Annotated in this window: 45 protein-coding genes (1 of these 45 running past the window's edge); 27 read left to right on the forward strand and 18 right to left on the reverse strand. The window is 55.4% G+C overall.

Features of this window, described 5'->3' with window-relative positions; translation table 11 throughout:
* From KK078_RS21600 to KK078_RS21610, 3 genes are all read left to right on the forward strand, one after another.
* The coding region (locus tag KK078_RS21600) for an ABC transporter permease (protein ID WP_254092402.1) at window positions 1-318 on the forward strand (318 nt) is incomplete at its 5' end.
* A 56-nt stretch (window positions 319-374) separates the two neighbouring features.
* Window positions 375-1,115 carry a hypothetical protein gene (locus KK078_RS21605; RefSeq protein ID WP_254092403.1) on the forward strand — a complete coding sequence of 247 codons (741 nt, stop codon included), beginning with the start codon at window positions 375-377 and terminating at the stop codon, window positions 1,113-1,115.
* Between the two features lie 280 nt (window positions 1,116-1,395).
* Window positions 1,396-1,833, forward strand: coding sequence for an RrF2 family transcriptional regulator (locus KK078_RS21610; protein ID WP_254092404.1), 438 nt, complete (start codon window positions 1,396-1,398; stop codon window positions 1,831-1,833).
* Window positions 1,834-1,911: 78 nt separating this feature from the next.
* Here the strand turns inward: KK078_RS21610 and KK078_RS21615 are convergent, their stop codons facing one another.
* From KK078_RS21615 to KK078_RS21640, 6 genes are all read right to left on the reverse strand, one after another.
* Complete coding sequence (locus tag KK078_RS21615) at window positions 1,912-3,126, reverse strand: MFS transporter (protein WP_254092405.1); 1,215 nt, start codon at window positions 3,124-3,126, stop codon at window positions 1,912-1,914.
* 66 nt (window positions 3,127-3,192) lie between these two features.
* Entirely contained in the window at window positions 3,193-5,052 is a 1,860-nt protein-coding gene (locus tag KK078_RS21620) for an FAD-dependent oxidoreductase (RefSeq protein WP_254092406.1), read from the reverse strand.
* 42 nt (window positions 5,053-5,094) lie between these two features.
* Window positions 5,095-7,104: an FAD-dependent oxidoreductase gene (locus tag KK078_RS21625; protein ID WP_394370584.1), complete on the reverse strand. Its 2,010-nt coding sequence runs from the start codon at window positions 7,102-7,104 to the stop codon at window positions 5,095-5,097.
* 76 nt (window positions 7,105-7,180) lie between these two features.
* Window positions 7,181-8,689, reverse strand: coding sequence for a RagB/SusD family nutrient uptake outer membrane protein (locus KK078_RS21630; RefSeq protein WP_254092407.1), 1,509 nt, complete (start codon window positions 8,687-8,689; stop codon window positions 7,181-7,183).
* A 28-nt stretch (window positions 8,690-8,717) separates the two neighbouring features.
* Entirely contained in the window at window positions 8,718-12,038 is a 3,321-nt protein-coding gene (locus tag KK078_RS21635; RefSeq protein ID WP_254092408.1) for a TonB-dependent receptor, read from the reverse strand.
* 194 nt (window positions 12,039-12,232) lie between these two features.
* Window positions 12,233-13,306, reverse strand: coding sequence for a FecR family protein (locus tag KK078_RS21640; protein ID WP_254092409.1), 1,074 nt, complete (start codon window positions 13,304-13,306; stop codon window positions 12,233-12,235).
* Between the two features lie 210 nt (window positions 13,307-13,516).
* Between KK078_RS21640 and KK078_RS30870 the strand changes: the two genes are divergently transcribed.
* The 4 genes from KK078_RS30870 (at window position 13,517) to KK078_RS21655 (ending at window position 15,711) form a co-directional block, all read left to right on the forward strand.
* Window positions 13,517-13,729: a type II toxin-antitoxin system HicA family toxin gene (locus KK078_RS30870; protein WP_394370586.1), complete on the forward strand. Its 213-nt coding sequence runs from the start codon at window positions 13,517-13,519 to the stop codon at window positions 13,727-13,729.
* 27 nt (window positions 13,730-13,756) lie between these two features.
* Window positions 13,757-14,143 (forward strand): hypothetical protein, encoded by a 387-nt coding sequence (locus tag KK078_RS21645; RefSeq protein ID WP_254092410.1) that lies wholly within the window; start codon window positions 13,757-13,759, stop codon window positions 14,141-14,143.
* 330 nt (window positions 14,144-14,473) lie between these two features.
* Entirely contained in the window at window positions 14,474-14,908 is a 435-nt protein-coding gene (locus KK078_RS21650) for a nuclear transport factor 2 family protein (RefSeq protein WP_254092411.1), read from the forward strand.
* Window positions 14,909-15,027: 119 nt separating this feature from the next.
* Window positions 15,028-15,711 carry a hypothetical protein gene (locus KK078_RS21655; RefSeq protein WP_254092412.1) on the forward strand — a complete coding sequence of 228 codons (684 nt, stop codon included), beginning with the start codon at window positions 15,028-15,030 and terminating at the stop codon, window positions 15,709-15,711.
* 5 nt (window positions 15,712-15,716) lie between these two features.
* Here the strand turns inward: KK078_RS21655 and KK078_RS21660 are convergent, their stop codons facing one another.
* Both KK078_RS21660 and KK078_RS21665 read right to left on the reverse strand, forming a co-directional pair.
* On the reverse strand, window positions 15,717-16,313 hold the full coding sequence (locus tag KK078_RS21660) for an RNA polymerase sigma factor (protein WP_254092413.1): 597 nt from the start codon (window positions 16,311-16,313) through the stop codon (window positions 15,717-15,719).
* Between the two features lie 561 nt (window positions 16,314-16,874).
* Complete coding sequence (locus tag KK078_RS21665) at window positions 16,875-17,501, reverse strand: 4'-phosphopantetheinyl transferase family protein (RefSeq protein WP_254092414.1); 627 nt, start codon at window positions 17,499-17,501, stop codon at window positions 16,875-16,877.
* 149 nt (window positions 17,502-17,650) lie between these two features.
* Here KK078_RS21665 and KK078_RS21670 point away from each other — a divergent pair, with 149 nt between their 5' ends.
* The 4 genes from KK078_RS21670 (at window position 17,651) to KK078_RS21685 (ending at window position 26,282) form a co-directional block, all read left to right on the forward strand.
* On the forward strand, window positions 17,651-23,806 hold the full coding sequence (locus tag KK078_RS21670; RefSeq protein WP_254092415.1) for a type I polyketide synthase: 6,156 nt from the start codon (window positions 17,651-17,653) through the stop codon (window positions 23,804-23,806).
* Between the two features lie 5 nt (window positions 23,807-23,811).
* On the forward strand, window positions 23,812-24,249 hold the full coding sequence (locus KK078_RS21675) for a lipocalin-like domain-containing protein (RefSeq protein ID WP_254092416.1): 438 nt from the start codon (window positions 23,812-23,814) through the stop codon (window positions 24,247-24,249).
* Between the two features lie 183 nt (window positions 24,250-24,432).
* Complete coding sequence (locus tag KK078_RS21680) at window positions 24,433-24,831, forward strand: hypothetical protein (RefSeq protein WP_254092417.1); 399 nt, start codon at window positions 24,433-24,435, stop codon at window positions 24,829-24,831.
* Between the two features lie 461 nt (window positions 24,832-25,292).
* On the forward strand, window positions 25,293-26,282 hold the full coding sequence (locus KK078_RS21685; protein ID WP_254092418.1) for a helix-turn-helix transcriptional regulator: 990 nt from the start codon (window positions 25,293-25,295) through the stop codon (window positions 26,280-26,282).
* Between the two features lie 90 nt (window positions 26,283-26,372).
* Here the strand turns inward: KK078_RS21685 and KK078_RS21690 are convergent, their stop codons facing one another.
* Together KK078_RS21690 and KK078_RS21695 are read right to left on the reverse strand one after the other, a co-directional pair.
* On the reverse strand, window positions 26,373-27,773 hold the full coding sequence (locus KK078_RS21690; RefSeq protein ID WP_254092419.1) for a TPR end-of-group domain-containing protein: 1,401 nt from the start codon (window positions 27,771-27,773) through the stop codon (window positions 26,373-26,375).
* Between the two features lie 714 nt (window positions 27,774-28,487).
* On the reverse strand, window positions 28,488-30,710 hold the full coding sequence (locus KK078_RS21695) for a protein-disulfide reductase DsbD family protein (RefSeq protein WP_254092420.1): 2,223 nt from the start codon (window positions 30,708-30,710) through the stop codon (window positions 28,488-28,490).
* A 275-nt stretch (window positions 30,711-30,985) separates the two neighbouring features.
* Between KK078_RS21695 and KK078_RS21700 the strand changes: the two genes are divergently transcribed.
* The 6 genes from KK078_RS21700 to KK078_RS21725 all read left to right on the forward strand — a co-directional run bounded on the left by KK078_RS21700 (window position 30,986) and on the right by KK078_RS21725 (window position 38,455).
* Window positions 30,986-31,999: a helix-turn-helix domain-containing protein gene (locus KK078_RS21700; protein WP_254092421.1), complete on the forward strand. Its 1,014-nt coding sequence runs from the start codon at window positions 30,986-30,988 to the stop codon at window positions 31,997-31,999.
* Between the two features lie 40 nt (window positions 32,000-32,039).
* Window positions 32,040-33,158 (forward strand): glycoside hydrolase family 43 protein, encoded by a 1,119-nt coding sequence (locus tag KK078_RS21705; protein WP_254092422.1) that lies wholly within the window; start codon window positions 32,040-32,042, stop codon window positions 33,156-33,158.
* A gap of 334 nt (window positions 33,159-33,492) precedes the next feature.
* Window positions 33,493-33,864, forward strand: a complete 372-nt coding sequence (locus KK078_RS21710) for a BlaI/MecI/CopY family transcriptional regulator (RefSeq protein ID WP_254092460.1) — start codon at window positions 33,493-33,495, stop codon at window positions 33,862-33,864.
* On the forward strand, window positions 33,861-35,147 hold the full coding sequence (locus KK078_RS21715) for a M56 family metallopeptidase (protein ID WP_254092423.1): 1,287 nt from the start codon (window positions 33,861-33,863) through the stop codon (window positions 35,145-35,147). Before KK078_RS21710 ends, KK078_RS21715 begins: the two co-directional genes overlap by 4 nt.
* Window positions 35,148-35,305: 158 nt before the next feature.
* Window positions 35,306-37,267, forward strand: a complete 1,962-nt coding sequence (locus tag KK078_RS21720) for an FG-GAP repeat domain-containing protein (protein ID WP_254092424.1) — start codon at window positions 35,306-35,308, stop codon at window positions 37,265-37,267.
* Window positions 37,268-37,456: 189 nt separating this feature from the next.
* Window positions 37,457-38,455: an ASPIC/UnbV domain-containing protein gene (locus KK078_RS21725; protein ID WP_254092425.1), complete on the forward strand. Its 999-nt coding sequence runs from the start codon at window positions 37,457-37,459 to the stop codon at window positions 38,453-38,455.
* A gap of 24 nt (window positions 38,456-38,479) precedes the next feature.
* On the opposite strand, the gene KK078_RS21730 is transcribed toward KK078_RS21725, so the two are convergent.
* Window positions 38,480-39,199: an SRPBCC family protein gene (locus tag KK078_RS21730; protein WP_254092426.1), complete on the reverse strand. Its 720-nt coding sequence runs from the start codon at window positions 39,197-39,199 to the stop codon at window positions 38,480-38,482.
* 183 nt (window positions 39,200-39,382) lie between these two features.
* Between KK078_RS21730 and KK078_RS21735 the strand changes: the two genes are divergently transcribed.
* The 6 genes from KK078_RS21735 to KK078_RS21760 all read left to right on the forward strand — a co-directional run bounded on the left by KK078_RS21735 (window position 39,383) and on the right by KK078_RS21760 (window position 42,731).
* On the forward strand, window positions 39,383-39,592 hold the full coding sequence (locus KK078_RS21735; RefSeq protein ID WP_254092427.1) for a hypothetical protein: 210 nt from the start codon (window positions 39,383-39,385) through the stop codon (window positions 39,590-39,592).
* Window positions 39,583-39,975 (forward strand): type II toxin-antitoxin system VapC family toxin, encoded by a 393-nt coding sequence (locus tag KK078_RS21740; protein WP_254092428.1) that lies wholly within the window; start codon window positions 39,583-39,585, stop codon window positions 39,973-39,975. The genes KK078_RS21735 and KK078_RS21740 overlap by 10 nt, the downstream gene beginning before the upstream one ends.
* A gap of 73 nt (window positions 39,976-40,048) precedes the next feature.
* Window positions 40,049-40,687 carry a hypothetical protein gene (locus KK078_RS21745; RefSeq protein ID WP_254092429.1) on the forward strand — a complete coding sequence of 213 codons (639 nt, stop codon included), beginning with the start codon at window positions 40,049-40,051 and terminating at the stop codon, window positions 40,685-40,687.
* A gap of 59 nt (window positions 40,688-40,746) precedes the next feature.
* Window positions 40,747-41,379 (forward strand): endonuclease III domain-containing protein, encoded by a 633-nt coding sequence (locus KK078_RS21750; RefSeq protein ID WP_254092430.1) that lies wholly within the window; start codon window positions 40,747-40,749, stop codon window positions 41,377-41,379.
* An 85-nt stretch (window positions 41,380-41,464) separates the two neighbouring features.
* Window positions 41,465-41,875 carry a DoxX family protein gene (locus KK078_RS21755; RefSeq protein WP_254092431.1) on the forward strand — a complete coding sequence of 137 codons (411 nt, stop codon included), beginning with the start codon at window positions 41,465-41,467 and terminating at the stop codon, window positions 41,873-41,875.
* A gap of 274 nt (window positions 41,876-42,149) precedes the next feature.
* Window positions 42,150-42,731, forward strand: a complete 582-nt coding sequence (locus KK078_RS21760) for an AraC family transcriptional regulator (RefSeq protein ID WP_254092432.1) — start codon at window positions 42,150-42,152, stop codon at window positions 42,729-42,731.
* Window positions 42,732-42,737: 6 nt separating this feature from the next.
* Here the strand turns inward: KK078_RS21760 and KK078_RS21765 are convergent, their stop codons facing one another.
* Window positions 42,738-43,175: a VOC family protein gene (locus KK078_RS21765; RefSeq protein ID WP_254092433.1), complete on the reverse strand. Its 438-nt coding sequence runs from the start codon at window positions 43,173-43,175 to the stop codon at window positions 42,738-42,740.
* 156 nt (window positions 43,176-43,331) lie between these two features.
* Here KK078_RS21765 and KK078_RS21770 point away from each other — a divergent pair, with 156 nt between their 5' ends.
* The 4 genes from KK078_RS21770 (at window position 43,332) to KK078_RS21785 (ending at window position 50,210) form a co-directional block, all read left to right on the forward strand.
* Window positions 43,332-44,306 (forward strand): DUF4917 family protein, encoded by a 975-nt coding sequence (locus KK078_RS21770; protein ID WP_254092434.1) that lies wholly within the window; start codon window positions 43,332-43,334, stop codon window positions 44,304-44,306.
* Window positions 44,307-44,700: 394 nt separating this feature from the next.
* Window positions 44,701-45,894 (forward strand): M57 family metalloprotease, encoded by a 1,194-nt coding sequence (locus KK078_RS21775; protein WP_254092435.1) that lies wholly within the window; start codon window positions 44,701-44,703, stop codon window positions 45,892-45,894.
* 240 nt (window positions 45,895-46,134) lie between these two features.
* Entirely contained in the window at window positions 46,135-48,066 is a 1,932-nt protein-coding gene (locus tag KK078_RS21780) for a transglutaminase-like domain-containing protein (protein WP_254092436.1), read from the forward strand.
* A gap of 8 nt (window positions 48,067-48,074) precedes the next feature.
* Entirely contained in the window at window positions 48,075-50,210 is a 2,136-nt protein-coding gene (locus KK078_RS21785) for a DUF3857 domain-containing protein (RefSeq protein ID WP_254092437.1), read from the forward strand.
* A gap of 99 nt (window positions 50,211-50,309) precedes the next feature.
* Here the strand turns inward: KK078_RS21785 and KK078_RS21790 are convergent, their stop codons facing one another.
* The 6 genes from KK078_RS21790 to KK078_RS21815 form a co-directional block, all read right to left on the reverse strand.
* Window positions 50,310-51,206 carry a hypothetical protein gene (locus KK078_RS21790; protein ID WP_254092438.1) on the reverse strand — a complete coding sequence of 299 codons (897 nt, stop codon included), beginning with the start codon at window positions 51,204-51,206 and terminating at the stop codon, window positions 50,310-50,312.
* Between the two features lie 490 nt (window positions 51,207-51,696).
* On the reverse strand, window positions 51,697-52,563 hold the full coding sequence (locus KK078_RS21795) for a hypothetical protein (RefSeq protein WP_254092439.1): 867 nt from the start codon (window positions 52,561-52,563) through the stop codon (window positions 51,697-51,699).
* Between the two features lie 122 nt (window positions 52,564-52,685).
* Entirely contained in the window at window positions 52,686-53,879 is a 1,194-nt protein-coding gene (locus KK078_RS21800) for a hypothetical protein (RefSeq protein ID WP_254092440.1), read from the reverse strand.
* A gap of 3 nt (window positions 53,880-53,882) precedes the next feature.
* On the reverse strand, window positions 53,883-55,220 hold the full coding sequence (locus tag KK078_RS21805) for a hypothetical protein (RefSeq protein ID WP_254092441.1): 1,338 nt from the start codon (window positions 55,218-55,220) through the stop codon (window positions 53,883-53,885).
* 12 nt (window positions 55,221-55,232) lie between these two features.
* Window positions 55,233-57,227, reverse strand: coding sequence for an ATP-binding protein (locus KK078_RS21810; RefSeq protein ID WP_254092442.1), 1,995 nt, complete (start codon window positions 57,225-57,227; stop codon window positions 55,233-55,235).
* 13 nt (window positions 57,228-57,240) lie between these two features.
* On the reverse strand, window positions 57,241-57,671 hold the 3' portion of the coding sequence (locus tag KK078_RS21815; RefSeq protein ID WP_254092443.1) for a DNA adenine methylase. It continues 382 nt past the right edge of the window; 431 of the gene's 813 nt are visible here — the last part of the coding sequence; its start codon lies beyond the right edge, outside the window; it ends in the stop codon at window positions 57,241-57,243.

Below are 57,671 nucleotides of genomic sequence, written 5' to 3' on the forward strand. Positions count from 1 at the left end.
TTGGCGGCGTTCACGGCCGAGCGCCGTGAGAAGGAAATCGGCATCCGCAAGGTGCTGGGCTCGGGCAATGCCAACATTGTGTGGCTGCTCTCCGCCGACTTCGCGCGGATGGTGCTGATCGCCGTGCTCGTGGCCATTCCTGTCAGCTATGTCGCGGCCCGGCAGTGGCTGAGCGGCTTTGCCTACAGCACTTCCCTGGACTGGTGGCTCTTTGCGGGTGCGGGCGTACTGGCACTGCTGGTAGCACTGCTTACCGTAGCCTTGCAAACCGTCCGCGCCGCACGGGTGAGTCCCGTGCGGTCTTTGACGAAAGAATAGGTACATCGGCTCTGCACGGTGCCGTGCAATATGTATCTTCGTTCACATCAACGGATATGCAGGGCCTTCTTCTATACGCGACCTTGACCTGGGGACAGGTAGGCAACATTCTCCATACCCCGGATTCCGTACGCCCGCTGGATACGGCTGCCTATCAGGCGGTGTGCCATATGTTACGCACCGAAGATCAACCGCATGTGGTGCTCGATGTTCAGGGCCGCATAGATTGCCATCGGATCAACCGCCACACGTCCGCAAGCCTCAACTTCCAGGCATTGAAGGCGCTGGCAAACGACTCGCGTATCGTAGAGGTGGCAGTAGACAATCACTATCTATACCGCGATATAATGGACTCCATACGACATGGTAATCTCGGCGCCGTTTATACCAACGAGCTCACGGACGCGACACGATACATGGTGCAATACACGCCTTCGCAATTGAAGAGCATGGGCTTCCGCGACGAGATCCGGGCCAGCGGCCCCTCAGGCATTACGCTGTTACCGGGCGGCGAACGGGATACAACAGGCGATGGCAAAGGGTCAGTCAATGGACACGTTGTCGTCATGATCTCCCGTGACCTGAACGAACGCGATGCGGCGCGCAAGCTGGCGCACGAAGCCAATGGTCATGCGTTGTTTTTTATAATGCATCAGGATCCCAATCATGCCGAAGACAAGACCCGGGGTGGAAATCCGGCGTTGGAGGATCAAATCCGAAACTGCGTTGCGGAAACCGAGCAGAACTACGACAACGCCAAACGTTCCCGTTCAGGAACGACAAAGCATCGTTATTAAGGGATCCTGCGACAGTACGGCCGGCACAACCTGTGACAGGTCGGGAGTTGATTGTCTACCATAATAATAGACAAAGTATTCTATTCTATTTTTCTTTCGTAATTTTTTAGCGCAGTTTTATGCCGGCAACGGGAAATTTTCGGTTAAGTATCTTTAAATAAGGTATTTAGGTTAAATACCCCTAATTTTCGGAGATTTATTCTGCTTATCTCTACTTCCCTATGGGTATTATAGATAACTTTGTAAAACATTCAAAAGTCATCTCTCAAATTCCTAATCTATGCTTTCGAAAAAATGTCAGTATGCGCTGCACGCTTTGACGTACCTGTCTACGGTCAAAGAAGGCGGCTCGGTTACGATCGGCGAGATTGCCGAAGAAAAGAACATTCCGAAGAAGTTTCTCGAGACCATTCTGCTGGACATGAAGAATGCCGGCATTCTGGGGAGTAAGAAAGGTAAAAGCGGCGGGTATTACCTGCGCAAAAAGACTGACCAGATCTCCATCCTCGAGGTGATCCGTCTCATCGACGGCGCCGTGGCGATGTTGCCGTGCGTGTCCCTGCACTTCTACAACTCCTGCGGTATGTGCGCCAACGAGGAGGAGTGCTCGATCAACCGCATCTTTGGCCAGGTGCGCGACGAAACGCTGAAGATCCTTTCGTCGAACACGGTCTCCGACCTGGCGATCAAGACGGAACTGGCGGCCAAAGTATTGTAAAAAAATGTACGCGTGAGCATGCGGGTTTGCCCGCATGCTCACGTTTACTCTGAGCGCCTATAGCGCCCTGTCAGACCGTTATTCTATAAATTGCAGGTCCTTGCCAAAGGTCTCTTTCATTTTCCACAGCGCCAGCGCGGCGATCAACAGGCTCGCGCCGCCTACCGCCCAGGCACTGAAGATCATGGAGTGGTGCAGGCGCAGCCATTCGAACGCCAATGTAAGCGGCACGACCGTGCCGCGCACAAAATTGGGAACCGTTGTCGCGACCGTTGCGCGAATGTTCGTACCAAACTGCTCGGCAGCGATCGTTACAAACAGTGCCCAGTAGCCTATGGCAAAACCCAGGAAAAAACACCGGGTATAGAACGCTGCTGCAGAAAGCCCGGCGGCTGTGAGGTACACTGCCATGGCGCCCGCCGTAAAAAACAGAAAGATCAGCACAACCTTCTTCCGGCTCTTCAGCACCTGGCTCAGCACGCCCGACGACAGATCGCCCAGCGATAACCCGATGTAGCAGCACATCACTGCCTTACCGGCATCGATGGCCTCGGGCAGATTCATACTGACGGCAAACTCAGGCGAGAACGTTACCAGGATGCCGATCACAAACCAGATGGGCAGGCCGATCAGGATACACCGCAGGTAATTGGCCAATAGCGGCCCGCGTGAAAGGAGCATAAAGAAGTTGCCGCGCGCGACCTTCTTTTCACGCACCTCGGCAAACATGCCCGACTCGGCCACGCTGTAACGCAGCAACAACAGGCAGAGTCCGAGGCCGCCGCCGATCCAATAGGCTACCTGCCAATCGGTAAACTCGGCTACGATGTACGCCAGCACGGCACCAAAAAGCCCCACCGATGCGACCAGGGTTGTGCCATAGCCGCGGATATGCTTCGGCAAGATCTCGGCCACGAGCGTAATGCCTGCCCCGAGCTCGCCCGCCAGGCCTACGCCGGCAATAAAACGCAGGACCGCGTACTGGGGCACCGTGGTGACGAAGCCATTGGCCAGGTTTGCCAAGGAGTATAGCAGGATGGAACCGAACAGTACGGACAGGCGCCCCCGCTTGTCGCCAAGTATACCCCACAGTATACCGCCGGTCAGCAAACCGGCCATCTGGATATTGATGAGAAAAATACCGTCGTGCAGCAGTGCTTCTCCGCTTTTGCCCAGGGCCTGAAGGCTGGGCACACGCACGATGCTGAAGAGCAGCAGGTCGTATATGTCGACAAAGTACCCGAGCGCCGCGATGATGACCGGCGGCCGCAGGATCTGTTTAACTGTATTCATAGCTATTAAAAAAACCGGCCCGCCACGCCTTACCCTTTGTGGCGAGCACGGTGTACAGGAAAGACGTTAAGGATGGGTATAGAGCTGTTGCAACACTTCGCGGCGTGTCGTGCGGCCGGGCGTAAAGGTCAGCGTCTTGCCGGAAGCTTTTTCCCACAGGGCCACGGTTTCCGCGTCGGCTATGTCGGCCAGGCGGGCTTTCCACTCCGGCAGGTACCCTTGCAGACCGAGCGTCTGCACCATGACAAAGTCGGCATCGGTGGGTTTTACGTCCTGGTAATAGATCAGCGTCGCCTGCCGGGCCACGAGCGATCGCTGCAGCTCCTCCACCGGTACATGGCGCACCTTTACCTGCCGGTCGATGGCGAGCGACGCGGCCACGCCGGCGGCCTGGCCCAGCGCCATCCAGCACGGTTCCATGCGCAGCGTCGAAAACCCGATGTGGCTACCCGACACCGGCACGGGCAATAATAAGTTATCGATGTCCTTCGGCACCATGACACCATACGGCACGGTATATACCTGCGAGGGATAACTCAAAAAACCGTCGAGGTGTACACGCCCCGGCTCGCGTTTTCGCACGGCGTGCGAGTCGAGCGCGTAGTGGCTGGCGGTGATGCTGGCGCCGTGAATAACCGGGCGCTGGCCGGGTATACGGGCCGTGGCGTCCTGGGCGGTGAAGAAGTACAGCCCCTCGAAGCGACGGCCCTCGCGCACATATACCTGGCGCGGAAAGTTGCCGTTGTCGGTATATTCGTCTTTGGCAAATCCCCACGCACGGGCGGCCTTGCGGAAATGCTCGGGCAGCTCCTTGTCGTTCTGTGCAAACCACAGCAACCCTTCGATATACGACCGCAGCCGCTGCGCAAAGGCATCGCGCCATGCCCAACCCGACGTTGGCCAGGGCCAGTTTTCTTCGGGCAGGTCGGTGGAAATAAAGGCCATGTGCTGGTTATTGGCGTCGGTCTTGGCGTTGGGCAATGTTACCATGTTGCTGATGCGGGCAATGCCCCACACGTCGCCGGGGATCTTCGAGGGGTTTCCCTGCGCGATGTGTTTACGGTTCTCTTCCAGCATGGCAGCGGTGACTTTTTCCATTTGCGCGCCGGTGTGGCGGCCGGTCCACACGTCTTCGATCAGCGATGTATACTCGGCGCGGTTGTACACGGCAGGCTTTTGTAGCGCTACGCGGTTGGCGGGGTTGTTGGTCAGACACAGGCGGTAGTTATACGACTGCACGGCGTTGTCGCCCTGGAAGGTACTGCCGGCACCTTCTGCCCCATGCCAGTATTTATATACCACACCGGCGCCCGGTTCGTTAAACTCGTCCTTGCCTTCGCGGCCCAGGCGGAAGGGCACACGGGCGGCAGCGCCCAGGTCTCCTTCGTAGGTCGCGTCTACAAAGATACGGCCGCGGTACGCCTCGGTGTTGCGCCGCTCGCGGTTCAGCACCGTGATCTGTTCGATGCGGTCGTTCTTCAGCACGATGTTTTCGTTCTCCACATCAAACTGCCGCATCTTCAGCACCGTGATCTTCGCCGACTGTTCGGCCAGCATCTGTTCCAGTACCTTTTCCGCTACGGACGGTTCAAAGTGAAATCCGTCGGAACAGTCTTTCACCTGCTGCGATGTTTCGCCGTAGCGGGTTACATAGTGTTGCCGTACGTGGCCGATGAACTCGGCAAACAATCCCGTCGTGGCGCCGCGTGTAGCAATGTCCGTTGCACCCAGGCCGTTGGCGGGCAAGCCGCCGATGTGCGCCGTGCGTTCCAGGATCACCGAGGTTTTTCCTTCGCGGGCGGCGGCGATCGCCGTCATAATTCCGCCCGGTGTGCCGCCTACAATGACCAGGTCGTACTGTTGCGCATAGGCTGCGGTGGTCCAGCAGAGTATAAGAGTGACTATCGTTATATAGCGTAATCTCATGTATGATTCTTTTTTTTAGTAGTACTATTCGGCGGTGTTCGATCACTCGGCCTGGCCGTCGGGCACCCACAGCACGGCATCGGCTACGACACTGCCCGTGCCGGCGCGTGGCGTGGATACTTCCACGTAGCCCTTGTTGCCCTTCGGCAGTGTATATTTTCCCAACGAAACCCACTCGCCCGATGTTTGCCCTTCCACGATCACCTCCGCGGGTTTTACAGTGATGTCCTTCTTTGTTTTCCCGTCGTATACCGTCACGCGGAAACTATTGGCAGCGTCGGTAACCTTCGGCATATAGAGGTATGCCGTATAGGCCTGCTGTTTGGGTACCGCGGGGGTAAACCGCAGGCTTGCCTCCTCTCCTGCCGCGGCTTTCAAAAACGAAGGACCATACCCCCCGCGCTTCACGGATTCCCACGTACCGGTGCGGGTAGCGGTAGCGTCTTCGTTATCCACCAGGATGTCGCCCGGGCGGCCGTCGGCCAAGGGATTGTTTTTGAGCGACGCCTGCACCGCGGCTACATCCACCTGTTGTACGCCTTTCTTTGCCTGAATGGCCTGTACCGCCGCCACGGCCGACGACTGTGCCAGCACCATAAAGACCGGCTCCATGCGGATCGATCCATAGGCGATGTGCGTGGCCGACAAACAAACCGGCACCAGCAGATTGGTACACTCCGCGGCCTTGGGTGTCAATGCCCCATAGCCGATGGGATACGGGCCAAAGCCACCGATCTCGACGTTGCCTTCATTCTTCACATGGCCGTTCACCACCAGGCGCTGACAGTTGTGCGAGTCCATGGTATACGCGGCCATGCCGATGCCGTCACGCACCACTTCACGCCCTTCGCAATTCGCCTGCCGCATGACGTACGCACCCACCAACCTGCGTGCTTCGCGCACGTACAGCTGCGGCGACCAGTGACCGTTGTCGGTATATTCATCGCGGGGGTATCCGTAGGTCAACATCTCGTCGCGCAGGGCTTGGGGCACGCGTGGGTCGTGGCCGTAGAAGTATAACAGTCCTTTGGTGTATCGTTCGTGATCTTCGATGATGCTGGCGCGTTGCGCATAGGTACCGTCGGGGTAGCCGTGGTTCATGCCGATCATGTCTGACGAGAAGCCGCCTCGGTTGTTGATGTCGGTTTTGTTGTTGGGCATCCGGCTGATGATAAAGTAGTCGTTGAGCTTGCGCTTCGCGGGGTTGGCGGCAAACAGGCGCAGCAGCAGCTCGTAGTGTGTGGAGTCGTATCCTGGAGGACGGGTGATCGGCACCTGGTTCTTCGGATCTGTGCTCAGGCAAATACGGTAGTTATAGGCCTGCACGCTGCGATCGCCCGTACCGTTGGGCGCCAGCTTCGCCTGGCTGATGCCCCACAGCAGACCGCTGTTGGGGTCTCCCGGCGTTTTATACGGGTCGATGCCGTCGGGCATCTGGTGGCCATCCATCAGCTGCACACCGTCGATAGTCTCCTGGTAGTCGGCGTTGTCTTCACGTCCCACGGCATACGACACACCTGCCTTCGCCATCAGGTCGCCTTCATACCCACAGTCGATGAACATGGCCGCGCGCACGACTCTGTCCGCGCGTGCGGGTGTGGCCGCGCTTTCCAGTACCACTTCCGTGATGCGGCCGTTTTGTTTGCGCACTTCCTTGACGCGGTATTCATACACCACCTGGAAGCCGCCTTGTTTGACGTATTGTTGAAATACTTCCTCCGCTACGTGCGGCTCGAACGTCCATTGCTCGAACTTACCATAGTGCCGGCCGATGCGCCGGTAAAAGTCGCGGGCCAACCCGGTAATGGCATACTTGTTACCAATGTCGGTATAGCCCAACCCGCCGGAGCTCATGCCGCCCAGGTGGCGGCCCGGTTCAATGAGTATGGCCTTCTTGCCCAGCTTCTGCGCGGTGTATGCGCCGATCACGCCGGCGGATGTGCCGCCATACAAACATATATCCGCCTCCATCACGGCCTGGCCAAACGCCCGCGAGCCAACCAGGAGCATAAGCAATGTTATCGTTCCAAATATCTTTTTCGTACAGATCATAATTTCCTGTTCAATAAGAGTGACAAAATCAGAAGGAAAAGGCACCAGGGAAATCCACCCGGTGCCCTTCGATGGATCAATACCCTGGATTCTGGTCGGTCAGGGGATCGAGCGCTTCGTTGTAGAGCATCTCGGAATCGGGTATAGGCCAGAAGAGATGTTTCTCGACCACGTCGATATTCTTCACTTCTTTGATCCGCTGCACGGCAATGCCGAGGCGTTTCAGGTCCAGCCAGCGTTTGCCTTCATACATCGTCTCAAAGCCACGCTCCTCTACGACCTGATCGATAAATTCCTGCAACGTGTAGTCAGCGATATCGAAGTCCACGGGCGACGGCGTATTGGACGGGTAACCATACGCACGGCGATGTACCTGGTTCAAACTCTCCATCGCTTCAGGTGTAGGTGCTTCCGCCGCACGTGCGGCAGCCTCCGCGTGGAACAGCAACAGGTCTGCATAGCGATACCAAGGGTAGTCGTTACCGGCGCCACCGACGCCGGCGGTCACCGCCACGGCCAGCGGGTCGCGATATTTGCGATACAACACCGTGGTCGGCCCTTTGTCAAATACATCGGGATATAACATGTGCTCCCGACGCAGGTCGGCAGGATCCCAGTTCTTGATGATGGGATTATTCACGGTGTCGGTATATTGCGCGTATACTCCGCCTGGGCCGTAATATTGCTTCGTTCGGTGCGCATAGCTTACCAGACCGAAGCCTTGCTGACGGGAGTATTTCAGATAAAAGATTTCTTCACGCGTAGACACGACTTCGGGGCCGAAAATTTTCTGAAAGTCCTCGGAAGTCCGCACTTCAACCAACGCAAACTCGCCCGAGCTCATCACTTCCTGTGCTTTGTCGCGTGCTAATGTCCATTCTGCTTTTACGGCGATTTTCGACTCGAAATCATCCGGCGTGCTCGCCCGGGTCATGTAAACTTCCGCCAGCAAGGTCTTGGCCGCCCATTTGTTAGGCCTGCCTGCGGCTGTTGGCTTTTCGTCGAAAGGCGTCTCTTCCGGCAACCCTGCTTCCGCCACCAGCGCATCGGCCAGGATAAGGTTATATACGTCTTCAATCGAGGCACGCGGCAGAGCGAGCTCCTCCATGTTCGCTTCGGTTCGCAGCGGCACACCTTTCCAGTTGCGCACCAACGCAAAGTAGAGCAGCGCACGCAGGTATTTTGCTTCCGCCATCAACGCCGTGGCATCTGCTTCCGACACCTGGCGGGCGTTGGGAATGTTGGCGATCACCAGGTTGGCATTGCGGATCGATTGGTATATATTCTCCCACACCGACTGCACGCGCGATACGTTTTGCGGCAACAAGCCCTTATATCCGCTGACATCGGTCTGACTGCCGCGGGAATAACCATAGTCGGCCATACCTTCCAGCTGTGCCGGGTAGTTGATCCCGAACCCACCGTCCGTCCGGATCGGCACATAAATGGCATTTACCGCCGCCACGAGCTCGTCTTTGGTTTGGTAAAAGTTCTCTACCGCCAGCGACTTCGGTTTCTCTTCCAGCATGTCGCTGCAGGCCCCCAGGGTCGCCAGGATCGTTATCGCGAAGAATATCTGTTTCATAGTCGTAATACGTTTAATCATGTGACGATCAGAATCCAAGGTTTACGCCAACGGTAAAGGTCTTCGCCGTGGGATAACCGTAGTGGTCGATCCCCTGACGGTAGGAGTTTACTCCTCCATAGGAGTTTATTTCCGGATCGTACCAGGAGTAGTCCGTTATCGTGATCAGGTTTTGCGCGCTGACATACACCTTGGCGCGCGACAGCCAGGTGATGTTCAGATTTGTCACGGGCACATTATACCCCAACTGGATGTTCTTAAAGCGCAGGTACGAGCCATCCTCCACAAACCGGTCGGATAGCTGCACTTTTACGTCTTTGTCCATCTTAGGGTAAGCGGCATTGGGATTTTGCTCTGTCCAGGTATTCTGATAGACATCCCGCGGCATGTTCAACCCCTGTCCATAGTCATACGCCTGGTTGATGCGGCTCAGGTTGAGGATGTCGTTACCTTGCGAGCCCTGAATGAATATGCCCAACTCGAAGTTCTTAAAAGACATATTGGAGTTGAAGCCATATATAAAGTTGGGATTAGGGTCGCCGATGATCCGTTTGTCGCCGACATCATAGTTTTTGCTGTCGTTGTAGTCATAGTACGCAGGGTTACCGTTGGCATCATACCCGCTTTCAACATACCCAAAGAAGATTCCCATGGGCTCGCCTTCGCGTAAAATGTTGGTCACGTCGTTGATCACCGCAATGCCGATCACATCGCCGTATATGTCTTTACCGCCGTATAGGCTTATCACCTTGTTTCGGTTAAAGGACATGTTACCCGATACATTCCATTTAAAATTACCCTCCAGCACGGCAGCATTCGCCCCGATCTCAAAGCCTTTGTTCTGCACCTTGCCTATATTCTGAATGGTATTGGCATACCCCGTTGACGCCGGGCGGGTAACGGTATTGAGCAGGTCGCGCGTGTTTTTGACGTAGTAGTCGAGTGTAATGCCAAAGCGGTTCTGCAGCAGCCCCAGGTCGATGCCGACGTTGGTCTGCGCCGTGGTCTCCCACTTGAGCGGCCCTGCCTGGCGTGTACCGGGTGCGTAGCTGGTAAAAATAGCGTCGTTAAATACGGTGCGGCCAGACGTCAGCAAGTTCAACGTATAGTACGCGTCGATGGCGGTGCTGCCCGTTTCGCCATAGCCGGCACGCAGCTTCAGGTCAGAGATTGCCGCTACGCTCTGCATAAATGGTTCTTCGCTGATGCGCCAGGCAAGCGATGCCGACGGGAAATTACCCCACTTCTGGCCTTCGCTGTAACGCGACGAACCGTCTGTGCGAAAACTGGCGGTGGCCAGATACTTGCCCTTGTAAGAGTAGTTCACACGGGCCAGGTATGAAACCAGGGTCCATTCCTGAAACGATGACTTGCTGCTGCCCTGGGCAGCCGACTGGATGTCGTACGTTTCGGGTGTGTCGCTGATGAATCCCGCGCCGTTGGCGTCCAGCGTGGTAGCCTGGTAATTCTGATACGTGATCCCTGCCACGGCGGAGATGTTGTGCGCGCCAAACTCCTTGGTATAGGTAACGGTGTTTTCGTTCAGCACACTCATGTTTTGTGCTGTCTGAACCTGCGCGGAACCCGTCGAGTTAAAGAATTTTTTATTGCGATAGATGTCGGTACGGTCGTTTGTATTTTCAATACCTCCCGAGATCTTGATGGCCAGGCCCGGCACAGGCGTATAGGTAATGGCGCCGTTGGCCAACACTTTGTTGGAGCGGATGTGATCGCTTTCGTTTTCAATAAAGTCAAGCGGATTGATGAGCACGTTGGACGCCCAGGTATATTGACGCAGATCGGTCAGGGCGCCGGTCTCGGTGCGGGCGGGCAATGTGGGATACGCCGTGAGAATAGACGAAATAAGTGAGCCGCCCCGGTTGCCTTGTCCGGAGTTCTTGCGATCGGAGTCGATGCGGCTGAGAATGGCATTCAGATCGAACTTGAACTTTTCGCTCACATCGGTGGTGATGTTTGCACGCACCGAGTTCCGTACGTAATTGCTGCCTTTGATGATCCCGTCCTGGTCGAAGTTGCTGCCCGAGAGCAGAAAGCGTGTCTTTTCAGTGCCTCCTTTCACACTGATCGCATGATTTTGAATGGGCGCCGTTTGAAAGACCTCGTCTTGCCAGTCCGTTCCTTTTCCAAACGCGTCTACCTCCTCTTGTGTAAACTTCGGTGTGATACCGTCGTTGAGATCGCGCTGGCGAATGGTGGCGGCGTATTCATGCGCATCCATCAGGTCGAGCTTTTTGCGAATGGATTGAAAGCCATAGTAACCATCATACTCCACGACGGTCTTCCCGGCCTTGCCGCGCTTGGTCGTGATCAGCACCACGCCGTTGGCGCCACGCGAGCCATAGATGGCAGTAGCCGACGCATCTTTTAAGATATCGATGGATTCGATGTCGGCACTGTTCAGCAACGTAGGGTTGCCGGAATACGGAAAGCCGTCGACCACATACAGCGGCTCATTATTCCCCTGAATCGAGTTTGCACCACGCACCCGTACACTGATGGCACTGCCCGGCGCACCGGTATTGGGCGAGATCTGCACCCCGGCGGCACGGCCGCTAAGCGCCTGCATCACGTTGGTGGTTGGAAACGCATTCAGCTCTTCCGACCGGACCGAAGCCACAGACCCCGTCAGGTCCGACTTCTTTACTTCTCCATACCCCACGACCACGATTTCGCTCAGCGAGGTGATGTCGGGTTGCAGCGTTACGTTGATCTGCGTCTGTGTGCCGACGCTGACCTCCTGCTGCATAAACCCGATGAAGGAGAACAGCAGCACGGCCGTTTCGTCGGGCACGGTCAGCGAATATTTACCTTCGGCGTCTGTTGTTGTACCCGTCGTCGTACCTTTCAGCAGCACGTTCACCCCCGGCAACGCTGCGCCTGTATCGTCTATGACGAGGCCGGTGACGGTGATCGCGCCGACAGGCCCCACTACCTTTTCGGGCAGTGTCTCTACGGGAATAGCATTGATGCGGCTGCGCGTCAGGATGATCTGGTTGCCATCGGCTTCGTAGGCGATGTGGCGGGGCGCCAGGATCCTTTCCAGGACGTCGGCCAGCCGCTCGTCGGTCACGCGCAGCGAGATGCGCTCGGTGGATGCAACCAGGTTAGATTGGTAGAGGAACTTGGCCTGGGTGGCCTCCTCCAGTCTTTCCAGGGCTTTGCGAAGCGTGACCTCATCCAATTCCAGGCTGATCTTGGTGTCCAGCACCTGGGCGGCCGTTTCGTGCGCCTGGGCTACACTGATAAAAAGAAGGGTGGCGAAGAAATGAACAAGGGATACCTTCATAATGAACAATACATGTCCACGAACCTGTAGTTCTTTTTTCATACTTTTGAAGTGTTTTGTCTTGATGTGTTGAAGCGGATAGACAAACGCCTCTTTTCGTCCTTGGCGGGACGATAGGGCATTCCAGACCGGCGGTGTTGGCGCACTGCCGGTCTCTGTGTTTCTGGAGTTATCGTGTATTCTGCTGCATAGTCATTGTTTTTAGGTTTAGGGTTGGGTTTTAATCGATGCTTGTGTTACGGCGTACAGCCCCTACTGGTAATGACGATATGAGAATCGATCACCTCATAAGTGCCTTGAATACCCTTGCAGATCAGCTTTAGCTGTTCGTCCAGCGGCACCTCGGTGAGCGTGGCGTGCAGGAGACAGCGGGCCAGTGATTCTTCGTCGTATACGATCTGTATACCATAGGCCTTCTCCAACGTTTCGAAGACTTCGCTTACCGGTACATCGTTGAACTCGAAGCTATAGCCGGCAAAGGGTTGCAACACCTCCGGTTTTTCCACGAGCGATTTAGTCAGCTTTTTCCCGGCGCGTTCATAGACCACCTGTTGGTTTGGCGTCAGCACCACAGCCTCCTGTCCTGCGGGGGCTTCAGTCACCTTGGATACCGACACCCGGCCGGTCTTTACCTGGACCGTGGTACGCGCCTCGCGCGCAAAGCTGCGCACGCGAAAGCTCGTTCCCAGCACGCGTGTCACCAGGTCCTGCGCGTGTACCAGAAAAGGCCGGTGCGGGTCTTTCTTTACTTCAAAGAACGCCTCGCCGGTGAGGTATACATCGCGCATCTGCGGCGTAAAGTGTGCCGGGTATTGCAACACACTGTGCGGTTGCAACACCACCGAGCTGCCGTCTTCCAGTACAATGGTCCTGGCCTGGTTGCTGTCGTTGCTGCGCCGCTCCAGCCCCGCCGGTATCTGCACCGCTACGGTGCCGGGATCTCCGTCAAAGGGCGCCCGCCACAGCAGCCAGACACCCCCGAAGAGTATCACCAGGATCGCGGCCTTGCTATACCACTGCTGCCACGGGCGCAGGGGTACCGGTTGCTGGTTGGGCAGCTCCAGCGTGGTCTTGATCTTCTGCCACACCTCCTGTTGCTTGGTGGCGTCGGGAATGTGCTGCGGCTCTTCCACCACCGCCAGAATCATCATGCGCGCTTCTTCGATCTCCTCGGCCTTGGCGGGATTGGCGCGGATCCAGCTCTTCCAGAAAATGTCCCGCGAAGAGCCCGGGTGCGGATGGCGCACCCACTTGATAAAATCATCGTCCGCGGCAAAGTCTTCTGCCGCAAAATCTACGTAGTTCTTCATATCGGTATGCGAGCTGTTTTGGCTACTTCAAACGTTATATCTGCTTAAAGCAACGTTTTCGGGATTTAACTCACTTTTCGGAAGAAAAACTTTTCACACCGAAAAAGCGGAATAAAAAAGTCAAATTTAATTGACATTAAAGTCAAATTTTGTTTACCTTTAAAAAGTTATCTGCTAGAAACGATGTTGTACTTATTCTCTGTTGTCTCCATGGCTAAATGCAGTGAAATCCTTCGGTTGCTGTTTGGCGGTGGCTGGTTTACGACCCGTCAAAAAGGCTCTCATATGATTTTGAAACACCCGGATCGGGAAGATTTTATTGTCTTTCCCAACCATGGGTCAGATGAAATAGCCCCCGGTACCCTGCGGGCGATCAGGAAGCAAGCGGGTAAACACTATGGAAAAGAATCCAAACGACGGTAGTTGGAAAAGAATAAAGATTAGAGGAGTATGCAAAAAGTGAAAGTAAAAGTAGAAAAAACAGAGACCGGGTTTTCTGCCTATGCAGAAAAGTACGCGGCGTTCACGACCGCGCCCACCATGGCCGAAACTATCAGCAATATGGCCGAAGCGCTTACGCTCTACTTTGAGGAAGCCGGTAAAGCACGCGCCATAACCGTAGAAGACATTTCCTACGAATTGGAAATGACCAGCATCTTCGAAGTATTCCCGGAGATCAACGTACGGGCGCTTGCTGCGCGTCTGGGAATGAACCATACCCTGTTGTCGCAATATGCCAGCGGAAAAAAAAAAGCATCGGTGCGTCAAACTGAAAAGATCCTGCGGGGCATCCGCCAATTCGGCCGTGAACTGACGGACCTCAGCCTGTTAGCATAAGCAAATGCGTAAAATGCATGACGGAGAGACGTTCAAGTCTCTGTCGTACACCTCGGCGGCACCGCATGGCAGTGCACGTTATAGCGACCTTTCAGCGACCTTACAGTGACCTTATAGCGACCTTATAGCGATATTCAGCCATATCAAAGGCATCCTTAAGCCATATCAAAGGCATCCGTGAGCCATACTATAAGTATACGAGAGATATTCCCACGCTCCTCAGACCATATAGATGGCTGTTAATCCCGTACAGCCCCCCGTTGGACCGTTACACACAACCTTATCGGCCGGAAACCGATATACTTTCGAAAATCACTTCACAAACACCTTATGAGCAAAATACTCCTATCGTTACTTTTCCTCGGCGCTACCACAGCAACCTTCGCACAATCTGCCGACGAGACCGCCATTAAGAACGTCATCACCAGCGCCTATATAGAGGGCATCCAGAACCGCGGCAGTATAGACGATATCCGCAAAGGGTTTCATCCCTCGTTTAGGATGCTGCGGGTGATCGATAACGAGGTCAAGCCCCTGCCGATCGAAGAATGGATCACCAACCTGGAAAAGGCACGAAAAGACAACCCCGCCACGACGACGCGTACCGAGGGAACATTTCTGAGCGTTGATGTTACCGGCACAGCAGCCGTGGTAAAGCTTGAATTGACCCGCGCGGGTAAAAAGACCTTTACCGATTACCTGGTGCTGGCGAAGTTCACCGAAGGATGGCGGATCATCAGCAAGAGCTTTTACCGGTATCCGTAGACCTTTTTGGTCATCGTACACCTATACCGCATGGAAATGGGGCCGCCTTTGCACAGATCCGGGCGGCCCGTTCTTTTCAGCAGGATAGTCGGGCATCTCACCATAAAGTAAAGACTGTCATGATACATACTGCTAAACATCTTCTCACAGTGCTGTTGTGCCTGGCCTGCATCCTGGCTGTGCACGCGCAGAACACCTACCTGGTACGCTACGAACACAAGGCATCGCGGCAGGCAGAAAAGGAGAGTCGCTACTTTTACCTGCAAGAGGTTGAGGCGGGGGCAGATCCTGCACAGGCCAATATTCTAACCCTCGATCATGCACTGTATCGCCTGTACTATTTCCGCTTCCACGAAGCATCACCGTCGTCTTACTTCGGTTGCAGCAAGTACGGCGATCAGGCGGCAGGCGAAGAGCTGAGCCTGCACGACCTGCTTTCAGATTCGGTGCTTTATGCCTGCCAGCAAACGCAGCTAGCCATCGACGCACAATGTGACGCGCTTTTTGAAAATCGTGGCCGCCCCAATTCGCTGCTCGTGGTAGAGATCAACGACCAGGAGCGCATCAAGATGCTGAAGATCCACGTGGACGTATGTGTATGTAAGGTGAGCCAAAACAAATTCTCTGCTCTGTCCGATACGTTGGCAATGCCGCGCAAGGTTGTCGAAACCTACACATTCACGCCTGCCGAGAAGTCGTACTGGCAGCAACGCGCTCACCACATTCCCGAAAATGCGTTGGTAAAAAGCTGCTTCCCTCCTGCCGATCCGTTCGCACAACTGTACCAGGTGGGACAGAAATAAGGACACTAGCAGGTAAACAAGATCGCCAGAAACGAAAGCACGTACTTTACATACTGCCGCAGCTGTGTCAGGCCGCGTTGCACGAGGTTGCGTGCAGATTGTTCGTTGACGTTCAATACCGCCGCGATCTCTTCAAAATCCATTTCATCGTAAAAGCGCAGCACCATCGCCTCGTATTGGCGGGGTGAGAGATCGTTCAATAATTTGCGAAGGCGGTTGATGCGCTGATGGCCGCTCTCTTCGTCGATCAGTTTCTGTTCGGACGACGGCGTGGGTGTCAGCCATACATCTTCAATAACAAAATCGTCGAGCGTAAAAAAGGCTTTGCGTGATTCGTTGCGCAACAGCTTGCGACGCAACGAACGGTACAGGTAAAATCGCACCGATGTGGTAGGCGATAACTTTTCGCGAAAGCGCCAAAGGTCCACAAACAGATCGTGGATGGCATCTTCCAGCACCGCATTCATGCCCCCGATCTTGCGCCCATAATTGTACAACAACTTAAAGTAACGGTCGTACAACGCTGCAAAAGCTTGCTGGTCACTTTGCCGTAGGGCATCCCATAGCTGCAGCTCGGTCTGGATATCGGCTTGTTTCTGCATGTGCGGGGTTAATGCGGTCAAGTAACATAATAATTTACAAAAGGCAAAATTCATGCACTAAATCGATTGAATTGTCGTCGCAACGGCCCGATCCGCTCTTCGTCGTTATACCCGGACCGAAAGCGTTTTTTGCATTGGTAAACCGATTTTCCACACGTGTTGTCGTGTGTTATCCCGGGCCCGCCACGCGTAAAATTTTATCCTCCTTTCCGGTATCGCTACCCGCCGCGTCTGGGTCATTCTCCGTACAGGACTGTCGACACAAACTATACCCGCCCGTCAGGTCGCGGAAGCCCTTGCAAAGCCGGTGCGAAAGTACACGTTCGAAATAGTGGGGAGCCGGCTCCCCATATTGCCAACTGAAATGTGCGGTGGATGTTGCGCAGACAGTGGCAGGTATATAGCATCGGTTATGTACATAGGGAGATATCCCGATCCCGCAATGGCGTACGATACGTCATACAGATCAGTTGAATGCTCCCGGAAACGTAAATTTTTATCCGTTAAACGTAAACGACCCGGCCGGCAGTTTCTCGAACTTTCTTTTGAGTACGCCCGACACTATACAACGAGGTCTTTTAAGTGTACATCTCGTACCGGCACACGTGTGCTGACGCACACGGCATATCCCTGGAGTGCCAGCGGCGTGAGGTGCCAGGGTTGTGGATCTTCGCCGATGGTTGCTTGCAGGCCGTGCAACGCGACCGACGCCAGGGGTACCTGCAAGCCGCGCCCGTCGGCCTTCAGTACACTCTCCTTTTGCGTCCAACGGTGCAACAAAGCTTCGGAGGGGCTGGGGGCATTCGCCACGGCACGCCACTCCTGCTGCGAAAAGGCCTGCTGATAGACCGGCCAGACGAGTGGGCGCAGGTACTCGATGTCAATGCCCACGGGGCCGTGCTGCAGTGTCGCGCATACAATCAGGTCATGGCTATGGGAAAGACTGAAGGCCGGGGCGGCGGGTATATAGGGCTTGCCATACAGACCGGTGCGAATGTCGGCTACCGTTGCGGGCACCCGCAAGTCTCGCAAGACCATGAGGATCAACCACCGGCCCAATACGTAGCGCGCATAGTGTAAGGGGTCGGCCTCGGATTGTAATGCATCCGCCAAACCAAGCCGTTGCGCCAACGCGTGGATCGTCTCGGGCGACGCCGAAGTGCGGTTTACACAGGTAACAGTAAGCATGATCGATCGCTATATATAGTGTATGTTCTACGGCACTTTAGGTATATCCGATGGTGCGGGAAAGTTGAATTAGTTTATCGGTAAGCGCTGTGCGCGTAAGGCAGTTGTTAATAAAGACCCCTCAACACCTATTAACAAACTCCGTCTGTATGAAAGATGCGTCTGAAAATTTTGTACCACGTCAACCCGTGGCCATTGTGGGCCTGTCGTGCCGATTCCCGGGAGCCCCTACCCCTGAAGCCTTCTGGGAGCTGTTACGTCACGGCCGGGATGCCGTACAAGAGATCCCCGCCGACCGCTGGGCGGTGGACGATTATTACGACGCCGATCCCGCCACGCCTGACAAGACGCACCAACGCCACGCGGCGTTGCTTGACAATATCCATACGTTCGATCCGCTGTTCTTCTCGATATCGCCGGCAGAAGCAGCCGAAATGAATCCCTCGCAAAAGCTGGCGCTGGAGCTGGTGTGGGAGGCCATTGAACGCTCGGCCATGCCGCACGCCACCGTGCAGGGCGCGCATGCCGGCGTATACGTAGGCAACATCTGGAGTGACTTCGAGCATTATCGCAAACACCGGCACGCACGCGTCACACCGCATTCGGCCGTGGGACAATCGGCTAACATCATTGCCAACCGTGTGTCCTTTGCCTTTGGCTTTACCGGCCCCAGCATGGTGATCGACACCGGCTGCTCGTCGTCGCTGGTGGCCTTACACCTGGCGTGCCAGGCGCTGTGGGACGGCAGCATTTCCCTGGGGGTGGTTGCCGGCGTGAACCACCTGCTCGACCCCGATCAATATATACTCCTGTCCAAATTCGGCGGCCTGTCGGTAAAAGGCCGGTGTAGTACGTTCGATGCCGATGCCGACGGCTTCGTGCGCGGCGAAGGCGGCGGTGTACTGCTGGTCAAAACCCTGGCGCAGGCCGAACGCGACGGCGACCGCATTTACGCCGTCATACGCGGCACGGCCATGAACAACAACGGCTATAACGAAACGCTGCCCGCCACCAGCGTCGCCGGACAGCGACAGCTGCTCGCCGAGGCCTACGCGCACAGCGGCCTTCTGCCGCATATGATCCAGTATGTAGAAGCTCACGGCACGGGCACGCGCCGCGGCGATCCAACCGAGGCGCAGGCGCTCGGCGAGTTCTTCCGCACGGGCCGCACGCGGCCGCTGCACATCGGCTCGGTGAAAACCAACATCGGCCACCTGGAAGCCGCCGCCGGCATGGCCGGCCTCATCAAGGTCGTATTGTCCATGCAGCACCGTGAGCTCCCTCCAAGTCTGCACTTCCGCCGGCCGAATCCCAACATACCCTTCGATGCGCTCAAGCTGCACGTACAACAAGCCGCCGGCCCCTGGCCTGCCGCCACGGGCGAACCGCTGCGCGCGGGTATAAATTCCTTTGGCTGGGGGGGCACCAATGCGCACACCGTGCTCGAAGAATACCGGCCCGTGGTTCCGCCCCGTCCGGCACGCTCCGCGCCGGCGCATTACTGCCTGCCGTTGTCGGCCGCCTCCGACAGCGCGTTGCGCGCGTATGTCGCCGCCTATCGCGACACACTCGCCGGCGCCTCGCCCGAAACGCTGGCCGATGTGTGCATCGCCACCGCGCTGCGGAAACCGGCCTTGGCGTGCCGCGCGCTCTTTGCCGCCGCCGACCGCGACGGCCTGCTGCGGGCGCTCGACCAATACCTGCAACAAGACACTACCAGCACACCCCCGGCACCGGCCACGGCCCGCGTGGTGATGGTGTTTCCCGGGCAGGGTGGCCAATGGCTGGGCATGGGCACGGAACTATACCGACGCGAGCCGGTGTTCCGCCGCGCCATCGACGCGTGCGCAGCCGCCTATGCGCCCTATGTCGACTGGTCGCTAACGGACCAGCTAGAGGCTACGCCCGACACCAGCCGCCTCGCGGAGATCCAGGTCGTGCAACCGGTACTCTGTGCTATCCAGATCGCGTTGGCGCGGCTGTGGATGTCGTGGGGCATCGTCGTGCACGGTGTCGTTGGCCACAGCATGGGTGAAGTGGCCGCGGCGCATATCGCCGGCAGTCTCACGCTGGAAGACGCCGCACGCATTATCTGTACACGCAGCCGCCTGATGAAGATCATCAGCGGCCAGGGCGCCATGGCCGTCACCGACCTGTCGCCCGTGGAAGCGGAAACATGGATTCAACAATATCCCGACCTGACCCTGGCGGTCAGCAACAGCCCCACCTCCACCGTGCTCGCCGGCGACCGCCTGGCGATGACCACGCTGGTGCAGGCGCTGGAGCAGGCGCAGCGTTTTGTGCGTCCGGTCAATGTGGACGTGGCCTCGCACAGCCGCCAGGTAGACCCGCTGCAAGAACCCCTGCGGCACGCCCTGCGCGCCTTAAAACCGTCAAAGGCCGCCATGGCGTTTTACTCTACCGTGCGCGGCCGCAAGGTCGATGGCACGACGCTCGACGCCGCCTATTGGGCCGACAACCTGCGCAACACCGTACAGTTCGCCACCGTCGTGCGCAGCCTGTTATCAGAAGCGCCTACCCTGTTCCTCGAAGTAGGGCCGCACCCCGTGCTGATCAACGCCATTCACGAAAACGCCGCGGCCTGTCCCGGCGCGGCCTACAGCACGCTGTCGTCCGGCTACCGCGACACGCCCGAGCACGATACGCTCTATCAATCGCTGGCGGGGTTATACCAGCAAGGGTGCGATATACCCTGGCATCGGTTTTACCAGGGCCACGAGGCGCCCCCCATCCAACTACCCTCCTATCCTTTTCAACGCAACCTGTATACGCTGCAGCAACGCACAGCCCCGCGTACCGCGCACCGCGCCGCCACGCGCGCACCGCTGCTGGGCCAGCGCATACCGCTGGCGGGCATCGACACGCTCTTCTACTGGGACACGACCGTAAGCCTCGATGCATTTCCGTACCTGCAAGACCACCGCGCCCACGGCGACGTTGTGCTGCCGGGCGCGGCCTATATAGAACTGGTGCTGGAAGCCATCGCTTCGCTCGCGCTGCCGGGCACGCCGGTGCTGTCGGCCTTACAATTCTTACAACCGGTGGTATTGGTGCGCGGGGAGGATGTGCGGCTGCAGCTGCGCATCCAATGCGATCGTGAGCACTATACATTTCAGTGTTCGCGTGCGCAGGAAGATTCCGATGGCCTCACGTGGCATCCCGTGGCCGAAGGGCTGCTGCAATTGCCGGCGCGCCCGGAAACGGCGGCACCGCCGCTGTCGGTATATCCGTTCCACGTACAGCCCGGGGCGACGTATTACGATGCGCTGACCACGCTGGGGCTACCGTATGGCCCGGCCTTCCGCCAGCTGCAGGAATTGCAAAGCAACGAGGTACACAGCACCGTTCACTTCAGCGTACGCGCCGCCGACGTGGTGCAGGCTACCGCCGGACGTTACCGCATCCATCCGGCGTTACTCGACGCTTGCTTCCAGCCGCTTTTCTACCGCGTGCTGGCCGAGCCGGGCCACGGCTTCCACGGCGCCGCCACCTACCTCACCGGCGTCGACCTGCTGCAAGTCCTGGCGCCAACTCCCGCGGCCGACCAACTGCTCGAAGGCACCGCCGTGCTCCACACACCCGAAGTCGACGAAGCACGGGGACGCATTACCGTCACGGCCGATATCTTTGTACACACCGGCGACGGCACCTTGTTTTTATACCTGCGCGGCCTCGAGGGCGTCGTGCTCGACACCGGTCGTGAAACGCGCCGGCGCGAAGCATTGCGGCAATGGTTCTATACCGTGCAGTGGGAAAAGTTACAGACACACTCCACGCCGGGGGCGGCGCTGCACGGCACGTGGCTGGTGCTGGGCGACCCGTGTGGCCTGAGCGACCTGGTGGTCGAAAAGATGGAACAAGCAGGCCTTCGCTGCATCCACGCAGCACCCGACGATGCATTCACCCGCGTCGGTATACGGCAATATACCCTCGACTATACATCGGCCCACGGCTATACCCAACTGCTGCAGGCCATCGATGCAGCACCCGGCGAATCGCTCACGGGCATCGTATTGATGGCCAGCCTGAGCTATACGTGGAAGGACCCCTCGCTGACGGCCGAGAGCCTGGATGAATACCAGGTATATGGCAGCGCCAGTTTACTACACCTGGTACAGGCGCTGCAGCGCCGGCAGACCACGTCTCCTCCGCAACTGGTGGTGGTGACCAACGGCATCTATGCCGTGGGCCGCGCCGACGATGTCGCCCAACCGCTGCACAGCCCCCTGGCGGGTCTCACGCGCGTGCTGGGCAACGAGCTGCCGCAGTACCGCGCCCGTTGCATAGACCTGAGCGCCAACCCCTCGTACGACGAGCTCTATAGCGTCGCAGACGCCCTGTACCCCACGGCCGAGCAGGTGGTCGCTTTCCGCGGCGGCGACCGCTATGTGCCGCGGCTTCGCCAGCCGGCCATCAACCCGCCGCCGATTACCGACACCGTCTTTCGCGAGACGGCCACGTATCTGGTGACCGGCTTCCGCGGCATCGCATTCCCGTTCGTGGAGTGGATGGTGCGGCGCGGTGCGCGCAACATTGCCCTGGTGAGCCGCAGCGCCGACGTACCGGCGGCGCTGGAAGCCCGGTTTGCCGCACTCGAAGCGCAGGGCTGCCGCATGCGGTTGTTTGCCGCCGACTGCGGCGACTATGCCGCCCTGCAGGCGGTCGTCTCGCACGTGGATACGACCATGCCGCCGTTGCGCGGCGTCGTACACGCCGCGGGCATCATTCACGCCCAGCCACTGACCGAGATCTCGGCCAGCGACCTGCGCGACACCTTGCACCCGAAAATGAAGGGTGCCTGGAACCTGCACCTGCTGACGCAACACCGGTCGCTGGATTGTTTCATACTGTTCTCCTCGGCCGCCGCGCTTATCGGCCTGAGCGGCCAGGGCAGCTACGTCGCCGCCAACACCTTTCTCGATACGCTGGCACACAGCCGCCGTTGCATGGGCCTGCCCGGCATGAGCCTGAACTGGGGCGTGATGCTCGACAGCGGCATGGTGGCGGATACCGACGGGCTTGAAGCGTACGCCCGCGCAGAGGGATTTATACCCGCCACGATGGAGGAAGCCCTCCGCGCGTTCGACGCCCTGTATCCCGACAACCCCGTGCAAGCAGGGCTGCTACGCCTCGACGCGGCCGCCATGGCGCAATATTATACCACCCTCGCGCAAACGCCGTACTTCCGCGGCCTGCTCACCGCCGCGCCGCCGCCGGCAGTCGTCAGCCCGGGTCTCGCCATACCGACTGAACCCGAAGCCCGCACGGCCTATTTACTCCAACGTGTCGTGCACCACACCGCCGCCATTGCCCACGTACCCGTGGCACAGATCACTCCCACCATGACGTTCCGCCGCCTCGGCCTCGATTCCATCATGGCGGTACAGCTGCGCAACCTGCTCGAAGCCGAGACGGGCGCTACCCTGTCCGTCGCCATGTTCTGGGCGCATCCCTCCCTGCAAGCCTTCGCGGCGTTCCTGAGTCAATCCATCGCGGGCGCCGCGACGCCGGCGGCTATACCGCCGGCCGCCGACCCAACCTGTTGGTTCACTATACCGCGGCCGGCGCCGACGGCGGCGTTGCGTCTGTTCTGCCTGCACGATGCCGGCGGCGATGCCGCGTTGTTCCAGGGTTGGGAGATGCTGCTCGGCGCCAACATCGAGCTGGTGCTGATCGAGCTTCCCGGCCGGGGCCGCTGCCTGGAAGCGCCGTCTTATGAAACCATCGACACACTGCTTCGCGACCTGGTACACGCGCTCCTGCCCAAGCTCGATCGTCCCTATCTCCTCTTCGGCCACAGCCTGGGCGGGTTGCTGGCGTTCGAGCTGGTGCGCGCGCTGCGGCGTGGCAAACACCCGCTGCCGCAGCGGCTGTTTGTGTCGTCCACACCTGCCTTGACCACGTACAACGCACAGGAATATGATCCGGCCATGTCCGACGCGGCGCTGACCGCGGCGTTCCCGCACCTGGGCCACGCCACGGGCGACGCCGCCTGGCAACAGTATAAGCGCCGGCTGTTGCGGCAAGACCTGCAGCTGGTATACCACTACAAACATCACCGCGAGGCGCCCCTGGACATTCCCGTCACGGTGCTCTTTGGTACCGACGACCCGCGCGTCAGCGCGCAGCAAGCCGCCGCGTGGGAACCCGAAACGACATCATCGTGCAACATCCTGCCGCGCCCCGGCGGCCACCGGTTTGTAGACCAGGATGCTGCCTATATCACTTCGTTGGTGCTGGCAGAAGTGCCAGCCGTACCGGCCTCTATACTCCCTAACCGCTAACACCTATGCCCGACATCATTGGCTCCCGCATCATTGGTACCTGGAAGCTCGTCTCCTGGATCTACACCGACGACCTGGGCAACACCGTGCCCTACCTGGGCGATGGCGCGCAAGGTATATTGATGTACGATCGTCACGGGTACATGAATGCACAGTTGATGCGCGCGGGACGCACGCCCTTTGCGAAGCCCGGTTTTGCCGACGGTACACCCCACGAAACATGGCTGGCTTTCAATTCCTACCTGGCCTACTACGGCCGTTATCATGAAGCAGAACCGGGTGAGATGGTACATGACGTCGAAGGCAGTCTTTTTCCGAACTGGGTCGGTCATAGAGAAGTAAGGTATGCTACCGTAATAGGCGACCGGTTGACCCTTCACACCTTGCCAATGGTTGTCCAGGAGCGTAAAATTGTGTTTTATATAACCTGGCAACGCCTGTGATGTCCTGAGTCGGATGTAAGATATTATGCGTTTTTCATCTGGATTTTAGGGATAATCGGCCTAACTTGATTGGCATTCTTCAAAACCCAGAACCGAATGACATGTTTTTAGCAAGCGCTGAATGTTTAGCCGGAAATCCGTATTTGCCCTCACAACCCAAGACCCAACCCAAACACAACAGTTATGGAGATGCTTTTCAGTGCTAAGAATATCGAGATCAGTTTTGATACGACGCACCGTTTTTTGTATTGCAATTGGATCGGTTTTCAAAACAAGGAATCAATCTTCAATTCAGGGGCGCGAATGATCGAGCTCCTGCATAAACTTCAGATTCACAAGGTACTGAACGATAACACCCTGGTGACGGGGCCGTGGCAGGAGTCGGCCGATTGGACCAACAGCATCTGGTTTCCGCAAATGGTCGAGGCAGGGCTTACACACTTTGCGTGGATCTCGTCGGGCAATATTTTCGCCAACCTTTCCGCCCGGCGTGCGATGCCGACCACCAATGTAACGGTGCGCATCTTTGCGTCGTATCCGGAAGCGTACACCTGGCTGATCAATCAATCGGAAAAAAATTAAGAGGCGTATACAAAAAGGCATACCCCACACGTTTTAACAATAACACCTGATCTCTAACCTACGCCCGCATAAGTGTTAATCATACATGATTTTTCCGGTATGACCGGAGGTATGATTTTTTAACGAGGTGTATTTACACACCTCACGCGATCGGCAAACGTTACGACAAACCTGACGGGGAGCGATTTCCCCACGCAGCCGACAAATCGTTTTAAAATGCTTTTGATTGCAACACAGATTATTGGTAAACATTTTTTCTTTTTCTATTTTCAAGCTTTAACAACGTGCTTTCATAGCACACCGTCAACTGTTCTGGAAACAGGCAGACTTTTTAGAAAGAGAAGTACAATTGCGTGTTGATCGTTGTGCCGCCATAGGCTGCGAATTGTAACAAGGATGTACTACATAGACTTTTACAAGACCCTCTTATCGATAAATGCAATTTTGTGAACATGTAAAGTATGAACTCAAAAAACAGGGAGTATTTCAACAGTCAGTTGAAGGTATCGGTGCAAGGCCACGGCCGGGCGCTGCTTCAGCCGTTACAATGTGACGAAGACGGTCTCACCGTCGTTGCCGCGGGGCCTTATGGCAACCTGGTCTTCCGCGAGATCCTGTGCGAGGACTATACGTTGTTGCACAACACGTATAGCTGTCGCGAGGATATGACCGTATCGTATTCCGTACCGGGTCCGTTTCTGGGATTTCACTTCGCCGTACGGAACGATATTAACTACACCACTCCGGGTTTGCCCGGCGGTGTCATCTTCCGCAACCAGTACAACATGTTTTACCTGCCGGAGATGGAGTCCACCCGCACGTTCCGTGGCGAGCAGGAGTATGAGTCCTTTATCATTCACTTTACGCCCGCCTATCTCAAGCGTTGGGAAGAGCCGTTCCCGCTGCTCTCGGCATTCCTGGACAGCCTGGGGTCGACACCGGCCCAGATCAACCGCGCCAACATGTCGGCTACACCCGAAATGATGGCCATCATCCAGCACATCCTGCAATGCACGTACACCGGCAAGATCCGTCGCATGTTCCTGCAGGCCAAGGTACTGGAGCTGCTGATGCTGGCGCTGCAGAACATCACACCCGAGGGTAACTTTGTGCGTCCGCTGCGTCGTCATTCAGACATCGAACGCATCGAAGAAGCGCGCCAATACCTGGTGGCCAACCTGGAAGAGCCCTGTACGCTCGACGAGCTGGCACAGAAGGTGGGCATCAACGTGTTTAAACTGAAAGTCGGTTTCAAGCAGGTATACGGCACGACCGTCTTTGCGCTGCTGACCGAAGAACGCATGCAACGCGCCATCCACCTGCTGCGCGACACAGACAAACTGGTTGTGGAAGTATCCGAGGCGGTAGGCTACAAGAACCTGCCGAACTTTACTTCCGCCTTCAAGCGTCGGTTCGGCTTCACGCCGAGTGCCGTCAAACAAGGGCAATGACACCCCACCCGAACAAACAACTCAACCTACAAAAACTCAAAAAGCCATGCACCCGCATGGCTTTCTTTATTTAACCGGGGCGAAGCCTGCTCAGGGAAAGTACTTCGTCAGGATCTCGATAAATTCCTTGTGATCGCGGATGTTGCGCAGGTCCTCGTCGTTGCGGATCTTCTCTTCGTCATTAAAGCCCTTCTTGAGGGCCAGCTCAAAATAATACAATGCTTCCCTGTCCTGGTTGATGATGGAATAAAAACAGGCCAGGTTAAAGTGCAGGGCCGGGTCGTTGGGTGCAACCTCCAGGGCCTGGTGGGTGATGCGTATAGCCTCTTCGTACGACTCGGCCGTCACCACTTCCAGTGCCTTCCAATATGCCTCCATCGCCTTTTCATACAAGGCGCGCGACCGCTCGATCGAGTCGCGGATCTGCTCGCAGGCTTCCTGCGACTTGGGGTCATACCGTTGGTACAGGTTGATATATAACAGCGACAGATCGAAACGCGACATCTCCAGGTAGCAAAAGCTGAGCTGCAGAAAGATGTCGGCAAACACGCGGATCTGCGGGGAATGCAGCTGATGCACGATCAGCAAGCTCCGCTCGAACCACTTTACCGCCTTATAATAATCGGCGTCTTCTTCGTACCATTGGCCGATGAGGTGGTAAAGTGTGACCAGCGCGTTGTAGGCGTCCTCCATGTACTCCGTGGCGGGATGGCGCAGCAGGCGCATTTCGTATTGCCGCATAAATTCTTCGGCCCGCTCCCGCCGGGTTTCGGAAGGGGTGTTGATGATTTCGTTTATCCGCTCGGGCAGGTTGTAGGGCTTGAAGTCAAAGTAGTCCCAAACGGCGTAGCTGCACTCGATGTTGTTGTACCGCGCCTTGTCGTCGGGATGGGGGTCGAGATAGCCGGCGATATCCTGTTCGATGTCGGCCCAGGTCTGCCCGGGGTAAATGTATATCTGTTTTTCGGCGGCATCCCAGCGGGCGTATAATTCCAGGAGCGGCAGCCAGATGAGACGGCGGTCTGTGGTTTCGTCACGCAGCATGGCCAGCTCATAGGCCGTCGTGCAATACACGCCGCGCAGGTGGCGGTAGGGATCTTCGCCCGGCGTGCGGCCCGGACAAATCAGGTCGGGCTGATGTTCCACCAGCACGCTGATGAGCCGGATGTCGGCAGCCTGCGGCAATACGACCTTTTGGTCGCGTATGATGAACGTGCGTTCGGCTACGAGGCTTTCTTTCAGTGAACGTGGCAGCTCATACTTTTTGATAAACCCTTCCTGCCCCTCATAATATCCCTCGCGTTGCTTTTCGTAGGCCATCATGACCGCTTCCTTCAATGCCTCTTTCTCGCTGAGACATACGCGGTTAGTGACTTTTCCAAGCGTTCCTACGCTCCCTTCCGTAATGGTGATCGTACTTGAGCTGTTAAGCACCTCTATCTGCCAGAACCGGTTAAACTCGTCGCTTAAATACAAAAAGAACTTTCTCATTATGCTGGTTCTTTGATAGACGCAGATCTACTTAAAAACATATCTATCAGGCAGTCAGATTGGGCTTCTTTGGTATAATATAGCTTCCGGCGGAACGTGACGGCGATCGGCAGGACCATAACTATGAGTATTAATTTCGGAAGTATGTTCGAACTCATGAAATTTAACGGAAAATATTTTTATTATTACCAAAAGTATTTTCAAGGCTATCGCCACCCTGTACGGAAAAAGGAAAAGACCGGAAGGGTGTTGTACCACATTTTAGCTTTTTTTTAGATAACCTCGATACCGCTGGATTGTTCACGTAACTTTCTGGCACTCTCTTTCTATTTATCTACCGGTCGCTGTGTGAGTATGGGCATAGGGTTGAGTCAGAGGAAACCACCTATCGTACCCCCTACCCTCACACGGGTATGGGCAAAAGTAAAGGTAATAAAAAAGCCCTCAGCGCCGTAACCGTCGCGCCTCGGGCTTTTCCTCCTGAACCTGTTCTATCAACAATAACATGACCAGTGCTGTACGAATCGGTGACCTCAGGTGCCGGTAGCGTTGCATAACTCTTTTTCAACCTAAATCGTATGATGAATCCTAAAATAAAAACAAGAATCCGCATACCGGCCCTGAATGTCATCCTGAGAGAGGGTTTTTAACCACAACGGAAATTTTCTTTGTATAACGTGTTCTTTATTATACCTGCTGAGCCACAGGTATGCGTCAGTTTCCCGACGCTAGCTTTTCGGGTATCGCGTGTGCTCGTCCGGCCGTCTGCCGGAAGCGACGCAAACCTTCTTCTAAAAATTGTCCGAAGCTCGAGGCGTCATAGTCTGCCCCCCGGGCGTTGACCAGCAGCGCACCGGTGCCATCGGCCAGCACATAGTAGGGCTGTGCATTGGTATTAAATACTGACGCCTGTAAATCACTCCACTTATTTCCCAGCGTTTCCAACACGCGGCCGCTATAGGGCGAAACCGTCGGTTCGGTTTGCAGCGCCGTGCGGTCGTCGACGTACAACTGGATCAATACATATTCTTCCCGCAGCTTCTGCAGCACGTCCGGCTCCGTCCACACGGTCATTTCCATTTTGCGGCAGTTCACACAGGCATGGCCGGTGAAGTCGATCATCACGGGCTTATTCACCCGCCGCGCATACGCCAGGCCTTCTTCATAATCGAAGAATGCATTCAGATTATGGGGCGCGTGAAAGATGTCGTCGTACTTTTTACGCGCCTGTTCGGTGGGTGCCGCGGCGACCAGGCGGCTGGTATACAGATCAAAGTCCTGCGTCTGCTGGGGCGGCAGAAAGGCGGCGATCGCCTTGAGCGGTGCCCCCCAGAGGCCGGGCACCATGTACAGGGCAAACGCCAGCGACAACAGCGCCAGGAACAGCCGCCCGGGCGCGAGGCGCTCGACCGCCGCGTCGTGCAGCAGGCGCAGCTTGCCCAGCAGGTAAAAGCCCAGGGCCCCGAACAGGATGATCCACAGCACCAGGAACACTTCGCGGTCAAACCAGTTCCAGTGATAAGCCAGGTCGACGTTCGAAAGGAACTTCAGGGCCAGCGCCAGCTCCAGAAAACCCAATACCACCTTGACGCTGTTCAGCCAGCCCCCCGAGCGGGGCAGGGCCCTCAGCCAGGACGGAAACATGGCAAACAGGGTGAACGGCAATGCCAGGGCGAGCGAAAAGCCGGTCATGCCCAGGATGGGGCCCAGCGTCAGACCGCCGCCGATCGATACCGCCTCGACCAGCAATGTGCCGATGATCGGGCCTGTGCACGAGAACGATACCAGCGCCAGCGTGGCGGCCATAAAGAATATACCCGTCAGGCCGCTGCGGTCGGCTTGCGCGTCCGCACGGTTTATCCAGGCGTGCGGCAGCCGGATCTCAAAGGCTCCGAGGAAGGAAGCGCCGAAGAGTGCCAGCAGCACAAAGAAGATAAAATTAAAGATGCCGTTGGTCGACAGGTTGTTCAGGGCGTCGCTGCCAAAGGCCAGCGTAATGCCGATGCCGGCGGCAACATAGATCACGATGATGGAAACGCCATACAGGATCGCGGTGCGCACAGCGCCCTTCCGGCCGGCGCTGCGCTTGGTAAAATACCCCACCGTAAACGGCAGCATCGGAAAGATGCACGGCATGAAGATGGCAGCCAGGCCGCCCAGGAAACCCGCGATGAAGATGCCCCAGGGAGAGGATGCCGTTGACGGCTCCGTGGCTGGCACGGCGCCTGCAGCTGCATCTGCCACCGGTGGAGCATCAACCGGTGTGGCAAGGTCTTTTGTATGATTTGTCGGGACCAGCGGCGGAAACGCCGGCTCCTGCCGCGGGTCGGGCGCGGCCGTATAGGCGGTTTCCACCGGGGTCATCGCCGGAGGTTCTGCATTGTCGTGGTGCGTGGGCGCCTGGGCCGGCGCCGTACTTTCCGTCTGTCCGATCTCCCGCGTTGCGCCGCGCTTCTCGGGCTTATCGGCCTTCGTCTCGAGGTTAAAGCTGACCACTTCGGGCGGCAGACACATCTCGTCGGTACAGACCATAAACTCTACCTTGCCCTGAATGATCGTCAGCGGCGCATGCAGCTTTACCTTCTGCGAGAATACAACGCTGCGGGCATACCACACGATGTCCATCATAAAGGTCTTGTCGTAGCTCTTGACAGCGACGCCTTCTTCTTTTACTTTATCGACGAGGGTATATTCGGGAGAAGGCGTGAACGAAATGGTCGTGGGCAGCGGGCCGCCTTCATCGAGGAACTGCGAGTATATATGCCAGCCGTCTTCCAGCGTGGCCGTGATCATGAGCGTCGCTTCGCTGCCTTTACCCGGCACAGACACAAAGCCCCACTTCACAGGCTTGTGTACTTGCGCACCGGCAAACGCCAGCGGCATCAATACAAACATCAGCGAGACCATACCTCGCACCGCAAAGATCAATCGACTCATAGGCTCTGGTTTGTCCGGCCACCGGGTGTACATATTGATGATATCTTTCCTCATTGTACGCCCTGCCGTCACTAAGCATAAGACTCAGCGCTTTGCACATGGTATAAGAAGAACGGGTGTTTATTTTGGGATTTACGGGGTTTTCAGGACAGGAAAAAGTGTGCGTTTTGGGGAAACATTTTCAAAAAACGTAAAAAATGCTCCCGAATACGTAAACGGTCTCTATGAGGATATCGCAAAATTTATGGTAACCGTAACATTTAACCCCAAACCGTATGTGGTTCAACCGTTTAGATTATCCCGTTCTGCTCCCCAGTGATGAGAACCCCAATCCCCACCGCGAAGATTTTGTATTCGAAGACCCGGAGGGAAATTTTGTCCTGAAAGGTCTGATCGAGCACCGCATCGAGCACTGTACCATCACCTATTCGTGCGAGCAGCCGGAACAGCCCGCCAACCTGGTGATGAGCGAGAACCGTCCGTGCCTGGTGCTATACTTCAACATCGACGATCACCTGCAGTATAACATCACCGGCTTTCCGGCGGGCACCCTGCGCCGCAACCAGTATAACATGGTCTACGTACCGTCGCTGCGCTGCTCGTACTTCATGCCGCCGGGTAAATACCGCTCGCTGAGCTTTCAGTTCACCCCCGGCTACCTGCACCAGTTCGAAGACATCTTCCCGCCGCTCAAATTGTTCATGCAGCATGTGGGCAAGGGCATCCCCTGCTCGCTCAGCACGCGCCACCTGCACACGCTGCCCGAGATGCACAAGATCCTGTGGGACATCCTCACCAACATGCTCACCGGCGACACGCGCGAGGAGTTCCTGCGCGGTAAGATCCTCACGTTGCTGCTGCTTTGCCTGCAGCACAGCAATACCTCCAGCCAGAACCCACGCAACCTCAGCCTGCGCCAAAGCGAAATTGAAAAGCTGCACAAGGCGCACGAGTATATCCTCGACCACGTCAGCAACAGCTTTACCATCGGGCTCATCGCCACGCAGGTGGACATGGATCCGATCAAGCTGGCGCGTGGCTTCAAGACGTTGTTCGGCATTCCGCTGTACTCGTTCGTGATCGAAGAGCGGCTCAAGAAAGCCCTCGAGCTGCTGCGCACCACCGAGCAGACCATGCAGGAGATCGCGCACGGCATCGGCTATAAAAAGCTGGCCAACTTCTCGGAGGCATTTAAAGATCGCTATGGCTACCCGCCCACGCAGGTGCGCAAGATGAAGCTCAGCGACGCCGACCTGCAAGACAGCCGGCACCGCAAGCGTGTGATCTGAGAGAAATGTGTACCTTGGGGTCATTCGCAACCACGACCGTATGACCTTGTTTGTTCTGTATCCCGGGCGCCGCGTGCGCCCGCTTTTCTTCGCAACCCTGGCGCTGCTGGCAGCATGCCGTTCCAACCATGCCGTAACAGATACCCCGGCCGCCACCGCCGCGCCGCGTGCCACCTTCCGTAATCCCCTCCTGCCCTCGGGTGCCGACCCCTGGGTGGTGCAGCACAACGGCTGGTATTATGTCACCCATACCACCGGCAGCAACATCCGCCTGTACCGCACACGCACCATGAGCACGCTGTCACAGGCCGAGTACAAGACCATCTGGACACCGCCCGCCACCGGTGACCATGCCAAAGAACTGTGGGCGCCCGAGGTACATTTCGCCAACGGCCGCTGGTACTGCTACTATGCCGCCGACGATGGCAACAACCATCATCACCGCATGTGGGTGCTGGAAAATACCTCCGACGATCCTTTTACCGGCACGTGGACCGACCAGGGCAAGGTTGGCCTCGCCGACGACAGGTGGGCCATCGACGGCACACTGCTTCAGCATCGCGGCAAGCTATACTTTGCATGGTCCGGTTGGGAAGGCGACCGGAACATAAGCCAGGACATCTATATAACCCGCATGCGCGACCCGCTTACGCCCGAAGGCCCCCGCGTGCGCATCTCGCGGCCGGAGCAGCCGTGGGAGGTACATGGCTTTGCCGCCGGCAACACCCCCACCGTCAACGAAGGGCCTCAGTTCCTGACGCACGGTAACAAGGTACATATCGTCTATTCCGCCAGCGGCTGCTGGACCGACCACTATGCGCTGGGACTGCTGACCGCCGATGCCAACGCCGACCTGCTCGACCCGGCCTCCTGGAAAAAGACGCGCGAGCCGGTCTTCTCGACCGATGCCGACGCACAGGCCTTTGGCCCCGGCCACTGTAGCTTCTTTACGTCGCCGGACGGCAAAGAGCATTGGTTGTTCTACCACGCCAATCCCGGTGCGGGGCAAGGCTGCGGCGGCCGCCGCTCTGCACGCATCCAGCCTTTTACCTGGGCGGGTGATATACCCGTGTTCGGAAAACCCGCAGCATTAAGTATACCACTGGCAAAGCCTTCGGGAGAGCAAAGCAATCAGCGCGCGCAGCGCGCAAAAAAGTGACCTCTGGTTCGAGTCTTAGCTCCGCCTCGGAGCGGAGACTCGGACCCAGCATGGGGGCAGTCTCCCGACTGCCCAACGGTAACGTCGTAACCTGCGCAACCATACACCACTCCACGGTCGCCCCACCCCCTATCCCGCCGCCAGAAAGTATAGAAACAGAGGAATCATACTCGCCGATCCAGGCAAACGCCCCATCAACTAAAAAATTAGTTAACTCCCTTGCTTCTCATCAACTAAACTATTAGTTTTACAACTAATTACTTAGTACTACAAACAACCGCCCGCTATACCGGGTGACATTTTCATCTATTGTTCATTGCGCGCTATGAAAGACATAAAGGAATTGACAAAAGCGGAAGACCAGGTCATGCAGATCCTGTGGAAGCTGGAGAAAGCTTTTGTAAAAGATCTTGTCGAAGCCATGCCTGAGCCGAAGCCGGCGTATAACACGGTGTCGACCATCGTGCGTATTCTGGAGACTAAAGGTTTTGTCGATCATACGGCCTATGGCAAAACACACGAGTATTATCCGCTTATCACGAAAGAGAAGTATACCAAGTTCTACCTCAACAACCTGCTCAAAGGATACTTTGATGGTTCCTTTCAAAACCTGGTGTCTTTTTTTGCGCGCGAAAACAAACTGAGCGCGACCGACGTACAAAAATTACTGGCCGAAGTAAAAGACGCTAAAAAAGGAAAACCATGACTCCCTGGCTCAACTACTTCCTGGAGGCGAACCTCTGCCTGTGTTTTTTGCTATTGTTATACCGGCTGTTCCTGTGGCGGCAGACCGCTTTTACGTCGCAGCGGTGCATCCTGCTGGGCGCCACGCTGGTGTCGATCGTTATACCGCTTTGGCACACCGCGGCTCCGGGCACAGACCTCTCCGTAGAGCAAGTCATGCCCACGGCCTGGCTGGACGTGATCACGGTCGGCCCTCAAAACACACCCTCCGCGGCGGCGGATGGATGGTGGTATATGCGTTGGTTCTATGGCGCCGGTATAACCTTCTTTGCCATACGCCTGCTCTTCCGCTTGTGGCAGCTGGCCCGGCTGGCGCGGCGGCACCGTGCCACGGATTCTTACCACGGTATACCCGTGGCGGTGCTACCCGCTCCGCATTGCACGTTCTCCTTCTTCGGCCGGATCTTCCTCGGCAGCGAGGGGACGCTGCCGGGCGCACGCACGTGGGTGCTGCGCCATGAGCAGGTGCACGTACGGCAATATCATTCCCTCGACATTCTGTGGATCTATATACTCCAGGCCGTCTTTTGGGTCAACCCCGTCCTGGTGATCTATAAACGATTATTGACGGAACTTCACGAGTTCGAAGCCGATGCGCGCTCGGCGGCGGACAGTGAGGTGCGTGAATACTGCAGCCTGCTGGCGAAGGTTGCTTTAGCGTCGGCCGACGTTCCCATCGCCCATTCGTTTTCTCATTCATTCATCTTAAAACGTATCAACATGATCAAACAACATAAGACCGGCCTCTCCACCGCCCGGGTGGCGATGCTAACGTTCTGTGCCACGGCATTCTGTTATTTTATTGTCAGCAGTGAACAGGTTGCAGCCCAACAAGAACCTGCCCGGGATGTATTTGCCGGGGTCTCTCCCGATGCCGATGCCTCCTTCCGCGCGACCCGCGATGTTTATACCAGCGCCCCCCAGGACGCGGTACTGGAGGTCGTCGACGAGATGCCGGAATATTATCAAAACGGTATGCAGGGTTTGTTGACGTTCCTGAAGGATAACATCAAATACCCCACGGATGAGCGTAAACGCCACGTTGAAGGTACGGTGTTCATCCGCTTCGTGGTAGAAAAAGACGGCAGTGTGTCGGCGGCCAACGTGCAGAAGGGTGTATCCAAAGGGCTTGACGACGAGGCGCTGCGGGTGGCTAAACTCACCCGGTGGACGCCCGGCAAAGCCGGTGGCAAGATCGTACGCACACGCATGGTGTTGCCCATCCAGTATAAACTGGGGTCCTGACAACCCGGCCCGTCGACGGGCCCGGAAGCTTCACGGCCGGTGTTCATCCACACCGGCCGTTCCACGCTTGATCATACAACGTATTCCCGCATTTTTCCGTTATTTGCTTATCTCCAGGGCCATGGTGATATATTGTTTAACACGATTTAAGCGTTGCTATGATTCAACAGTTTACACACTTTTCTTTTTTTGTTTGCCTCTGTTCCCTCTTCGTTTTCCACTCCGCCGGCGCACAGGCGCCGTTTGAGCGCTACGTCGCGGAGAGCTCGCTGCCGGCAGAAGTCCTGCAGGCACCCGACGGAACGTATTTCATCCTCACCGACCCGCTTGCCTATCTCAACCGGCTCGATTCCGAAGGACGCCTGATAAACCGCTGGCAGCTCGAAACAACGCCGGCTTCGACATTCCCCTACCGCGGGCTCGGGCTGACATCCACCCGCGTGTTTGCGGTCGGTGGCGAGCACGGCGGTACGCTGGTGCTTCACTCGACCAACTATGACCTGGCCGACCGTCACCGGAAGACCCTCTATACCGGCGACTTTACCGGCGGCCGGGTGGCCGGCCTGGCCGGCAACGGTGCGGCCGTCGTCATCAGCGTACTCAACGACAACGGCTTCCGCAACCCGCAGTTGTTCCTGACCGACGCCAACCTCAACGTACAAACCACGCGTACCTATACCCTGCCCGGAAACACCGAAGTGTTTTACATCGGCCAGGCTACCAACGGTGACCTGCTGCTCGTGGGCCGCGACGAGAATACCGGCAACGGAGCCCTCGTGCGCACACAGTCCGACGGCACACCGCGGGTGGCCACGCCCAGCGTACCCGCCGTGCTCGACGGCAAAGTATACGGCAACAAGCTCTATCTGCTGGCGGCGACCAACGGCGGCATGACGGCCACGCTATACGTGTTGGGCGACAACTTCCACATCGATCAGCAGCAAGACCTGTTCACACATACGGCGGCACTCTCCGCCGCCAACACCCGCCTGGCGGTGGGCTATAACGGCACCGTTGCGGTGGCTACGCCCGCCGACGGTAAGTCCGGGTTTGACCTGCATACTTTTGCCAGCGGCACCTTCACCCCGACCGGCACTGTCTACCACGACCTGGAGCGCGGCGGATCCACCGTGCCGGTATATGGGTCGGCCGCGGACAACGGCTTTGTATTCCTGGTCCAGACCCGGGACGAAGCCCACGTCTCGTCCGACCTGGCCGTGGTCCTTCGCACGAACGCTACCGGCCAGGGCCCGGAACGTCTCGCGATGGAAAACCTCTCGCCCAACGGACTGGAGGATGTCGATAGCACCGCGTTCATCCAGTGGGCCGACCTCGACAACGACGGCCAACGCGAGGCACTTATCACCAACGACAAGATCAGCGTATACCGCTACGACGCCACCGCCGGTAAATTCGTGCGCATCAATACACCTTTTCCCGGCCCGCGCGAGCACTTTCAGAGCCTGAGCACCGCCGATATAGACAACGACGGCGACCTGGACGTATATATCAACCGCCATCACCCCAACTATACGGGCGTGTCGCTGCAGCCGCTGCCCAATATACTCTATCGCAACAACGGCAATGGCTCCTATACCGCCGAGGGCGGTACGATCTGCCCCGACGGCATGGCCACGCGCCAAAGCTTCTGGATCGACCTGAACAACGACCAGTGGCTGGACCTGTACCTGTCGGGGTATAACCACGACCGCGCGTACCTCAACCACGGCGACGGCGTTACTTTTACGGAGCTGGACCTCACCTTCCTGCCGGGTAAACACAACATCGAAGATGTGCCCGACGGCATGCTGTGGGACGACCTGAACGGCGACGGCTATATCGACGCCATCAACCAGGCGGAAGAAGAGGACATGTATATCCTGCTGAATCAGCACGGTACGGGCTTTACACGGGTACCGCTGCAACAGCATATTACGCTGTTCGGTCCGCCCTTCCAGATGCCGCATGCGCAAGACTTTACCCTGGGCTATGTAAACGGCACGCGAACCCTGGTCATGTCCGACTTCAACTACCTGCGTTACTTCGAGCACGACGGCACCCGCTATGTAGAAAAGCCCCGGCCGTCGCAGCTGGTCTTCACGCAAACCAAGCTCACGTAGTTTGTCTATGCCGACAACGACGGGGGGCTGGACGTCCTGAGGGCGGGTGGATTCTCCGGCCATAACTGGGTCAACATCCACCAGGACGACCACAACCACGCCCTGGCACTCGATGCAAAAAACTTCTCGGTATTCTCCTGGTATGATTTCGACAACAACGGCACGAACGACCTGCTGAGCCGATCTTCCGTGCTGAAGAACAACGCCACCGGCGGTTGGCTGAAAGTACGCCTGCGGGGCAACACGTCGCCCGCCGCCGGTACCGGGGCCGTGGTGTCGGTCAACGTCAACGGTGTCTGGCAACGTCGCACCATCACCACCCATGCCGGCGCGCTGGGCCTGGTGGGCGACGAAGCTTTCTTTGGTCTGGGCGATGCCACGACCGCCGACGAGGTATCCATCCAATGGCCCTCCGGTTGCACGAGCCAGTATACCGATGTAGCGGGCAATCAGCTGCACACGTTCGAAGAAACCTGCGCGGACACCGCTCCGACCGTTGCCGTCACCGGCAGCGGCTGTCTGGGCGATCCCCAAACGGTCACGCTGGGCGGCGGTACGGCGTTTGCCTGGTATCGAACGCAAGCCGAAGAAGATGCCTTCCTGGTCAGCGGCACCAGCGTTGTGTTCGATACACTCACGATGACCCAAACGCTATATGTCGCCAACACGAGCGGCGACCGCCCGTCACGCCGCATGCCGGTCTCCCTGTCGGCCGGCACGCGTCCCGTATTTAACGTGTCGATGTCGCATACCGGTACCGGTTATCAGTTTACGGCAACCTCTACCGACCCGGCCGTCACAACGTATCAGTGGTATCTCAACGACGCACCCGTGGCCACTGGCAATACGTATACGGCCACCGGCCTGGAAGCGGGTGAGCAATGGGTATGCGCCGGCGTAGTGAGCAACGGCTGTCATGCACGCAATTGCGTGGAGTTTATCGTGACGGGCGTGGAAGCGTCGATCCTGGCAGATTATACCGTGTTTCCGAACCCGGTAAAAGGCAAGCTCCAGGTAGCCCATAAAGGCGGCAAGCCGTTCGCCCTGGAGCTGATCCACATTACCGGCGCCCGAGCCTGCCAGGCCGGCGGCCATACGTCGTATGAAGTCGATACGGAGGGATACGCCCCCGGCCTGTACATCCTGCGGATCAACGGCCAGGGAGCGATGAAGATCATCAAACAATAGTATCCAATAACATTTGCCGGTGGCTTAGTCCACCGGCATCATTTGGCTGCTTTCGATGTAGTGCTTGAAGTTTTTCAGATCGTCTTCGACGATGCGTTCCAGCAGCGGGTTCAGCAGGCGCGCCGCCCCTTCGCCCACCAGTCCCATCGGGGCGCGATAGGTGATCACCGCCCGGATCTCCGTACGCCCTACGCCTGCATCGCGGAATTCCACTTTACCGGCATTATCGATCTGCGACCCCGGCAGCGCCGCCCAGCTCAACAGCTCGTTCGGCTCATCCAAAATGATCGACGCATACCACTGCACCGGCTCCGGCACACCCGGCAGCTTGGCCGTCCACTGCGACTGCCCGTCTTCCGCTTCCTGCACCGACACCAGGTGTTTCATAAACAGCGGCAGCTGCTCCAGCTTCCGCCAGAAGGCGTACACTTCGTTGCGCGGTTTTTCAACGGTCACACACGTGCGTACATTGACGTTGCGTGCATGCAGCTCCGGATCGCGCGTCAGCGCATTCGCCACCGGGCAGTGGCCGGAGATGGCGCGGTATAGCAGGTAGGCACCGGCAGCGCCCTTCAGCAGCCCGCCGCTGGCAAACGCCGAGCGCACCATCCAGGCGCCCGCAATGCCCGAGATCACCCGTTCCGGCGTGCTCACGTTGCGGTCGGGGTTGTACGATTGAAGATTTTCGAGAAGGTTCATGGTCGTTATGTCTTTGCTGGAAGAAGCTGTAATTAATTGTGCCATCACCCGGGATGTTACCGGCGCCCACCCGTTCATATCGTTGGGGACGCAATTCCCCCGAACGTATTTCTCCGGGAGATAAAGCCCCGTCTACCCAGAAATCACTCACAAACAACAACTTACAAACTAACAATTTCTTAAAGACAAGTATTTTGACTAATATTACAAGACGCTCGATTCCACGACATGATACAAACGGTAACAATCGATATAATTAACGAAAAAGCCCTGAGGCTTTTAAAAGAACTTGAATACCTGGAGCTTATTCGCCTGCATCAGGAAAAAGGTGAAATTGCTACCGTTAAGTGGGCCGAAAAATATAAAGGTGCCATGACGAAACAATCTCCTTCAGAAATTGACAACCAGTTACGCGAATTAAGAGAAGGATGGGAATAAAGCATCTCTGGGACACTAACACTTGCATCTATTATCTTCAACGCCAACTTCCTGTTGCTGCCGAAAAATACATTGACACGCTATTAACGGAATCACCTCCTTGCATCTCTGCTATCACCGAGATTGAATTACTTTGCTGGAAAAATGCATCTGAACAAGACACAGCAATCCTCCATCATTTTATTCACGACTCTTTTGTGATTGAATTAGAGCGCGCCATCAAGCTTAAGACAGCAGATATTCGAAAACAATATAAAATCAAATTGCCTGATGCGATTATAGCTGCTACCGCTGTGATCTATGATCTTACACTCGTCACGCACAATGTTAGGGATTTTACAAGCATCCCAGGGTTAATCGTAGAGGATCCCTGGACAAAGTAACTGTTCTTACCACGGCCCGTTGGCCAAACACCGGTGATTGTTTACATTTATCCCCTGTCCAACTTACCGGCTGATGGAACTTCTCTCGCCCAATCCTACGCAGGTCGCCCTCGCGGCGATCGCTTACAGCGCGCCTCCGATCGCGTATATAGTACTATTCCTTCGGGCGATGCGTCCGCCGGGCATCGAGCGCCTGCGTCGCTTCACGGCGTTTACCATGGTGCTGGGTGCCGCGCTGCCGATACTCAACATCCTGGCGGTCCTGTCGGGACTGACTATACTTCCCATCGACCTCACGGACCTGTCGCCGATCCCGGCCAGCCGGTTGCACGGCTACGTGCAGCACCTGCCCTTTGTTTTCTTTATGATCTCGGCCATCCTGCTGCTCCACCCCAAGGCTCCGCGCTATGCGCTGCAGGTCGAGCTGACGTGGGGTGTCGTGCTGCTCATCAACCTGGCGCTGTTCCTGCTGGTCGCCTACCAGGTGATTACCTGGACACCGCCGCCACCGCCACCCGCGGTAAACCCGCAGCATGCGCAGAACAGTCATTTCGACCCTGCGGAGATCATCCTCCAGCATACGGTACACATGACGCGCGAACGCATCGCCTTGTCGCTGATCTTACCGGCGCTCTGGACCGTCATGTCGTCCCTCGCGTTGTACAAAGCGTTTACCGGCCGGCGGCGACAGCGCACCGCGCCACCGTCGTAAGGGCCGCTGACACACGTACTAAAAATGTGTATCTTACCACCCCTTAACCCACAGACACTATGGCTGCAGCGCGCAACTGGCAAAAAGAGATCCAACCGTTATTAAAAAAGTATAAAGGCAAGAAGTTTCCCCTGGACTACGGCAATACCTACGAGCTCGTCGTCATGGTGATCCTCGCTGCACAAGATTCCGACGCGCACATCAACAAAGTGGCGCCGGATCTCTTCAAAGCTTTCCCCAACATGAAGGCCCTTGCCAAGGCCACGGAAGATACGCTGCACCCGCTCATCAGCAAAGTGCGCAACTTCGGCAACAAGACCAAGTGGCTCATGAGCCGGGCCCAAACCGTCAAAGACGACAAGAACATTCCCCTGACGATGGATGCGCTCACGGCCCTGCCCGGCATCGGCCGTAAGTCGGCGAACGTCATCATGCGCGAGTCCGGCGTGCCGGCCGAAGGCATCATCGTCGACCTGCACGTGGTGCGCGTAGCCCCCCGGTTAGGCATCGCCACCGGCACGGACCCCAAGAAGATCGAAAAGCAGATCATGGAAGTGATCGAGCCCAAGGACTGGGGCGAAGCGGGCATGGCCATCTCCTTCCTCGGCCGCGAAACCTGCCGCCCGACCAACCCCAAACACGCGGAATGCGTCATGAAAACCTCCTGCGCGTATTATAAGTCGCTGCAGTAGGCGTGTGTCAGCCGGTCCGGAAAAAAATCTTTCGCCGGCTTGTCCAATCCGCGGCGTCCCGCGCATTATGGCAGAAAACAAACGCATGACAACTGCCAACACTTCCGAAAAGCTCCACAAAGTCACTTATTGGACCGTCACCCTCCTGCTGTGCACCGGCATGTTCGCCGGTGGCGTCGCCCAGGCCGTACACGCACCCTGGAATGCCCAGGGCTTTATCCACCTCGGCTATCCTCTGTATGTCATGACCCTGATCGGCCTTTGGAAGATCGCCGGCGTCGTGGTGTTATTGGCACCGGGCTGGCCTTTGGTAAAAGAATGGGCCTATGCGGGATTTTTCTTTGTCATGACCGGCGCCGTGGTCTCACACCTGGCCAGCGGCGACGGTATCAGCGGTGTCGTATGGCAAACTATCTTTGTGATCCTGATTATACTCTCCTGGTACCTGCGTCCGGCGTCCCGCAGGCTGAAGCGAACGGATATAATACAGGCTTGACGACACAAAAGGACCAGGCGCAACCTGGTCCTTTTGTTTATACCATCGTCTCATGATTATTATTCCTACGTTACCAAAATCCGTTTCGCATACGTCACTACTACAATTTCGTAACATTCTATACTCCTAACGTAAACTTTTGTCAACATCAAGGAAACTATAAGCGGTACATTCGATACATGATCACGCCCAATAGTCTGTAGCGCCGCCTGCATTGACAAAGCAGTGCCGGCACTTATCAACATGTGTATGTAGTCGTTTTAAGGAAATTGTTGTGGACACAAAGATGGTAAAAAAGGCAACGAATATCAGTAAGACTGAGCAGGCCCCCTATGTCTCGCCAGACCGCCAGTTGGAAGACCTGGCCGCTTCCCTCGCCAGAATACTCAATCGAACGCGCCGCGCCGCGCTGGAGCACGATGGTTACCCGCTGCGCGTATATGTGCTCATCCGCAAGTTGTATTCGCTCGCCCAGGACCGGTGGAACGATCAGCAGCGCGGCATCCGGTATATCTCCGTCGACTGCTCCAACATCGACCGGGCACGCCTGGCCAAGATCGCCCAGTATATCCTCGCCCACATCGACCAGCCTCCCACGCTCACCGAGCTGGCCTACGAGGCGGGCGTGAGCCTGTCAAAGCTCAAGCAGGATTTTAAGAAAGCCTTCGGCATTACCGTGCACCAGTTCTACGCGCGCGAGTTCATCAGGCAAGCGCAGCAGATCTTACTGGACGAAGAGCGGCTGCCGATCAAGACCGTGGCCTACAAGCTCGGGTATAGTGTTACGGGGTTTATCAAGATCTTTAAAAGGGAAACGGGCATGAGCCCCAAGCAGTTCCGGCAGAAATACATGTAATGCGGGTCACTGTGCCGGCACCTTGATACTGATCATCCAGGTGATGCCGTATTGATCCTCTACCATGCCGAACGTGTCACCCCAGAATTGCTTGCCCAGCTTTGCCTGGATACGGCCGCCGTCGCTCAGCTTATGGAAATATTCCGTCAACAACGCTTCGTCCGTGCCTTCTATGGACAACGCGAACTGGCCGTCGTTCCGGGGATGGATCAGCTCGGGGTTGTCGCTGGCCAGGATCCTGACGGGCCCGTTCAGGCTGGCGTGCATGATCTTGTCTTTCATGGCGTCGGAGTTCGCCGCGGGACTGCTGTGGGCATCCGCCGGGCTCTCGCCAAAGGTGGATATCATCAGCTCGCCGCCGAAAATGCTTTTATAGAATTGCATGGCTTCCCGGCAGCTGCCGCCGAAAAACAGGTACGGATGGATCTGGAGGTTTGCCGCCATAGTGGTGATATATTTTTGGCAAGTACGTAAATTTTTGTGCCCGTACCACGGCCATCACCCGGTGCGGCAGGGACGCCAGCCACCAAACGTCAAACCATGTCTGCAAAAGCACCAAAAAAACGTATCTTGTTACGATCACCTGCACGTATAAACCGAATGGCCATTTTGACCTACCCGCAAGTACTGGACGAGATAGAAAAGAGCGGTCCGCGCACCGACACAAACCTGTTGGTGGGAAACGGGTTCAGCCGGGCGTTCGCCGATGCTATATTTGACTACAGGTCGCTGTATCAGAAAGCCCGGGAGAAAGGACTGACACGCGAGGCTATCGCTGTTTTTGAAAAGCTGGGTGAAACAAATTTTGAACGGGTACTGAAGGCCTACGACGAGTGTCTTTGGATCGCGGAGAATTACAACCAGAAGCTGGATGAAACGATCCCGGCAGACAGAGATGCCATCCGCAAGATCCTCGTCGGCGTAATTTCGGAGAACCACCCTGAAAACCAAGATTTCATGGACGATGCGACAACGAAAAACGCGCACGCGTTCATGGAAGGCTTCACCAACCTGTTCACCACAAATTATGACCTGATCTTATATTGGCTCATCATGAGCGGTGACGAAAAATGGGACGACGGTTTCCGGAGAGTAGAGGGTGACCTGTGCTTCACCGGTTTTCAGGGGCCGTCCCGGATCTATTTTCTCCACGGCGCGTTGCATATTGTACGCCAGGGCAAATCGTTGATCAAGCTTTCCTGGAATGGTAAAAAGGGCAAGCTCAAGCAACTTATCAAAGCATCGATCGAAAAAGGCCAGTATCCCATCTTCGTGGCCGAGGGTGATTCGAGTAAAAAGAAATACCAGATCGATAGCAATCGCTATTTGCGCAAGTGTTTGCAAGCGCTGCAGAACACAGAAGGTGTGTTGGTTATTTTCGGTCTTTCGCTGGACCCCGCGTTCGACAAACATATCATCGATGCCATCCATGCCGCCAAGGGCCTGACACGAATTTACTTTGGTGTTTATGGCGATGATCATGAAATGAACAATGCCGAGTTTCTGAAGTATGCACGATCTATCGGCCTGTTTCCAAAGTTGACATTTTTTCAGTCTAAGTCGGTCACATTATAGAGTTGTGAGTGGCGTGGGGGGTATGTAGTTATATAGATGACGACGTGACCGTTGGGTAGCTGTTACGCCCTTTCAGGGCTTGGGTATCGCTGTGTTGTCTGTTCCCAGGCCTCCGCTACCGCTCTAGCCTGGGCTATTGTATTGCGCCCCTTCGGGGCTGGAAACGGAAGGCAACGAATCATCTATCTGCACCGGAAAAATAAGGTACTACCCGCCCGAAGCGTTTCGCGTAAGAACCTCACAGATTGCATGATAGCCATCACATATTACCCATACTATATCTTCAAAAAATCATAACAAAAAAAATATTACTAATCGATCATTCCCTGCAAGCAATATACTTTATATTGACACCGTTATTGAAACGTTATTTTATACCACAAACAAAAACATTATGCACAATGTAAAATTTCCCCTCGGGAAGATCCTTTCCCTGCTTGCTATCCTGTCCATGCTTTTCGGATCTTGTCAGCAAGACAATGACGTACAGCCCACTGGATCCCAAACATCAGCCAACGACATCGCCGTGTTGAAATCGTTTTTATCAGAGACGACAGGCACGCCGTTAAATGACATCACCTTTGCAGACGACACCTTCCTCATCGATGGAGACATGGTCATGCCGCTGCAAAATGCCCGTGACCACTACGTGAAGTCACAAACAGAAAAAAGCGCCGCCGGTCGTACGGAGCAGCGGCAGTATATGTACCTGTTAACGCCCGCGGTAGCCGCCAACATCACGGTCTATATCAACACCGACGTGCCTGCCGTGTGGGTGACGGCCATCAACCAGGCCATCTCCAACTGGAATACCGGCGCGGACTCGAAGATCCACGCCTCGGTCACGACCACCGCGGCCGGCGCGAGCATCACCGTTTCCATGAATGCCGCGATCGAACCGGGCGTCATCGCACGGGCTTTGCTCCCCGATGCCGCCGGCAACGCGGGCTCTACCGTTCAGATAAATCCCGCGTACACCAGCTCGCTTCCTGCCAGCCAGAAGCAATTCGCTATGACCCACGAGTTCGGGCACAACTTCGGCTTTCGGCATACCGACCAGACCAACGGCACCCTGATTACCGACACTCCGGTGACGGATGCGAACTCCGTCATGAACTCCGTCGTGCTCAACTGGAATGGCTTCACCTTCTACGACTTCATCGCATTCGGCGTGGTCTACCCCCATCAGCCCGGCACACGCCGTTTACTACGATACTATAGCAGCGCCAACACCGACCACTTCTACACCATCCACACCAACGAAATAGGCCCGACCGGCAACGGCTGGGCGTTCGAAGGCGGTTCCGGCTATGTCTACGCTACCCCTACGCCCGGCACGGTTCCGCTCTACCGCTATTACGATGCCGTTACCATGGACCACTTCTACACCATGAACTTTGGCGAGGTATCGTGGACGTACGAAGGCGTCGCCTGCTACGTCTCCGCCACGCAAGTTGCCGGCACCCGGCCGCTCTACCGCTATTTCAACACCGTCACCAAGGACCACTTCTACACGCTCCACCTGGGCGAAGTATCCGGGCCATCCTGGACGTATGAAGGCATTGCCTGTTACGTCTGGCAACCGTAACCGGTAACACCCCACACAACAGCCCGTCCGTCTGTTCTCCCGCGCCGGAGGATCGATGGATGGGCCTGTCCTAACGCATGGAGCGCGCGCTTGTGTTGTAACATTGTTTGCCTTGTACCTTTCGGCGTTCCTTTTTATTCAAAAGCCCGTTGCATCTTACAACAGTTCTATAAACCCGGGTAATGCATTTTTCGCGCAGAAACAACGGCGTATACTTGTTGGGTAATCCGCCGAAGGCCAATGCACCTCTCTATCCATCGCTTACACATCGCCGGTAAAAACGCCGTCCTGGCTGTCGCTATGCTGCTGCTGCCGGTCCTGGCCACCGCGCAGAAGAACACCAATGCCGAACGGGCCGCCGCCCTGCGCGCCAGGTTCAAGGACGCCAAGCTGGCTTCGTACGGCTACCGGTCGGAGTACACCTTCGACATTCGCAACAGCACCCTGCAGGCCACGCTCAAAGAGCAGCTCGACATCATCTCCCTCGACGGCAGCGTGACCTACAACCGCCCGGTGTTCTACAACGACAACATCACCGTGGGCGACACCGAGGTGAATTACGCCTCCGGCAAAAGTGTACCGGTGTCGAAGACCTGCGGTAACTACGAGGTCGAAGACGTCTTCTATTCGGACGCCAAGGTCTGTGCCTACAAGTTTTTCCTGCTCTCGCCGGGTACGGAGGTGACGTTCACCTCCCGCGAGACCTACACCGACACGCGGTATCTTACCAAGATCTTCTTCCACGACGAGCTCCCGGTCGAAGAGCGCACGATCACCTTCAGCATTCCCAACAGCGCCACCGTGGAATTCATCGAAAAGAATTTCGAGGGCTACGGCATCACCCGCACCGTGACGCCCGACGGCTCGCGCAAGCTATACCGCTACACGGCTAAAGACCTGAAAGCGATGAAAGGCGAGCCGCACTCGCTGGGCCCGCTGCACAACTACCCCCACCTGGTGGTGATCAGCAAAGACTTCACGGCCAGTAATGTAAAGACCAACGTCATCGCGTCGGTGGACGATCTGTACAAGTGGTACGCCAGCCTCGTCAAGGAGGTGAAGAACGATCAGGCCCCCCTGAAAGCCGAGGTGGCCCGCCTCACGGCCACGGCCAAAACGCCCGAAGAGAAGATCAAGGCCATCTACTACTGGGTGCAGGACAACATCAAATACATCGCGTTTGAAGACGGTATCGCCGGCCTCAAGCCCGACGCCGCCCAGAATGTGTACAACAACCGCTACGGCGACTGCAAGGGCATGGCCAACCTCACCAAGGAAATGCTGAAGATCGCCGGGTTCGATGCCCGCATCACCTGGATCGGCACCAACCGCATTCCCTATGGCTACGAGGTGCCTTCGCTGGCCGTCGACAACCACATGATCTGCACGGTCGCCGTCGGCGATAAACAGTACATTCTCGACGCCACGGAAAAATACATCGCCCTCGGCATGCACGGCGAACGCATCCAGGGAAAGGAAATGCTGATCGAGAACGGCGACAAGTTCATCGTCAAAAAAGTGCCCGTGGCGGGCGCCGACCAGAACCTCATCTTACAAGAGGAAAGCCTTGTGCTGGAGGGCGACCTCCTGCGGGGCCAGGGCGCGATGACCATCCACGGCGAATCGAAAAAGAACATCCTGTACATGTCCACCAACATCCGCCAGGAGGACCAACACAAGCTGTTCGACAACCTGGTGGTGCCCGACTATACCAATGCAGACCAGGTAAAGGTCACCAACACGCCGCCCGTCGACCGCGAAAAAGCCATGGAGATAAAATATACGTATGGACTCACCAACAAGGTGACGCGGTTCGACTCCGAGCTGTACATCGATGTGGACTGGAACAAGGCGTTCAAGAACCTGAAGATGGAGGACGAGCGTCAGTCCGATTATTATTTCAATCGCAAGATCAACACCAAGGTCACCAAAAAGCTGACGTTGCCCAAGGGCTATGCGGTCACGCATCTTCCCAAGGGTCTGCGTAAAAACAGCGACGACTTCTCCATCCTGGTAAGCTTTGAGCAAAAGGGCTCGGAGCTGCTGTATACAAACCAGGTCATCATCCATCACGGCCGTATTAAGAAATCTGACTTTGCCACCTGGAATGCCGCCATCCAGGAATTGAATGAAGTCTACAACGACCAGGTCGTATTAACCAAACAGAACTAACATCTTTTATGAATGCTATCCTTCGCGTCGCGACATGCCTGCTGATCTGCTTTGTCACCACTGCTTCCCTACTGGCGGCCGACCGCGCGGATGAGCTGAAACAGGAAATGTGGGGCTCTTCCGATAAAGACTTCAAGGTCGTGGCGGTCCCCGATAAATGGAAAGACCGCTCGGCGGTCATCATCGCCCGGCTGAACCGGTTCGAGTACCGCAAGCAGGCCATGGCCGCGCTGCTCAACATCAACCAGTACAATCACTACCGCGTCAAGCTGAACGATAAGAACGCGGTCAACGAATATGCTGAGATCAGCTTCAAGTCCGGCGACAAGGGGCGTGTGCGCGTCTATGTGGGGTTTAAGGTCATCAAACCCAATGGCCGGGAAATTATCGTAGACCCTGCCACGGCGGTCAAGATGGAACGGAGGGGTTCGGACGGCTATGCCTATAAAAAGATCGCCATTCCCAACCTGGAGCCAGGCGATATCCTGGACTACTACCTCTGCGAGGAAGAGGAACGGATCATCACGTCGCTGATCGAGTTCTTCGATCCGATCATTCACAACCTGCGCCAGGAGTACCCGGTCATGAAGCAAAAGCTGCAATTCAAGGTACAGCGTCGTTGCTATATCAACCTGCGCTCGATCAACGGCGCACCCGAGCTGAAGCTGGTGACAGACGAAGAAAAAGACGAACAGTATTACAGCCTGGAAGACGGCGACCGCGACGGCATTGCCGACATGAAATGGCTGTATCCCAACCGCGACGTGCCGACGGTTAAATTCCGCGCTGCCTATGCGTCCAACAAGGGTGTGAACAGCTACGACGTTTTGCTGGACGAGCAGGGCGTCGTAAAAAACAAGGTCACGGCCGACGAGCTGGCCGAGGTGTCTAACACCATGATGAAGATGGTGCTCTACGCCGGGAACACGGCCAACAAGTATCTTAAAAAGAACTACAACGGCCCTACGGATAATTTCTCGGTGGCCAGGGCCGGCTACTATTACAACCGCCATGAGCTGCTGAACCAAAGCGAAACGCTCACCCTGCAAAACAAGGACCTTCCCTCCGAGCGCGAAATGACTTTTATCGCGTCGTTCTCCAACTTTCTGAAAGAGGAAGACATTCCGCACGACATTGTCGTGGCGGTAGCCCGCCGCATCTCCAGCATCGACGATGTTATTTTTGAAAGCGAGCTGGATTATCTCATCCGTGTGCGCCAGGGCAAAGAATTCCTGTACTTCTCGCCTTACTCGATTTACACCGTGCCCGGCGCGATACCGTCTGCGTTGCAGGGTGCCGACGCCTATGCGTTCGACGGCCTTACCAAATCCACCCGCTGGGTACCCCAGCGTACGACGTTGCCGGCGCTTACCAAGGACGACAACGTCTCGGCCACGAGCATGACGGTAAAATTGTCGACCGACCTGCAGAAGGCTACCCTCAACGTACAGCGAAACATCCGCGGCGTGGAGAAGCCCTACCACCAATACCGGTTGCTCGACGTCTACGATGCCATCGACGAGGACAACAAAGCCTACGCGCCCTACGAATACGTCTACCCGCACAAGGCCAAAAAAGAATATACAGCCCTGCAGCAGGCCTACCAGCAAAACCGCAGCAAGAGCAAAACCGACGCGTTGAAAGACATGATCGCCGACGACTACGAGTTCAAGGCGGACGATCCGACCGACCTAAAAATCACACAGACGGGCCGCAGCGACAAAGACCCGGCCATGGTCTATTCGTTCACCTTCGGCACCGACGAGCTGGTGAAAAAAACGGGGCCGAATTACCTGGTGGACATCGGCAAGCTCATCGAAGGCCAGGTCAGCATCAGGGCCGACGAGATGGACCGCGACCAGAACATCTACTTCGACAACGCCCGCTCGTTCCGCTACACGGTGACGCTGGATATACCCGCAGGTTACCAGGTGCAGGGCCTCGACAAGCTCAACAGCCGCGTAGAAAACGCCGTGGGCGGATTCACGAGCACGGCCAAGGAAGAGAACGGCAAGCTGGTGATCGAAACCTATAAACATTACGGCGTTACCTTCGCTTCTAAAAGCGAATGGCCCAACGTCGTGGCATTCGTCAACGCGGCGCATACCTTCACGGGGCAGAAGATCCTGTTGAAGAAGAAGTAACTCTTTTGAGTTTTTGAAGTTCAGGCAGGCTACTGAAACGTAAAATTTCAGAAGGCTTCTTTGTAAGAAGCCTTCTGAACTACCGACATAGCCTGGTAATCATTGAGGACAAACCGCATAAAACTTTTTAAAGATCCTCAGCCCGGGCACAGAAGCGCCTATAGCACCGCCTAACGCCCAGGAGCCAACACTTTTCCAATTTACCTTTCCGGTATTCCACCAGCTGTCCAGGCCCGCTCCTATTGCGCCGCCCAGCGCGCCGGCCGCGTCCGCCACGAGGATCCCCGGGAGCGCCGCCACCCGGCCCGACGGGTCCGAGCCCTCATATTCATGCCAGTACGTCAAACTGGCATCGGCAACGTTCAGCGTATAGGCTGAGACATCCCCTTCATGGAGCGCTGTATTGAAACCCTGTTGATTCCATACCTCTTTCAGATTGGCAACACGATCCTTCATGGCAGGGTAACCGATCTCTTCATTTTTATATTGTTCCAGCGACACAAACAGATCATGAATGATCGTCCGCTCGGCATCGTTGATCAGAACAGAGGTGTTTGGCTGAAGCACTAGCTGATCCGCAATGGCCGTGATATCAAAATTCGTACAGATGGTGCTTTTTTGATAACTGATCGGAAAGATCCCGTTTCGCCAGGGATATGACGCCGCTACTATACTTTCAGACACATCGATCTCGTTGGCATTGAAATACTGCAACTCATAGCCCGCCGCGTAATGATCGGCCTCCTCCAACGAAGACGGGTCAACGCCACCCGCCGCGAACTGTGATTGAATCGCGGCAAGTGTGTTGTTATGAATGGCCCCGACATTGTCCGGCGTGATACCGGTTAACCCGGCCCCGCCCCTGGCGGCCTCTTCCGTGGAGAGTGTTTTCCCCGGACCACTGCTTTCAGATTCCTTGTTCAACGGGTCTGAACAACCTATAGCCAATAAGAACAAAATGGCCATACTGCCTCGTACGAAATAACGTTTTTTCATAATCTGTTGGTTTATAGTGTAATTAATGTTAGCCACCGAAAATAACACACCTATATACCTGCTAAATCCGTCGCGCTTTACAACCTTCCTGCAGACCTGAACGACCTATATCAAATGTGTCACAAGAGAATGACGAACAAGTGATCTTCAATAACTGCGCACGCGAATCTAACAACTGAATGTAAAAATTGCAACAACAGGATATACCGGAGGGCACTTGCCAGAGCAACAAATAACTTCATGTACAATACCGAAAATATACCCGGATAAATCAGGTATTTCGTTTGCAGCGATGATGTAACCATTTCACATCTTGGCTCGGACCTGCGGCCATCCTTTATCTTTTGCTAAAGAAATATTTGATCATATATCAGAAAGCGCTGGCACCTAAAAAACTATTTCATTCTTAATTATCCACTGCCTGCTGGCCTTCTGCACTGCAACGGTTCAAACATGCCGGCCACACGGGCAGACAGCCCTGCGGCGACTGCTACACCCCGCCTGATTTCCTGTAGTACGCTAGCAAGCTTTTCATAGTACCGCGAATTTGAATGATCGCCCCTACGCTGAACGAATCCTTAAGATCCACTAATTCCTTGAAATACAGAAGATATAATCTTAAATTGGACAGCAGCGTATACGATATCATTGCAAACAGGCATAATGAGATCAACACATGCTCACGTAAAAGGTCGTCAAAAGTGAACTCCAAAAAAATATATTGCAACTTTGCTTTGTAAAGGATCGCAAGCGAAGACAATAGCGGTAGGATATAAATAAGAACCAAAAACAATACCCAAACGCTGGTATGCATAATACTTCCACTCAACCTTGGAATATAAGCTATTATTTTGAAAGGTAGCCTTACTGTATATCTTATTTTCGTCAATAGGCTTGAATCCCCAGGTACATCCAGTGAAAAGGAAAAATCACTCTTTGACAAATACCTCTTTACAATCCACTTGGAAAACTGAAGCTGCAAACTCCCGATTCCCTCCGAGTAAAATCCCAGGTCCTCCTTTTGAAAAGGCCTCGCTGACGGATTCTTGGACAGAATAGCATTTGTATTGTCATGTAACAGCATGATGATATTGGCAATGCTCTGAACACAATTATTAACAAGAAAATATGGAATTAATTGGATCAGGGGTAAAATGATCAGTACTTGCTCACTGCTCAGGTTAATCTCAACTCCAAAAACGGAAGTGTCTTTCAGTATATTGAAATAAGCGAGGGCAAATACAAAAGCTACCGAAAATGCGTACAACAGATTCTTATTGAGATCCTGATAGTTGGATGTAAGCTTTGTCAGAAGCCGCCCTTCATGCGATAGCAAATAGTCCTCAATGTCTTTCATGGAATTTTGTTTGTCTTCGTAAGAATCTCTGGGCCTGGATGCAAAATCACCTTGAATCTATCGGACTAGCGAAACCACCGTCCTCGTCAACCAATTCATGGCCCTCGACGAAAATCTGCACGTTACATATCTTCAATTTCCATCGCCGCCTTTTTCGTTCTCATTTTCACCTTCATTTTTTTAACGGCTATTTCAAAGCCCCTCTCTTCACCGTACTCCCCTTCGCTGTATTCGCCTTTCTCCTCATCGTCTTCGGATTCATTTTTTACCTTACCGGTCGTCAATTTTACTTTAACCTCAACCTTCGTCAGTACCGGTTTAATCCTTTCACCCAGCATCCTCGATGCCGCCAGGACTGGCCCTTTAAAAGCGATTTGATGGACAAAATTCAAGTCCTCTTGTTCTGTTAGCGCAAAAGTGTACATCCCAGAGTCGCCCCCGCTGTCTGCTCCGTCGATATACTGCTGAAATTCGGGATGCCCTGACTGGTGGAGAAATCGAGCCAGCATACCGGGATCGTTTTTCAATAATTGTTGCATGGCCGATAGGGCCTCGGCATTCACAATTTCACGTACTACAATAGTGGGCGTAGCTTCTTCAATATCCCACCATCCTTTGTATCCGGTGGTTCCGTCATCCGTATTGTAGTTGAGCAAAGCAGCTTTTATACAGCCCTTTAATACAATATCGGCAGTCGCATCAACGCGCTTGACGTCATCTCCATCCCGATAAAAGACTGGATTCGTGACGATCGTTTTAACGTCAACCCGATCAAGTACCATCTTCTTTCCTTGCTTCCTGACAAAAACCGTCATATCCACCTCTCCGTTCATTGCCATAGGTGCGACACTTTGATAGGCAAGCCTTGAATTTTCATCAGGAATTCTTACCGCAGCAGATTTACCGTTAATCACGACATAATTTTGGGCTATCGCCTCCACGAAGTTATCGTGCAGATCGGAAGAAAATATATCACGTTTCCATCGCCTGGCAATACCTGCCGCTTTCTGTGAATGAATGCCTCCTGCAACAAATAAAAAAGGACCGTCCTGAACTAATTCGTTCCTATAATGACCGCAAAAGCGATGAAATTTTTCCTGATCCTCCCTGGGAATTCTTTGAAGAACATCGCCACCCCCCGTGAGCCTTCCGGTCCCCGCCACATCCGGTAGTATTGTCGGATTGTTGTTGGCAAGTGCCTGAAGCCGTCTCATCTGAAGCGCTTCGGGCCGGTTGTCAACGATTCTGAAAGTCGATGCCGACTCACGAAAGCTTCGGGCTTCATTTTCCGGTTTCCGATTTATTGATCTTTTCATCCCTTATACCCTCCTATCATCTATAAACCGCTGAAGGATCTTCGCCGAAGGATAACTCGACATGGAAGCAATTCCATTCGCCAACTCTATTGGAAACAACGCCCCTTCAAACTTATGACTTATAATTTTGGGCAACGTAGCCAGTATTTTCGAGATCCCGATTAAATCCTCCTTACCGGGAAAGCTCACATCGTCCTGGTATTCGCCCGTAGGAACGTTCAAAACCAGGGCAGTACCCGGTTCAATTTTAACATATACCTTCTCACCCCAGTTTGTCCGCTTTCCGTAGGAGTTTGCCAGATCCGGCGACCGGTAAACTTCCTTGCGTACATATTCGTGCGAAAGCGTGGCGAAGTGCAGCGGCTCTTCCTTCGTTTTAGGCGAAACCTGCATCACAAACGACGCCAGGTGATCAAAAAATGCACCACTCTTCTCCTGCCCGATTACATGAATCGGCCGCCCTTGTTTTTTTGCAAATTCCAGAAACGACCGGATATTCGGAACAAGCTTCGAGTACTGACTCCGTAATGTCAACGGCCCGTCCTTTATGAAGAGCGTATCCGACACCAGGCTTTTGTCGGTATGATTCCACAACAATCGTATGGCGGTAAAAATCATCAGGTGTTCCATCACGAGCATGTAGGCCGAGGCGACAGAATCAGGGGCACCGTCTTCATCCATGTCGAGATGAAACCCGATCATGTCACTCAGAAGTATACCATTGCCACAGTCCGAACACGTTCCTTCATCGCTGTCGAACGGCAACCCCTCGACCTTAAAATGACAATGCGGGCATTCAAACGACGGGCTCGTCTGCCGGCTGTCCGCACGCCATTTTTGATAGGCAATCCATTTAAGGGTTTCGAAAAACATGCCCTCCTCGTCTATTTTTAAAGAGTCATGAATAATATGCCTGACGGCATCATAGTTCGATCCCAACGACGTTCTTACATTTTTCATAGGAAATACCGTGGCATGAAAAATGGCGCTGTCCCGAAGAACGTCCTGTATAAGCAATGGGTGTGGATGATCCTTGTCGATTTTGTCAAGGCGGGTTCTGTCTATCGTCAGTAACGCAGTCTTGACAAACGCCATTTCTTTTGGCGGCTTCCCGCTGGAGGTAACACGAACATAAGACCCATCCGTAGCCCAAATATTTCTAAGCGGCGGCGTTGTGGTGTCCTCAAAGGGATGCCAAACCGTATGAAGCTCTCCTTCTTTGATTTCCGCCTGTTCAAAGTCTGCAAGAAGAGACTTCACCCATTTACTATTGACGACAGACAAGTGCCCCAGCTTGGATGCACTTTCCCCCGGCAATCGTGCCCCCTGATCGTACGCCATACATTCGGTAGTTTATTGACCTGCTTTTGCTTCAAACTTGTACGCCTGCATCGGGATGATAAACCGGTGCGACATCGTCAACATCCGCACATAGCCGGGAGTCTTCGACCGAAGAATGTCCTCTTCAATACCCTGGAAGGCAATTTGAACCCTCGACAAGGCACGCGTCTCGTCCTGGCTGGAAAGATGCCCCACAAAAAAATTCTCCGTCTGCGCCAGCAGCTCTTTGTTGATGGTCGAGGGCGACTGCGTGGAGTATACCATGCCGATGTGAAATTTTGCACCTTCCTTGGCAAACCGGGCATATACACCCGTCAGGTCCTTGCTGTCGGGGGGGAAAAGATTGTGAGCCTCTTCAAAATAGAGCTGTACATACTGGTTACCCAGCTGGTTGTCGACAAACTTTTTCTCCTGCCGGCTAAAAACAGCCCGCGATAACATGTCGGCAAAATACCGCCGGATGTTGTCCGTAGCATTGCCGAGATCCAGAATGACGGTCCTGCCTTTGTCCAACAGCGCGAGTATTTCGTCGATAAAATTTCCGGCATTCGGGGCGTGATAGCGCTCATAGGGTCTGAGAATAGAAGTGCCGGAGCCGCTGGCAGGAACTAAAAATTCCAGCATCGCAGCATCGTCGGCATCGAACATAGGCTTCGAGCCACTTTGGAGAGCCTGATTAGTGGGATCACTTCTTCTAAACAAGGCCATGACTTCAAGCTCACTCACCAGCGCGGCAAGCGAATCGGGCTCGCGCGGAGGTGCCAGACTTCGTATGGTCTGATAGGCCGCCGTACGAAGATCGACATTAAAATGCGGATCAAAATGCTTCGCATTCCGGCTTACAAGGCCTTTCGCTTTTAGTCGCGCTTCGTCAGCCGGGAAGCCGGCTTTGCTAAGAATAGCCCAAAACAGTTGTATTTTCCGAATGGCCCTGACTTTGTCGCCCTCCGGCAAACTTGTCACGGACTCGATAGACGGCAGCTTCACGCTGGAAAAGCTCCTGACATAGTTCGACATCTTATTGTCCTGCTCCAGCATCGAGGCAATTATCTCGATCGTCGATTCCGGCTGCTCATAAAAATTTAACCGAAGAGGCTTGGAGGGAGTTGCCGTCCGTGCGGTCAACGCATATACCTCACATCGCTCGGCATTGGCCGACCGGATGGATTTGTTTCCGTCTTGTGGATTGTCGTTGGCATATTCACCGTTTATATCGAAGATCAGTTGGCCCACGCTGTTGTCACTTTTCGTACTGTCAAACATTCCCTGGGCAATCAACTTTACGACGTTGGATTTCCCCAGTCGGGTTTTTCCAAACATCGCCGTCCGTGTGCCTTTAAAATTCGCCATGGAAATCCTTACCGCAATGTTTGTGATCCCGCCGTCGCTTGACAACCCGCACTCCATCGTGCGAAGCAACCCGATTTCGAACCGGCTCTCCTCCCGCACCATCCCGTTTACAATCAGCTTCAACAACGCTTCGTCCGGCGCATAGACCTTGTACCGATGGGCACTGACAACGTTATTCACATCGCCCGAATAGGCCAGCTTCCGCGTGTCCAACGGATCGGCATAAAACATCCCCAAAACATCACAATTCAACGCGCCCCATTGCAGCTCGCCCTGCGTCCACACATCCAGCTCAGGCATGGCCTTTTTGTGCAGCTCAAAGTAGGTCTGTTGCACCTGGCTACTCAGGGGAGTGGGAGAAACGCCGGTAACCCGTAGTAACGTAAAATGCAACGGGGTGTTCCTGGCGTTTATCGGCGTCATGATCAGGAAGCTACCCCTTGGAATTCCCCCGACGGCCAGTTTGTAAGGATCGCTGGTAATGATTTTTGCTGAATCGTAGCCCAGCTCGAGCACATACCCCACAAATCGCATTTTGTCGATCTGCTTGGCCGTCTCCATCCGCGTTTCGTTTTCTAAGAACAGGCGCAGCGATTCAATGGGGTTTCCCTGAATGGACGATGTGTTGATTAAGTCCCCTAACGTTTGAGTAGCCATTGGAATCCATGGTTTATGTAGAAATAATAACTAACTCTTCAAATTGCCGGCGACTTTCAGGCGAAGCAGAAATGGACGAAAATCTCGAAACGGTTTCCAAAACAAAGTGCCGGGTTTCATACAGCTCGCGCACCGAAGCATGGTTTGCATTCGTGGCGATAATCGTTGCCCCCCTTTTTTTTGCCCGTAGCAGCGCCCGGGATAATCGAATCTGGTCTTCCCAGGAAAACAACACTTCGTTGTATTTTACAAAGCCGTTGCGGTTATGCCGTACGGTATAAGGTGGGTCGGCAAAGACAAAGTCGCCCTCCTGGGCGTTGTCGATGAGCGTCTCGAAATCACACAGGTATATACTCGCATGCTGCAGTGCCATTGAGACAGCTTCAAAATCGTCGGTGTCTAACAACACCGAATCTTTGCTGCCCTTCGGCACATTAAAGTCCC

The organism is Dawidia soli (assembly GCF_018598185.1).
Lineage (GTDB): Bacteria > Bacteroidota > Bacteroidia > Cytophagales > Cyclobacteriaceae > Ohtaekwangia > Ohtaekwangia soli.

What these genes read in the sequence shown, in the direction of transcription:
- KK078_RS21605 (WP_254092403.1), top strand. Translation starts at nt 375, where the DNA reads ATGCAGGGCCTTCTTCTATACGCGACCTTGACCTGGGGACAGGTAGGC.
- KK078_RS21610 (WP_254092404.1), top strand. Translation starts at nt 1,396, where the DNA reads ATGCTTTCGAAAAAATGTCAGTATGCGCTGCACGCTTTGACGTACCTG.
- KK078_RS21615 (WP_254092405.1), bottom strand. Translation starts at nt 3,126, where the DNA reads ATGAATACAGTTAAACAGATCCTGCGGCCGCCGGTCATCATCGCGGCG.
- KK078_RS21620 (WP_254092406.1), bottom strand. Translation starts at nt 5,052, where the DNA reads ATGAGATTACGCTATATAACGATAGTCACTCTTATACTCTGCTGGACC.
- KK078_RS21625 (WP_394370584.1), bottom strand. Translation starts at nt 7,104, where the DNA reads ATGATCTGTACGAAAAAGATATTTGGAACGATAACATTGCTTATGCTC.
- KK078_RS21630 (WP_254092407.1), bottom strand. Translation starts at nt 8,689, where the DNA reads ATGAAACAGATATTCTTCGCGATAACGATCCTGGCGACCCTGGGGGCC.
- KK078_RS21635 (WP_254092408.1), bottom strand. Translation starts at nt 12,038, where the DNA reads ATGAAAAAAGAACTACAGGTTCGTGGACATGTATTGTTCATTATGAAG.
- KK078_RS21640 (WP_254092409.1), bottom strand. Translation starts at nt 13,306, where the DNA reads ATGAAGAACTACGTAGATTTTGCGGCAGAAGACTTTGCCGCGGACGAT.
- KK078_RS30870 (WP_394370586.1), top strand. Translation starts at nt 13,517, where the DNA reads ATGGCTAAATGCAGTGAAATCCTTCGGTTGCTGTTTGGCGGTGGCTGG.
- KK078_RS21645 (WP_254092410.1), top strand. Translation starts at nt 13,757, where the DNA reads ATGCAAAAAGTGAAAGTAAAAGTAGAAAAAACAGAGACCGGGTTTTCT.
- KK078_RS21650 (WP_254092411.1), top strand. Translation starts at nt 14,474, where the DNA reads ATGAGCAAAATACTCCTATCGTTACTTTTCCTCGGCGCTACCACAGCA.
- KK078_RS21655 (WP_254092412.1), top strand. Translation starts at nt 15,028, where the DNA reads ATGATACATACTGCTAAACATCTTCTCACAGTGCTGTTGTGCCTGGCC.
- KK078_RS21660 (WP_254092413.1), bottom strand. Translation starts at nt 16,313, where the DNA reads ATGCAGAAACAAGCCGATATCCAGACCGAGCTGCAGCTATGGGATGCC.
- KK078_RS21665 (WP_254092414.1), bottom strand. Translation starts at nt 17,501, where the DNA reads ATGCTTACTGTTACCTGTGTAAACCGCACTTCGGCGTCGCCCGAGACG.
- KK078_RS21670 (WP_254092415.1), top strand. Translation starts at nt 17,651, where the DNA reads ATGAAAGATGCGTCTGAAAATTTTGTACCACGTCAACCCGTGGCCATT.
- KK078_RS21675 (WP_254092416.1), top strand. Translation starts at nt 23,812, where the DNA reads ATGCCCGACATCATTGGCTCCCGCATCATTGGTACCTGGAAGCTCGTC.
- KK078_RS21680 (WP_254092417.1), top strand. Translation starts at nt 24,433, where the DNA reads ATGGAGATGCTTTTCAGTGCTAAGAATATCGAGATCAGTTTTGATACG.
- KK078_RS21685 (WP_254092418.1), top strand. Translation starts at nt 25,293, where the DNA reads ATGAACTCAAAAAACAGGGAGTATTTCAACAGTCAGTTGAAGGTATCG.
- KK078_RS21690 (WP_254092419.1), bottom strand. Translation starts at nt 27,773, where the DNA reads ATGAGAAAGTTCTTTTTGTATTTAAGCGACGAGTTTAACCGGTTCTGG.
- KK078_RS21695 (WP_254092420.1), bottom strand. Translation starts at nt 30,710, where the DNA reads ATGAGTCGATTGATCTTTGCGGTGCGAGGTATGGTCTCGCTGATGTTT.
- KK078_RS21700 (WP_254092421.1), top strand. Translation starts at nt 30,986, where the DNA reads ATGTGGTTCAACCGTTTAGATTATCCCGTTCTGCTCCCCAGTGATGAG.
- KK078_RS21705 (WP_254092422.1), top strand. Translation starts at nt 32,040, where the DNA reads ATGACCTTGTTTGTTCTGTATCCCGGGCGCCGCGTGCGCCCGCTTTTC.
- KK078_RS21715 (WP_254092423.1), top strand. Translation starts at nt 33,861, where the DNA reads ATGACTCCCTGGCTCAACTACTTCCTGGAGGCGAACCTCTGCCTGTGT.
- KK078_RS21720 (WP_254092424.1), top strand. Translation starts at nt 35,306, where the DNA reads ATGATTCAACAGTTTACACACTTTTCTTTTTTTGTTTGCCTCTGTTCC.
- KK078_RS21730 (WP_254092426.1), bottom strand. Translation starts at nt 39,199, where the DNA reads ATGGCACAATTAATTACAGCTTCTTCCAGCAAAGACATAACGACCATG.
- KK078_RS21735 (WP_254092427.1), top strand. Translation starts at nt 39,383, where the DNA reads ATGATACAAACGGTAACAATCGATATAATTAACGAAAAAGCCCTGAGG.
- KK078_RS21740 (WP_254092428.1), top strand. Translation starts at nt 39,583, where the DNA reads ATGGGAATAAAGCATCTCTGGGACACTAACACTTGCATCTATTATCTT.
- KK078_RS21745 (WP_254092429.1), top strand. Translation starts at nt 40,049, where the DNA reads ATGGAACTTCTCTCGCCCAATCCTACGCAGGTCGCCCTCGCGGCGATC.
- KK078_RS21750 (WP_254092430.1), top strand. Translation starts at nt 40,747, where the DNA reads ATGGCTGCAGCGCGCAACTGGCAAAAAGAGATCCAACCGTTATTAAAA.
- KK078_RS21755 (WP_254092431.1), top strand. Translation starts at nt 41,465, where the DNA reads ATGACAACTGCCAACACTTCCGAAAAGCTCCACAAAGTCACTTATTGG.
- KK078_RS21765 (WP_254092433.1), bottom strand. Translation starts at nt 43,175, where the DNA reads ATGGCGGCAAACCTCCAGATCCATCCGTACCTGTTTTTCGGCGGCAGC.
- KK078_RS21770 (WP_254092434.1), top strand. Translation starts at nt 43,332, where the DNA reads ATGGCCATTTTGACCTACCCGCAAGTACTGGACGAGATAGAAAAGAGC.
- KK078_RS21775 (WP_254092435.1), top strand. Translation starts at nt 44,701, where the DNA reads ATGCACAATGTAAAATTTCCCCTCGGGAAGATCCTTTCCCTGCTTGCT.
- KK078_RS21780 (WP_254092436.1), top strand. Translation starts at nt 46,135, where the DNA reads ATGCACCTCTCTATCCATCGCTTACACATCGCCGGTAAAAACGCCGTC.
- KK078_RS21785 (WP_254092437.1), top strand. Translation starts at nt 48,075, where the DNA reads ATGAATGCTATCCTTCGCGTCGCGACATGCCTGCTGATCTGCTTTGTC.
- KK078_RS21790 (WP_254092438.1), bottom strand. Translation starts at nt 51,206, where the DNA reads ATGAAAAAACGTTATTTCGTACGAGGCAGTATGGCCATTTTGTTCTTA.
- KK078_RS21795 (WP_254092439.1), bottom strand. Translation starts at nt 52,563, where the DNA reads ATGAAAGACATTGAGGACTATTTGCTATCGCATGAAGGGCGGCTTCTG.
- KK078_RS21800 (WP_254092440.1), bottom strand. Translation starts at nt 53,879, where the DNA reads ATGAAAAGATCAATAAATCGGAAACCGGAAAATGAAGCCCGAAGCTTT.
- KK078_RS21805 (WP_254092441.1), bottom strand. Translation starts at nt 55,220, where the DNA reads ATGGCGTACGATCAGGGGGCACGATTGCCGGGGGAAAGTGCATCCAAG.
- KK078_RS21810 (WP_254092442.1), bottom strand. Translation starts at nt 57,227, where the DNA reads ATGGCTACTCAAACGTTAGGGGACTTAATCAACACATCGTCCATTCAG.